This window comes from Candidatus Dormiibacterota bacterium (genome assembly GCA_036495095.1).
GTDB lineage: Bacteria > Chloroflexota > Dormibacteria > Aeolococcales > Aeolococcaceae > CF-96.
Window position 1 is genome coordinate 1 of record DASXNK010000024.1, and the last position, 54,996, is coordinate 54,996.

Here is a 54,996-nt window from a genome sequence, read left to right on the forward strand (position 1 = left end):
CGCAGGCGAGCGCGAAGCGGAGCGACTCCCTCAGGTTGGCGTCGTCGTCCACCACCAGGAGCCTGGGCACGAGAAGAGCGTACCCGAGGCCGACGGGGCGGCCGTGCGGGGAACGGCGCTCCCCGAGCGTTGAACGGTCACCGTGCCCCCCGCCGACCTGCCCGCCACCGGCCGCTGCCCGCCATAACTGTTCGATGGCCAGCTGTTGCTCGGTGCACAACCCCGGGGCGCTGCGGCGGGGGTAGCATGGGCCCCGAGACCGGTGGCGAGAGGGGCCGTGGGCCCCGTGCGCACGCGAGTGCGCCCCGCCGCGCTCCGGTACTCGTACAGGCAGCACAAGCGCCGCCCCCCGCGCGGCCGTGGCGCGGAAGCACGAAGGGACCTGAGATGAGCCCAGCCGACCTCCTCGACCGCGCGCCCGCCGGTCCCGACCACCGCGCCGTCACCGTGGTCGAGCGTGCCGTGGAGGAGCTGCTCCGGGCCCGGCCGAGAACCGAGGGCGACGAGCTGGTCGCCCTCGACGCCGTCGCCCGGGCCGCGGCCCGGCTCGCCGCCGAGCGGCGGCCGCGGCGGCGGGAGCATGACCCCGACGGCCCGGTCCCGATGGCGGGGTGGTGGACGTTCGCCGCCCAGCTCCCCGAGGTGGCCCTCTAGCCGCCTGGTCCGGGGACGCCGGTCAGCCCAGGCCGAGGAGCTGGGTGAGCGGGTCGAGCGGGCTCGTGTGGGTGCCGCAGCTGGTCTGGATGCCGGCGCCGCTGCTGATCGGGAAGCCCACCAGCGGCAGCATGGTGCCGACGTTCTGGAGCAGCGTCTGGCAGCGGCCGAGGATCGGCGTGGCCGGGAGCGGCGGGAGGGTCAGCAGGTTGGTGCCGTAGCCGGCGCCGAGCCTGGTGTCGCTGCAGCCGACGCCGAACTGCCTGCCGCTGCCGATCAGGTTGATGCCACCGGCGTGGAGGATGTTCGCGCAGGCGAGCAGGCCCCCGGGGTTGAGCGGCATCAGGCCGCCCGCCTGGAGGAGTCGGTGGCTGTTCTGGCCGCCGCCGAGGCCGAGCAGGCCACCGGAGGCGTGGGTGGTCGTGGTGACCGCGACGCCGGCCAGCAACGCGGCACAGCCGGTGGCGGCCATGGCGATGGTGCGCATGGTTCTCTCCCTTCCCCGCGCGCGAGGCCCAGTGCTCACCGCGGACAGTCACACAACGACCAAACGCAAGAAATGTTGCGTTCATCCCAGACGGAGCACCGCGCCACGCCCCCCGGCCTGGTCGCGGGCTCGCGCCCCCGGCGGGGTTCGCGATCGTCGTGTAGCAAGACGCCGCGGGCTTGGATACCCTGTCGGCGGGGCGGCATCTTCCGGCGCTGTCGGTCGCCCACGACGCCGCGCGGGGGTGCGGCGGGTCACAAGGGAGGTTGATCGGTGCATCGGTTCCCATTTCCCGTGCGGCACGGGCGCCCGCTCCGGGCGCTCCTGGCCCTGCTCACCGGCTCCGCCGCCGCCCTCACGGGTGGGGGAGCCGCCTCCGCCGCGGGGATGTCGCCGCTGCTCCCCGGCCTCCCGGGCCTCCCCGGTCTCCCCGGCCTCGGTCTGCCCGCGCCCGCCCTTCCCCGGCTCGGAGTCGACACCTCGGCGCTGCGCGTCCTCAGCAGCGGGGTCCTCCCCGGGATCTCCGGGCTCACCGGCGCCGGCGCACCCGACCCCGGCACGGTCATCCACGTCGGCGTCGGCCTCGCCCATCCCGACCCCGGCGCCGAGACGGCGACGCTCCGGGCCCTGTACGACCCGGCCAGCCCCCTCTTCCATCGCTTCCTCACCCCCGAGCAGGTCGCCCGGCGCTTCGGCGTCGCCCCGGCGGTGCGCGACGCGCTCACCGGCTGGCTGCGCGGCGGCGGGCTGACCGTCGCCCACGTCGGCGGGGCGGGCGACTACGTCCAGGCCGCCGGCACCGTTGCCCAGGTCGAGCGGCTCTTCCACACCACCCTGGCGACGTACACCGCCCGGGGCGAGACCTTCTACGCCAACCGTGTCGGTCCCAGCGTCCCGGCGGGGCTGCCGGTGATCTCGGTGATGGGGCTCAACAGCCTGCAGCGCTTCCACACCTTCACCCGCACCGCGGTCACACCGGCGGCGAGCGGCCTCAAGACCGGCCAGCTCGGTCCCCAGGACCTGTGGTCGGTGTACCACCAGCCCTCCGAGAACCTCGGCGACGGCACCACGATGGCGATCTTCGGCGCCGGCCAGGTGGAGACGGTGATCAACGACCTGCGCACCTTCGAGACGCGGCACAAGTTCCCCCCGACGGTGACCCGGGTGCACTTCGTCGGCGCCGGCCCCCACGACGACAGCAGCGGCCTCGCCGAGTGGGACCTCGACAGCCAGGCCTCGACCGGGATGGCGCCGCTGGCGCGCGAGCTGCACTTCTACTTCGCGTCGTCGCTCGCCGACTCCGACGTGGCCGCCGGCTTCTCCTCGTGGGTGAGCGACCCCCGCGGCCCGCTGCAGGCCAACGCCTCCTTCGGCGAGTGCGAGACCGGGCCGCTGAACCCGGTCATCTCCAACCCCGCCCTCGATCCGGTCAACCCCGACCAGAACCCGAAGGCGCAGTACGGCACCGAGCTGGGCAACAACCTCCAGCCGGTGGCCGAGCAGATCCTCGCCCAGGGCGTGCTCGAGGGCCGGACCCTGTTCGTCTCCACCGGTGACACCGGGTCGTCCTGCCCCGCCGTGGTGCTGCCCGCGGCCGGCGCCGGCAACGGGGTGCTCAACCAGGTGGTGCCCTTCACCAACTACCCGGCGTCGAGCCAGTACGCGGTCGGCGTCGGCGGCACCGTGCTCTACACCGACGGCGCCGCCAATGCCCAGCGTTCGCTCGAGTACGCCTGGCCGTTCACCGGCGGCGGCTCGGCGCTGCTCATCCCCGCCCCGGCGTGGCAGCGGTCGACCCACAACAACGTCGTCCCCTGCGTCGCCGACCCCGCGGGCACGCCGGCCAACACCGGCCAGCCCTGCCGCGGCATCCCCGACGTCGCCGCGATCTCCGGCGACGCGGTGAGCAACGGGTACACGGTGGTGGTCAACGGCCGCGACTTCTCCGGCGGCGGCACCAGCCTCTCCTCGCCGCTGTGGATGGGGATGTGGGCCCGCATCCAGGCGGCCTCGACCAATCCGCAGGGCAACGGCTTCGCCAACCCCGCCCTGTACCCGATCGGCAACGACCCGGCGCGTGCGGCCCGCGACTTCCACGACATCACCGTGGGCGCCAACGGCGTCTACGCGGCCACCGCAGGCTGGGACTACGTGTCCGGGTTCGGCAGCCCGGACGTCACCAACCTGATGCGCGACATCGACGGCCGCACCCTGCCGGTGATCGCCGCGCCGGCCACCGCCGGGCCGCCCCCGGGCAGCGTGGCGCCGCCCTCCGAGGGCGTGGCCGCGATCACCGACCAGGTGGCCGGGGTGGTCGCCCAGCTGCCCACCCCGCCCGGTGCGGTGGCCCGCCCGGCGGCCGTCGCCGCGCGGCCGTCCGCCGCCGCCACCGGCGCCCGGATGAGCGCCCCGGCACTCGTCCCCGCGGCCGCCCTCCTCCTCGTGGTCGCCCTCGCCGGCGCTCTGCGGCTGCGCGCCCGGCGTCCCCGGCTTCGCCGCATCCCGGTGTCCTGGAGACGGCCGTAGCAGTCACACGGATATGCTGCGGCCAGCCACCACCGCAGTGAGGGAGAGGACCATGGACCGCGCACTCCTCGAGCGTGAGCTCGGCGGCGTCATCGCCGGCCGGCGCCTGCTCGACCACCCCTTCTACCAGCGTTGGGAGCGGGGCGAGCTCGAGGCCGCAGAGCTGGCCGCATACGCCGCCCAGTACCGCCACCTCGAGGCCGCGCTCCCCGAGCTGCTCGGCGGCGTCGCCGCGGGCATGGACCCCGGCCCCGGTCGCGACGCGGTGCTGCGCACCCTCGCCGACGAGGTCGGCCCGCCCACCCATCTCGAGCTCTTCGACGGGTTCGCGGTCGCGGTCGGCGCCGACTTCGCACCCCCCACCCCGGCCACCGCCGCCCTCCTCGAGCTGCAGCGGCGGCAGGTCGCCGAGGGCGCCGCGACCGGTCTCGCCGCCCTCCTCGCCTACGAGCTGCAGGTGCCCGAGGTGGCCGCCTCGAAGGCCGAGGGGCTGCGTGCCCACCACGGCCTCGACGCCGGCGACACCCGCTTCTGGGACCTCCATGCCGGCCTCGACGTCGAGCACGCCGCCTGGTCGCTCGACGCCCTCGCCGCCCTCGACGCCGACCCCGCCCGGGTGGTCGACTCGGCCCGCCAGGTCGCCGGCGGCTGGTGGGCGTTCCTCGACGAGCGCGAGGCGGTCACCCCCGGAGGTTGAACCGGACCGTCCTCAGTGGACGGGCCGGCGGCGGCGCAGCACCTGCTGCTGGTGGGCGAGCTCCTCGGTCAGGCGCTCGACGGCGGCGATCGCCTCCTCGAGGAGGCGGCGCACCGATGGCTCCGCCTCGGCGGCGCTCGCGGTCAGCCGGTCGAGGCGGCGCAGCGTCGAGCGGGCCTCGCGCATCAGCATGTCGGTGCGGCGGACGGCGGAGAGGAGGTCGGCGGGATCGGTGGGGGTCATCGCCGCTCCAGGGCCTCGCGGATCCTGGCGCCGATCTCGTCGAGGGTGGTGGACGCCTCGTCGACGGCGCCGCCCCAGCGCAGGAAGCCGTGCACCATGCCGGCGCGGCGGCGGCAGTCGACGGCCACGCCGGCGTCGCGCAGCCGCTCCGCGTAGGCCTCGCCCTCATCGCGCAGCGGGTCGTACTCGGCGGTGAGCACCAGCGCCGGCGGCAGGCCCCCCAGGTCGGCGGCTCGCAGCGGCGAGGCGTCGGGGTCGAGGGGGTCGGCGCCGCCCAGGTAGTGTCCCCAGTACCACTCCATGTCGGCGCGGGTCAGGTAGAGCCCCTCCCCGTTCTCGGTGTACGACGGGGTGTCCATGGCGGCGTCGGTGATCGGGTAGACGAGCACCTGGAGGGCGAGCGGCGGGCTGCCGGCGGCGTCGCGGTCGCGGCGGGCGAGGACGGCGGCGAGGTTCGCCCCGGCGCTGTCGCCCGCCACCGCGAGCCGGGCCGGGTCGACGCCGACCGCGGCGGCGTGGGTGCGGCTCCAGGCGAGCGCGGCGAGGGCGTCCTCGAGCCCGGCCGGGAACGGGTGCTCGGGGGCGAGCCGGTAGTCGGCGGCGATCACCGCGGCGCCGCTGCGGTTGGCGAGCCCTCGGCAGATCCGGTCGTGGGTGTCGAGGTCGCCGGTCACCCAGCCGCCGCCGTGGAGGTAGAGCACCCCGCCGAGGGCCTGCCCGGCGGGGGCGCCGAGCGGGCGGTGGATGCGCAGCCGCACCCCGCCGGCGGGGGAGGGGGCGGCGGTGATGTCGACGGTGCCCGACACCGGCTCGACCTTCCCGCCCAGCGCCTCCGTGGAGGCACGCTGCGCGGCTCGTGCCCCGGCCACGGTCATGGTGTCGAGCGGTGCGCCCGGGCGGCGCATGGAGTCGAGGAGAGCGCTCACCTGGGGGTGGAGCGGCATGGTCGCTGAGGATAGGCGATGCGCTCAGCCCGCCGGAGGCGCCGCCGGGCCGGCCTCCTGACCGGGCTCCGGCGGCGGGCCGGCGTGGTCGAGCACGGCGAGCTGCAGCAGCGGCGGGAGCCGGTCGAAGACCTGCTGGGGAAGCCGGGCGGTGCGGCGGCGGCGCCCCGGCGTCCACCCCCGGGGGCGCCGGACCGGTGCCAGGGCCACGCTCGCCCGCGCCGGCGGCGTCTCCGGCGCGCGGCGAGGGCGGAGCAGGGCGAAGAGCAGGACGGCCCCGCTTCCCACCGCGGCGAGCAGGCCCGCGGTCGCGGCGAGGAGCAGCGCGGCGGCGTCGCCGGTGCTGCTCCGCGGCTCGGGAGGCACGTAGGCGGTGGGACCGGCGGGCCCGGCGCCGGGCAGGCCGAGCAGGAAGCCCTCCTCGACGGCGTTGCGAGCCCGGAGCCGGCGGCGGCCCGCGGCGGAGGCGTCGCCGGGAGTGGGGAACGGCGTCGGCGACGCGGTGGGGCGGGGCGCGGCCGCCGCCGGGCGCCGCGGCGCCGGCACCGGGACCGCCGCCACGGAGGGCGTGGCGGCGCGGGCGCTGGGCGACGGGACCGCGCGCGCGGTGGGCGCGGCGGGCGCGGCGGGCGCGGTGACCGCCGCGGCGGGCTCGACGGCGGTCAGCGCCGCGCCGAGCGCGAGCAGCCCCGCCGCCATCCGCCACCGATCCGGCATGCCCGCCCCGCCCCGCCAACCCGGATGCCCGGTGGCGGAGGTCGTGGACCAGCAGGATCGCCGCCGCGATCGCGATGACGCTTCCCACGCCCACCTCCTGGGCCAGCTCCGAGGTGCTGATCCGGCCCTCGAAGGCCGGCCCCACCGCGATCCACACGCCGACGAGCAGGACCGCCAGCGTGAGCAGCGCGCGTCGGCGCATCGATCACCACCTCCCTCTGCCGGACCCCGCGGACGGGTGTCCGTGTCCGTGACAGAACCATTGTACGGTGCGCCCGCCCCGACATCGCGCCAGGCTCGGCCGGAACTCGAGTCCGCCGGCCGACACCGAGCCTCAGCACCGCCGTCACCCATCCGTGATCGGCGCGACCCCGGCGGGCCGCATGCTGACCCGGCGCCACCACCTGTCGAGGGCCCATGGACGACACCGTCAGCAGCCTGCCCGTGCCCGCCGCCGGCCCGGATCCGGGCGGATCGGCCCGCGGCCGCCGCCGCCGCGGGCTCCGCGTCGTCCTCGGCGCGCTCGCCGCGGTGGTCATCGTCGGCGTGCCCGTGGGCACCGCGCTGTTCATGGGGCTGGCCCGCGGCACCGGCGACGTGGTCGACCGCATGGTCCCCAACGACGCCGACGTCTACGCCACCCTCCTCCTCGACCCCTCGCTCTCCCAGAAGCGGAACATCCAGGGGCTGCTAAGTCACCTCCCGGCGCTGCACACCCAGAACGACCTCCAGTCGAAGATCGACCAGGGCATGGACCTGGCGCTGAAGCCGGAGGGTCTCTCGTTCGGGACCGACGTGCGCCCCTGGCTGGGAACCCAGGTGGCGGTGGCGCTCCGCCTCGGCGACGGCACCCCGACGGCGGTGATCATCGCGTCGAAGGACGACGCCCGGGCGGCCGCGACCCTCGCCCGCATCCGCACCACCGATGCCGGCCGCAAGGACCGCTGGAGCGAGCGGCAGCACGGCGGCGTCGCCGTCTCGGTGGGCACCCCCGCCGCGGGCGGCGACGGCACCCCGATCGCGTACGCGTACGTCGACCACGCCGCGGTGGTGGGCAACTCGGCGTCGATGATCGAGGCGGTGATCGACACCGACCAGGGCAGGCGGCCGCCGCTGCGCAGCTCGGCGGCGTACACCGCGACGATCCAGCGCCTCCCCTCCGACCGGGTCGCCCTGGCCTACGCCAGCGGGCCCGGGGTCACCGGCGCGATCCGCGGGGCGCTGAGCGGCGGCGGCCTTCTCGAGCCCGGCCTGCTCAGGGCCCTCGACCAGGGCGCCGGCGTCTTCCGCAGCGCCGGGCTGGCGGTGACCGCCCAGCCGGACGGTCTCGCCACCGACGTCGCCGTGGTCACCGACACCTCCAGGCTGACCCCTGCAGAGCGCTCCGCGCTCCAGGCCTCCACGACCCCGAACCGGGCCCTGGACTGGGTCCCCGCCGACGCCGCCGGCCTGCTCGCCGTCGGCGGGCTCCACGACAGCCTCCAGTCGCTCCTCCAGGGGGTCGCCTCGGGCGCCCGCGCCACCGGCCTCGACCTCAGCGGGCCGCTCCACGACCTGGGGCTGAGCGACCCCCACGGCGTCCTCTCCCATCTCACCGGCGACCTCGCCCTCGAGGTGCGCGCCGGGGGCGCCTCGACCATCCCCGGCGGCGCCCTCCTGGTGGGGACCGACGACGCCGCCGCGGTGCGCTCCTTCCTCGACCAGCTGGTCGGGGGCTTCGCGGCGCTCGCCCCGGCGCACACCGAGACCTACCGGGGCGCGGTCATCACCTCGCTGGCGATCCCGGGCCTGTCCGGCGCCGGGTTCGCTCCCGCCTACGCGGTCAGCGACGGCATGGCCGTGCTCGGCAGCGGCCCCGCCGAGGTGCGCGCCGTCCTCGACGCCCACGCCTCGGGAGCGCGGCTCACCTCCACCCCGAGGTTCACCGCCGGGGGTGGGTGGTCGGTCGCCGACCCGGTCCTCTACCTCGACCTGGACCGCATCCGTGCGGCGGTGGTGACGGCGCTCCCCGACGACCTGAAGCACAGCTACGACACCGACCTGCGCCCCGACCTCGAGCACCTCCACGGCCTGCGCATCACCGCCCAGGGCTCCGCAGACCGTGTCACCGAGCGGATCTTCCTCGCCGCCGGCTGAACGGGAGCCGATCGGCGCTTGCCGCAGAGCCGGATCGGGCGTACTGTCAGTCTTTACCCACCCGTGTGGAGGGGCAGCAATGAATGTCCGCCATGCCATGTCGGCCGTGGTCCTGGTCGTGGGTCCCCACCACACCCTGGTGGACGCGGCCCGGGCGATGCTGCAGCGACGGGTCGGCGCCGCCATCGTCGTCGACGGCGACCTCGCCGGTCCGGGCATCCTCACCGAGCGCGACGTGATGCGCGCCGTCGCCGAGGGCGTCGACTGCGCGGTCACCCTGGTCAGCGAGTACATGACCTACGACGCGCGCACCGCCAGCGTCGCCTGGGACCTCGACACCGCGGCGACGGAGATGTGCAGGGGCAACTTCCGCCACCTCATCGTGGTCGACGACGACCAGATGGTCGGCGTGGTCTCGATGCGCGACATCGTCGGTGCCCGGGTGCGGGAGGCCGCCGGGGTCTGACATCCTTGGAGCCATGGACGGGTTCCCGCGGTTCACCGGTCTCTGGATCCTCACCAGCCTCACCCTGGTGATCGCCGTGTTCGGCATGGTGGTCCAGCTCCAGAGCGGCCAGCACACCGGCGCGGTGCTCTTCGCGATCTGGGTGGTGGTGATGGGTGGCGGGGTGGTCTCCGTCGCCCTGCTGCGCCGCCGCCTGCGCTGAGGGGCCGAGGGGCCATCAGGGTCTCCTCGACACCCCACCCCCGCCCGCGATGGCACCGCCGCGTCCCAGCTCTCCCCGGCGCAGCTTGCCCAGGGCGGTGCGCGGAAGCTCGTCGACGATCCGCAGCTCCCGGGGCGCGCGGTGCCGGCCGGTCCGCCCCCCGGCGTGGTCGCGCAGCTGCTCGAGGCTGGGCGGCGCGGCCGGGTCGACCGGGACCACCAGGGCGACGACCCGCTCCCCCCAGACCGGGTCGGGCGCACCGGTGACGGCCACGTCGGCGACCCCGGGGTGGTCGCGGAGCACCGCCTCGAGTGCGGCCGGCCAGATCTTCACCCCGCCGGAGACGATCACCTCGCCGACCCGGCCCTCCACCCGGAGGCGGCCGGCGGCGTCGAGATGGCCGGCGTCGCCGGTGCGCAGCCGGCCGCCGGCGAGCGCCGCCGCGGTCGCCTCGTGGTCGCCGCGATAGCCGCGCATCAGGGTGGGGCCGGTCAGCTCGATCTCGCCGCCGTCGACGTGCACGGCGACGCCGGGGAGGGGGACGCCGTCGTAGACGACCCCGCCGCAGCTCTCGGTCAGCCCGTAGGTGCCGACCGCCACCGCGCCGGCGGCGGCGGCGCGCTCGGCGAGGCCGGGTGGCATCGACGAGCCGCCCACCAGGATGGCGCGGAAGCGGCGGAGGTCAACGCCGGCGTCGAGCAGCCGCACCAGCATGGTCGCGGCCACCGAGGTGTAGGCGCTGCCCCGCTCGGCGGCGATCGCCTCGACGTCGAAGCGCTCGTGCACCCGCAGCGGGCAGCCCAGCACCACGGCGCGGTACAGCACCAGCAGGCCGCCGACGTGGGCCGGGGTGAGGCAGCTCAGCCAGCCCTGGTCGGCCGATGCCCCCAGCGCCGCCGCCGAGGCGGTCACCGCGGCGGTCACCGCGGCGCGGTCGAGCTCGACCAGGCGGGGCTCGCCCGAGCTGCCGGAGGTGGCCACGACCGCCGCCACCGCCGGGTCGCAGGCCACGCCGCCGTCGAGCCGGCGCTCGCCCCCGGCGTCGACCAGCGCGGTGGGCCGGGCCCGCTCCAGGAGGGCGTGGACCGCGGGCGGGGGCAGCCGGTGGTCGACGGGCAGCAGCGCCGCCCCCGCCTCCCAGAGCCGGGCCACCAGCGGCGCCCAGGCGGGGCCCGGGGGCAGCGCCGCGGCCACCAGGTCACCCCGACGCAGATCCGTCAGCATGTCGGCTACGCTAGCGCAACACTGTGAGTTCACGCTCTAGGAGTTGCTGCTCGTGGAATGGACGGCGCCCGCCGAGTTCGAGGACATCCGCTACGAGACCGCCGCCGGGGTCGCCCGGATCACCATCTGCCGGCCGGAGGTGCGCAACGCCTTCCGGCCGACCACCCTCTTCGAGCTCTCCCGCGCCTTCGACATGGGCCGGGACGATCCCACCGTCGGGGTCATCATCCTCACCGGCGAGGGACCCGACGCCTTCTGCTCCGGGGGCGACCAGCGGATCCGCGGCGACGACGGCTACAAGGACGCCCACGGGGTGGGCCGGCTCAACGTCCTCGACCTCCAGGTCCAGATCCGCCGCCTCCCCAAGCCGGTGATCGCGATGGTCGCGGGCTATGCGATCGGCGGCGGCCACGTGCTCCACCTGGTCTGCGACCTCACCGTCGCCGCCGACAACGCCCGCTTCGGGCAGACCGGCCCGCGGGTCGGCAGCTTCGACGCCGGCTACGGCTCCGGGCTGCTCGCCCGCACCGTGGGGCTGAAGCGGGCCAAGCAGGTGTGGATGCTCTGCGAGCAGTACGACGCCGCCACCGCCGAGCGCTGGGGGCTGGTGAACTGGGTGGTGCCGCTCGCCGACCTCGAGGACAGGACCCTGGAGGTCTGCCGGCGCATCCTGGAGATGAGCCCGATGGCGCTGCGGCTGCTCAAGGCGGGCTTCAACGCCGACCAGGACGGCCTCGCCGGCATCCAGCAGCTCGCCGGGGACGCCACCCTCCTCTACTACATGGGCGAGGAGGCCCAGGAGGGCCGCGACGCCTACCTGGAGAAGCGTCCCCCGGACTTCTCGCGCTTCCCGCGCAGGCCGTGACCGGTCCGGCCCAGCTGCGCCGCCCGGGCCCGCTGGCGCTCTGGTGGCAGGGGGCGCGGCCCCGCACCCTGGCGATCTCGGCGGTGCCGGTGGCGGTGGGCGCCGCCGCCGCCGCGCCCCACCTCAGCGCCTGGCGGACCGTGGCCGCCGCGGTGACCGCGCTCGGCCTCCAGGTGGGGGTGAACTACGCCAACGACTTCTTCGACGGCGTCCGCGGCGTCGACACCGCCGCCCGGGTGGGCCCCACCCGGCTGGTGGCCTCCGGGCTGGCCTCGCCCCGGGCGGTGGCCGCCGCCGCCGCGGCCGCGATCGCCGTCGCCGCGGCCGCGGGCATCGCCCTCGCCGTCGCGGTCGGCCCCGCCCTGCTGCTGGTGGGGGCGGCCGCGATCGTCGCCACCGTCCTCTACTCCGGCGGTCCCCGCCCCTACGCCGCCGCCGGCCTCGGAGAGGTGGCGGTGTTCGCGTTCTTCGGGCCGGTGGCGACGGTGGGCACCGCCCTGGTCGAGACCGGCGGTGCCATCCCCGCGGCGGCGTGGTGGGCCTCGCCGTCCTGCGGGCTGCTCGCCGTGGCCGTGCTGCTGGTCAACAACCTCCGGGACATCCCCACCGACGCCGCCACCGGCAAGCGCACCCTGGCGGTGCGGATCGGCGACCCCGCCAGCCGCCGCCTCTACGCGGTCGTGGTCGCCGCCGCCTATGCCAGCGTGGCGCTGGGGGTGGCGGTGCGCGCCCTCCCCGTCCCCGCGCTGCTGGCGCTGCTGGCGCTGCCGCTGGCGCGCACCCCGCTGACCCTGGTCGCCCGGGCCCGGGGCCGCGAGCTGGTCGCCGGGCTGATCGCCACCACCCGCCTCCACCTGGTCACCGGGGTGCTGCTCACCGTGGGCCTGGCGCTGCGGTGAGCGCCGCCGCCCGGGTGGAGGTCACCGTCCGGCTGCGCGTGCCCGTGGGCGGCGTGGTCGAGCGCCGCGCCCGCCTCGTCGAGGGTCCGGCGGGGTGGGGCGAGTGGTCGCCGCTGCCCTCCTGGTCGGTGGCCGAGCTGGCCGCCGCCGAGGAGGCGTCGGAGGAGGCCGCCCGGCACCCCTTCCCGGCGCCGCGGCGAGCCCGGGTGGCGGTCAACGCGATGGTGCCGCGGGTCGAGCCGGCGCTCGCCGCCCGCCTCGCGCTCGAGTCGGGGTGCGGCACGGTGAAGGTGAAGGTCGGCGACGCCGCCGGGGAGGCGCGGGTGGCGGCGGTGCGCGCCGCCGTCGGCCCCGGGGTGCGGCTGCGCCTCGACGCCAACAGCGCCTGGGACGTCGACACCGCGCTCGCCGAGCTGCGGCGCCTGGCCGTCCACGGCGTCGAGCTGGTCGAGGACCCGGTGGGCACCCTGGAGGAGCTGGCCGCGGTCCGCCGCCGCTCGCCGGTGCCGGTCGCCGCCGAGATGTCGGTGCGCAGCGTCGCCGACGCCGGCCGGCTGCGCGCCCTCGACGCCGCCGACGCGGTGGTGCTGAAGCCGCAGCGGATCGGCGGGGTCGCCGCCGCCCTCGCCGCCGCCGCCGCCGCGGGGGTGCCGGCGATCGCCTCCAGCGCCCTGGAGACCTCGGTGGGGCTCGCCGCGGTGCTCGCCCTCGCCGCCGCCCTGCCCGGCTCGCCGTTCGCCCACGGCGCCGGCACCGCGCTGCTGCTCGAGGAGGACGTCACCAGCGACCCGCTCCTCCCCGAGGCCGGCGAGCTGCGCGTCCGCCGGGTGGCGCCGGACCTCGTGGTGCGCGGCCATGGGTGACGCCGACGTCTCCCTCGCCTGCTGCCAGCTGCTCGTCGACGAGCTGGTGCGGGCGGGGATGAGCGATGCCTGCCTCTCGCCGGGGTCGCGCTCGACGCCGCTGGCGCTGGCGCTGGCGCGGCATCCGGACCTGCGCCTCCACGTCCACCTCGACGAGCGCTCCGCCGCCTACGTCGCCCTGGGGATCGCCCGCATCCAGGAGCGCCCGGTGGCGGTGGTCTGCACCTCGGGCACCGCCGCCGCCGGCTGGCTGCCCGCCGCGGTGGAGGCGCGGCTCTCCCAGCTCCCCCTGGTGCTGCTGAGCGCCGACCGTCCGCCCGAGCTGCGCGACACCGGCGCCAACCAGTCGATCGACCAGCAGCGCCTGTTCGGCGGCCACGTCCGCTGGTTCGCCGACAGCGGGGTGCCCGAGGCGCGGCCGGGGGCGGCCCGCTACTGGCGCTCCCTGGGCAGCCGGGCCGCCGCCGCCGCGCTGGGGCCGCCGGCGGGCCCGGTGCACCTCAACCTGCCGCTGCGCGAGCCGCTGGTGCCCTCGGGGGCGGCCGTCGACCTCGGCCCCGAGGCCGCCGGGCGGGAGCAGGGAGCGCCCTGGGAGCGGGTCTCGGCCGAGCTCCGGCGCCCCGCCGCCGCCGATGTGACCGCGCTCGCCGCGGAGATCGCCGGGACCGCCGGCGGGCTGGTGGTCGCCGGAGCGCTTCCCGGCGGGCGAGGCGAGGCGATCGCCGCGCTGGCGCGGCAGGCCGGCTGGCCGCTGCTCGCCGAGCCCACCTCCGGCCTGCGCACCGGGCCGCCGGCGCTGAGCGCCGGCGCGCTGCTGCTCTCCGACCCGGGGTTCCGCGCCGGCCACCCCGTCGACCTCGTCGTGCAGGTGGGCACCCCCCCGACCAGCCGGGCCCTGCTCGCCACCGTCGCGGCGGCGCGGCGGACGGTGGTGGTGGCTCCCGAGGAGGTCCACCCCGATCCCGCCCGGGGAGCGGCGTGGACGCTGCGCTGCGACCCCGGCGCGCTCGCGGCCGCGGTGCTGCCGCGGCTGGGTGATCTCCCCCGCCCCGCCGGCGGCGGCGCCTGGCTCGAGGCCGACGCCGCCGCCCGGGACGCCACCGACCGCTGCCTCGACGGCTGGGCCGAGCCCTCCGAGCCGCGCACCGCCCGCGACCTCGCCGCCGTCCTGCCGGAGGGGGCGGTGCTGCTCGCCGGGTCGAGCATGCCGATCCGCGACCTCGACGCCTTCATGGCGCCCCGCCGCGGCCTGCGGGTGGTCGCCAACCGTGGCGCCAGCGGCATCGACGGGCTGGTGTCCACGGCGCTCGGCACCGCCGCGGTGGCGCGGCCCGCCTACGCGCTGCTCGGCGACCTCACCCTGCTCCACGACGCCGGGGCGCTGCTCTGGGGCGCCCGCCGCGGCCTCGACCTGGTGCTCGTGGTGGTGAACAACGACGGTGGCGGGGTGTTCTCGCTGCTCGGCCAGCGCGACCTCCCCGCGGCCGAGCAGGAGGCGCTCTTCGGCACCCCCCACGGACTCGACCTCGGCGCCCTCGCCGCCGCCGCCGGGGCCGGGTACCGGAGGCTGGTCGACCCCGCCGGGCTCGGCGAGGCGGTGGCCGCGGCGGCGTCGGAGGGCGGGGTGCAGCTGGTCGAGGTGCCCACCGACCGGCGGCGCAACGTCGAGCACCACGCCGAGGTGGCGGCGCGGGTGGGGGAGGCCCTCAGCCGCCGAGGGCGGTGAGCAGGGCGGTGAACTTCGCCTCGGTCTCGGCCACCTCGAGGGCGGGCACCGAGCCCTCGACGATCCCCGCGCCGGCGTGGAGCCGGGCGCGCCGGCCGGAGAGGGCGGCGCAGCGCAGCGCCACCACCCACTCGCCGTCGCCGGCGGCGTCGACCCATCCCACCAGGCCGGAGTAGAGGCCGCGGGGCACCGGCTCGAGCTCGTGGATGGTGTCGAGGGCCGCGGCGGTGGGGGTGCCGCAGACCGCCGGGGTGGGCTGCAGCGCCGCCGCCAGCCCGAGCGCGCCGGGCGCGTCCGCGACCAGCCGGCCGCGCATCGTGGTGGTCAGGTGCCAGAGGCTGGCGGTCGCGGTCAGCCGGGGCTCGGGGTCGACCTCGAGGGTCTCGCAGAAGGGGGCGAGGGCGTCGCTCATCGCCTCGACCACGAGGCGGTGCTCGCGGTGGTCCTTCTGCGAGGCGAGCAGCCGCCGGGCCGCGGCCGCGTCCTCGTCGGGGCTGGGCGAGCGCGGCGCCGAGCCCGCCATCGGCCCGCAGGTCACGGTGCGGCCGCGGCGGCGGAGCAGCGTCTCCGGGGTGGCGCCGAGGAGGACGCGGCCGTCGGCGCCGTGCACCGCGAAGGTGTGGCAGCCGGGGTCGCGGCTGCGGAGCCGGCGCAGCACCGTGGCGGCGTCGATCTCCCCGGCGAGCTCGAGCTCCAGGGTGCGGGCCAGCACCACCTTGCGCAGCGCGCCGCGGCGGATGCGTTCGACCGCCTCGGCGACCGCCGCCGCGTAGACCGAGGGGTCCGGCTCGGGCCGGGCGGAGACCCCGCCCCAGACCTCGGTGCCGGCGGCGGTGCGGCGCACCGGCGGGGGAGGGCCCTCGGCGGACCCGTCGCCGCCGTCGCCGAGCAGGTCGGAGCGGACCCCGCCCGCGGGGGTGGTGCGGAGGATGCGCGCCGGCACCCAGAGCCGCGCCGGCACCCCGCCGTCGAAGGCGAGAGCGCCGACCACCACCGCCGACCCGGCGTCGAGGTCGCGGAGCAGCTCCCCGGCCACCTCGCCCGCCTCGGCACCCTGGTCGGGGCCGGGCTGCACCACCGCCGCCCGGGTGGTCCCCGCGGCGGCGAGACCGGCCCCCTCACGCTCCAGCAGGAAGCCGTCCTCCGGGTCCCACACGTCGAGCAGGTCGGGGGCGGCGGCGGTGCGCTCCATCCTCATCCTCCTACCCCGACCGGGTGCCGGTGAGCAGCTGGGCGGCGCCGCCGCCGAGGCTGTGGCGCTCCACCGCGGTGAAGCCGGCGTCGCGCGCCATGGCGACGAGCTCGGTGGGGGAGGGCAGCCACGCCGTCGACGCGGGCAGGTAGCGGTAGGCCTCGCGGTCGCTGAGCAGCCCGCCGACGAAGGGCACGACCCGCCGGAAGTAGAGGGCGTGGCCGCGGCGCAGCAGCGGGTTGGCGGGCTCCGCCACCTCGAGGAAACCGATGCGGCCGCCGGGACGCAGCACCCGCGCGGTCTCCCGGAAGCAGCCGGGGATGTCCACCACGTTGCGCAGCGCGAACCCGCAGACCGCCCCGTCCGCGGTGCCCGCCGCGAGCGGCAGGGTGAGGATGTCGGCGCGGACCAGCGGCGCGGAGGTGTGGCTGTGGGCGAGCATGCGGGCGGCGACGTCGACGCCGACGCAGCGCAGCCCGGCGCGCTGGGTCTCGCGGCACAGGTCGCCGGTGCCGCAGGCGAGGTCGACCACCAGCGAGCCCGGGGACAGCCCCAGGGCGGCGACGCTGCGGCGCCGCCAGCGGGCGTCGAGGCCGAGGGTGAGGACCCGGTTCAGCCGGTCGTACCGGGGGGCGATGCGGTCGAACATCGCCCGGTTGGCGTCGGCGCGGTCGCGCGCGTCCGCCGGGCGGGGCGGGCTCAGGCGGGCCACGCCACCTCCACCCCGCGCCGCGCCTCGGCGTGAGCGGCGGCCACCTCGGCGCGGTCGCCCACCTTCTCGATGTGCTCCTCGGCGACGTCGAGGAGCACCCCCCGGAAGTGATGGGAGACGAGCAGGGTGACCGCGGGGAAGATCTCGCGGAAGGCGGTGACCAGCCGCAGCGCCGCCTCGGTGTCGTCGGTGGCGGTGGCGCGCACCCGGCCGCGCACGTGCTCGTCGAAGAGCTCGACGGCGCGCTCGGCGACGGCGCGGACGTGCTCGTCGTGGTCGCGGGCGAGGGCGAGCAGCTCGGGGAGGGGCAGGCCGCTGTCGAGCAGCCGCAGCCCCAGACGCACCATCTCGACGTCGGCGCTGCTGTAGCGGTGCACGCCGTCGACGCTGCGCCCCAGGCGCAGCCCGGCGCGCTCGAAGGCCTGGAGCAGCGGGGCGGCGACCCCGCTGCGCTGGGCCAGCTCGTCGAGCCCGAGCAGCTCCTCGGTCTCCTCCTCGGCCCGGACCGCGGCAACCGCGGCGGCGAGGTCCTGGTCGGCGGCGCCGAGACGGCCCTCGAGCACCCGGCGAACCGCCGCCAGGGTGAGGCCCTTGCGCTGCAGCGCCCGCACCTCGCGGATGCGGTCGACGTGCTCCTCGCCGTAGAGGGCGAGCCGTCCCTGGCGCCGTGGCGGGGGCAGCAGCCGCTGCGACTGGTAGTAGCGGACGGTGTCGACCGAGACCTCCGCCGCGGCCGCCAGCTGCTCGACCCGGTACGTCATGAGTACTGACTCTACGAGTCTTTGCTGGGAACGTGCGCTCCGGCGACCTCAGACGGTGAGCGGCCACTCGAAGTGACGCACCCCGGGCCAGCCGCCGGGCCCGGAACGGGCGCCGCGATGGACGAGCATGGCGACCATGCGCCGGTTGTCGTCGAGCACGTCCGCGGAGAGCCGCTCCACCCCCTCGGCGCGGGCGCGCTCGGCGAGCCGTGCGAGCAGCAGCCCGCCCAGCCCGCGGCCCTGGGCGGCGTCGACCACCACGATCGCGCTGTCCGCGGCGCGCGGGTCGCCGCGGTCGCGGATGTAGCGGGCCACCGCCAGCCCCCGGCCCGTGACCGCGTCGACGGCGACCAGCGCCTCGTGGTCGTGGTGGTCGACCTCGAGGAAGTAGCGCACCTCGGCGTCGGTCAGCCCCCGCTTGGGGCCGAGGAACCGCCGCTGGCGGGACTCGGGACCGATCCGCTGGAAGACGTCGAGGTAGGTCTCGCGGTCGCTGGGCTCGAGCGGCCGGATCACCACCACCGTGCCGTCCCTCAGCCGGATAGCAGGTTGCATGACGCAACCAAATATACGCCGGTCGCGGGCGCACGTCCGGCGACCGGGGTTGTGCACACACCTCTTCACAGCACTTGTTTGGCGGGGCCCCGGATCCGCGCGAGCATCCCCGTCCATGACCGGTCACGCCGCCGCCAGGGTCCTCATCGTCGACGACGACGCCGCCAACCGCTCGGTGCTGCGCCTCGCCTGCGAGACCGTCGGCGTCGACGTCGTCGAGGCCGGCACCGGGGCGGTCGCGCTGGAGCGGGCCGGTGCCGGCGGCCTCGCCCTCATCCTCCTCGACCTCGGCCTCCCGGACATCAGCGGCCTCGAGGTCTGCCGGCGTCTTCGCCGCGCGGGTGTGGCGACCCCGATCATCGTCGTCAGCGCGTACAGCGGACCGGACCAGGTGGAGATCGGGCTCGCGGCGGGCGCGGACGACTACATCGGCAAGCCCTACCGGCTGGCGACGCTGCTGGCCCGGATCCAGGTGCACGCGCGACCCGTGGACGACCGGGTGCAGCTGCCCGGGGTGCCGGCGCTGCGCCGGCCCGCCCGGAGGCCCCGGCGGCACGAGCTCATCCCCTGAGCGCGGTCAGGCGCGGCGGAGCGATGCCGCATCGGGTGCTCGCTTCGCCTCCATCCGCGGCTCGCGCGACCGGCGCCCGTCCCTGATCTCGGTCGCGTCCCGACTCGAGCAGGAGCAGGAGCGACCTGTCCACGGTGACGCTCCTCTCGCGCGGCCGGTCCCCGCCGGCCGATCGCACCCAAGAGTAACAGAAGTGTAATTTTGGTCCACTCACAGGCAGGGGTACGCAGCTGGCGCGATCGTGGATCCACCGGCGGCCACGCGGGCGTAGCATGGTGGTGCCGTGCAGCCTCTGGTGGTCGCCGCCCTGGCGGCGCTGATCCTGCTCTCGGCGCCGCCGGCCGTGCTGGCGGCGAGGCTGGTGCGCGACCTCCGCGGGGCGCGGCGTCCGCTGCCCACACATCCCCGCCTCGCCCGGCTCGCGCTGCTGCTGAACGTGGAGAGGGCCGACACCCCGGCGCGCTGCCGGCTGGCGCGGCTGCGCCGGGACCTCTTCGAGAGCTGCGAGAGGGCGCTCGCGGTGGTGTCCGCGGGCGACGACCCCCACGCGCGGTGGCTGCTCGCCGGCGCGCTGCGGCAGGCACGCCGGGTCGACGACCAGCTCCGCGACCTCTGGACCTTTGCCGGCCCCGCTCCCGAGCTGCTGGAGCGCGCCGCGCTGCGGGCCGGAGTGGTCCGGGGAGCCCTGGAACGGCTGTGCGAGGCGGTCTGGATCCGCGCCGCGCAGGGCGGCGACCAGCTCCTCGGCGACCTGGTCGACCGGGTCGAGAGCGAGCACGCGGTGCGGCGGCAGGTGCGGGGCCTGCTCGAGCGCCGCCGCCACTCTTCACCCCCTTGCGACATCTCGGAGAGGGCCGCCCGGGAGGATGGGCATATCCTGAGATCGGGCGCGCCCGCGCCCCGAGGAGAACCATGGCAGGTCACGTCGTCGACAGCGACGACCACAGCGTCGTCGGCAAGGTCGGTCGTGTCACCGGCGGCATCGGACCGGGCCGGACCGGCGAGGTGATGCTTCCGGTCCGCGGCGGCACCGAGGCCTTCCTCGCCCATGCGGCAGAGGCGGGAGAGGCCATCGGCGCGGGCAGCCGGGTGGTGGTCGTGGAGTACTTCGCGCCGCGAACCGTGTACGTCAGCCCCGCATAGGTGGCTGAGAGGGGGTTGTCATGAACGCCGTCCTGGGTCTGGCCATCGCCGCGATCGGCGGCCTGCTCGGTCTGCTGCTGCTGATCGTCCTGTTCCTGCGATCGATCTGGCGGGTCGCGGAGCCCAACGAGGCGCTGATCATCTCCGGGTTCAAGCACCAGCCCGTCGAGGGTGTGGGCGAGAGCATGGGCTTCAACATCGTCACCGGGAAGGGTGTCTTCGTGTTCCCGGGCTTCCAGAAGGTGCGCAACCTGTCGCTCGACGCCAACGAGACCGAGCTGGACATCACCTGCGTCACCACCCAGGGCATCCCGGTGGTGGTGAAGGCCGTGGTGATCTACAAGGTGGGAGACGACTTCGTCTCCATCTCCAACGCCGCGCGGCGCTTCCTCGACAAGGCGCCGGCGGAGGTCGAGCAGAAGATCAAGAACGTCTTCGAGGGCCACCTGCGCTCGATCGTGGGCGGGCTCACCGTCGAGCAGATGATCCGCGACCGCGAGGCGCTCACCGAGCGCACCCGCTCGCACTCCGCAGAGGAGATGCAGAAGCTCGGCCTGGTCATCGACACCCTCCAGATCAAGGAGATCGACGACCCCACCGGCTACATCAAGAGCCTGGCCGCGCCCCACGCCGCCGCGGTGCAGAAGGAGGCGCGCATCGCCCAGTCCTCGGCGGACCGCGAGGCCACCGAGCAGGAGCAGGCCTCCGAGGCGCTGAAGGCGGCCGCCCGCCGCGAGGCGGAGATCAAGAAGGCCGGCTACCAGGCGGAGATCGACCGCGCCCAGCGCGACGCCGCCCAGGCCGGGCCGCTCGCCGAGCAGATCGCCCGCCAGCGGGTCGTCGAGGAGCAGACCAAGGTCGCCGAGCTCGAGGCGCAGCGCACCGAGCAGTCGCTGCAGGCGGAGGTGCGCAGGCCGGCCGACGCCGAGGCCTACCGGCAGCGCACCCTGGCCGAGGCCGAGCGGGACGTGCGCATCTCCCGCGCCGAGGCGAACGCCAGGGAGACCCAGCTCGCCGCGGTGGCCAACGCCGAGCGGGTGAAGATCGAGGCGTCGGCGTCGGCGGAGAAGATCCGCGTCGAGGCCGAGGCGCAGGCGGACTCGACCCGGGCGATCGGCACCGCCCAGGCCGACGCAACCCAGGCGCGCGGCCTCGCCGAGGCGAGGTCCACCGAGGCGCGCGGCCTCGCCGAGGCCTCCGCCATCAAGGCGCGGGCCGAGGCGCTCGCCGTCAACCAGGAGGCGGTGATCGCCCAGCAGCTCGCCGAGCAGGCGGTGAACATCGTCGCCGCCGCGGCCAAGCCGATCGGTGACATCGACAACCTGGTGGTGCTCAACGGCACCGACGGCGTCCAGGAGGCGGTCCTCGGCTCCATCGCCCGCGGGTTCACCGCGCTGCAGGCGCTGCGCCAGAGCCTGGCCCCGAGCCCGGCGGTGCCGGTGGCGCAGAACGGCCACGCCGAGGCGGTGCCCGACGAGCCGTCCGCTCCGGAGCGGATCCGCCGCAGCGGCGGGCAGGGATAGCGCCGGTGGGGCTGCGCCGGCGTCTCGGGCGGCTGCTGCGCGCCCGGGCACGCCGGCTGCGGGGCCCCGACGACCCGATCGCCATGCTCGAGCTCGCCTACTCCCGGCAGCTGGCCACCGCCGACGCGATCCGCCAGGGGATCGCCGGGCTGGTCACCGCCCGCACCCGGCTGCGGCTGCAGCGCCGGTCGCTGGAGCGGGAGCGGGGGGGTCTGGAGGAGAGCGCTCGCGGCCACCTGCGCGGGGGGCGTGAGGACCTCGCCGCCGCCGCCCTCACCCAGGCGGAGCTGCTTCGCGGCCAGGTCGAGATCCTCGCCGGCCAGGAGCGGCGCCTCGGCGCCGACCACGACGCCCTCGACGCCGCGGGGCGCCGTCACCAGGCCGGGCTGGCGCTGCTGCGCACCCAGAAGGAGGCGCTCGGCGCCCAGCACGCCGCCGACCGGGCCCGGCTCGGCGCCGCCGAGGCGCTGGCGGGGCTGGGGGCCGACGACACCGCCGTCCGCGTCCTGCTCGACCGGGCCCGTGAGCGCATGCTCGCGGTGGCGGCCCGTGCCGACGCGCTCGCCGAGCTGACCCGCCGCCCCGCCCTCACCGACACCTCCGGCCTGGAGGCGGAGCTCGCCACCGCCGCGGTCGCCGGCGGGGTGCAGCGCCGCCTCGCCGCGCTCCGGGGCGAGCTGGGGCTGCCCCCGGGCTGAGCTCGCCGCCCGGCGTCAGTTCGGGGGAGGCTCCTCGCCGGCCGGGGCCGGCAGCTCCGCGGTCTGCTCCGCCTGCTCGTTGCGCTGGGCGAGGGCCGCCCAGAAGCCGGCCCGCGCCGACCTTCGCAGCTCGGGGCGCTCGCGCAGCTCGCCCAGGGCGCGCACCGCCGCGCGGATCAGCTCGGAGTCGATCTCGGCGGGCAGCTCCCAGGGGCGCAGGCCGTGGAGGCTGCGCAGCTGCTCGGGGGTGGCCCGGGCCAGCCAGGCGGTGCCGAAGTCGACCCCCACCTGCATCGCGAACTGCTCGGTGGAGGGCGCCTCGCCGACGATCTCCTCACCGCGCGGGGTCGGTGCCACCCGGCTGAGGTGGGGGCTCCAGAAGTCGGCGGGGAGGACCACGTGCTCGTCGGACTCCCAGATCAGCGTGTGCGCCTGGTTGTTCCCGGGGACGCCGACCAGCACCGCCCGCACCCCCAGGTCCTGGGCCTGGGTCATGCCCTCGCGGATGTCGTCGTCGCCGGTGACCAGGAAGGCGGTGACCATCCCCCGCGCCTGGGCGAGGGTCATGAGGTCGCGCACCATCAGCGAGTCCACGCCCTTCTGGCGCCCCTGGACCATCCGGCCCAGGCGCACCTTGACGCCGTCCAGCACCGCGAGCTGGCGGTGGTGCTCGGTGGGGATCCCGCCGGAGGCGGCGTCGTACCAGTAGGAGCGGAGCAGGGGCAGCTCGCAGTGCCCGGTGAGCAGCCTGGCGAGCGACCCCGCCAGCCCCTCGTAGTCGCAGTCCATCTGCGGCCGCAGGCTGGTGCCGAGGCAGAGCTCGCCCGCGGCGGCGAGCACGTAGCCGAGGTCGACGAAGATGGCGCAGCGATCCACCCGCGCAGGGTAGGCGTCGAGGGCATCAGCCCGCCACCGACGCCCTCCGGACCGGCGAAGGCAACCGGCGGGTTCGTCCGTTGACCTGTAGAGTCGACGGAGGTCGTGGGGGGGTTCGGGATGAGCAGTGCGGCGCCCGATCGGGTGGACGACGACGCGTCCGCGGCCCCGGCGTCGGCGCCTCCCCGCGGGATCTCGGAGCACTGGTGCCGGTGGTGTCACGCCGTCCACGGTTTCGGGTACTGTGCCCACGCGTCGTGGCTCACCCATGACGCGCTGGCGCGCCGGGGGGCGCACTTCAACTGGAGATAGGCGGTCGGCGATCCACATGATCAGCGGCGACGCGGTGGTCTGGTCGGGGGAGGGACTGAGCCTGCGCCTCGAGGCCCACGTCGGCGACTTCGTGTACATCCCGGCCGGAACTCCCCATCTCCCCGTCAACGCGAGCGACGCCGAGCCCTGCGTCGCGCTGGTGGCGCGCACCGACCCCAACGAGCAGGAGAGCGTGGTGCTGCTCCCCGAGCTCGACGCGCTGCCCCACCTGCGGTAGACGCGCTGCACACCGTCTGCGTCTTCTGCGGCTCCTCCGCGGGCGACCGTCCCGAGTACCGGCGGGCCGCCGTCGACCTCGGCGAGGCGCTGGTGGCCCGGGGCACCCGGCTCGTCTACGGGGGCGGCCGGATCGGTCTCATGGGGGTGATCGCCGACGCCGCGCTCGCCGCCGGCGGCGAGGTGGTCGGCGTCATCCCCGCCCACCTCAGCTCGCGGGAGGTGGCCCACTCGGGCCTGACCGAGCTGCGGGTGGTGGGCTCGATGCACGAGCGCAAGCAGCTCATGTTCGAGCTCTCCGAGGCGTTCATCGCCCTCCCCGGCGGCCTGGGGACGCTCGAGGAGCTGCTCGAGATCACCACCTGGGCGCAGCTCGGGCTGCACCGCAAGCCCATCGGCGTCCTCGACGTGCTCGACTACTTCGACGGCCTCGTCACCCTGCTCGACCACGCCGTCCTCAGCGGCTTCCTCTCCCCGCGGAACCGCGGGCTGATCCTCCGCGACCTCGACCCCTCCGCCCTGCTCGACCGGCTCGAGGCGCACCTCGCCCCCTCGCCCCCGGTCGACCCCGGGCTCGTCTAGGCTCGGTCCCGGCGAGCCGCCTGGCTACCCCTTGAAGATCCCCCGCATCACCCCGGCGGCCACCCCGGCGGCGGCGCCGCCCTCCGCCGCTCCCACCGCGCCGTACTCGGCGAGGGCGTGGGCGAGGCGGGAGAGCGGCAGCGACTGCAGCCACACCCGTCCCGGGCCGGTCAGCGTCGCCAGGAAGATGCCGTCACCGCCGAAGAGCTTGTTCCTGATGCCCTTGACGGTGGTGATGCCGAAGTCGACCGTCTCCTGGAAGAGCCCGACGTGGCCGGGGTGCACCCGCATCGTCTGGCCGGGGGCGAGGTCGTAGACCACGATCTCGCCGCTGAGCTCGATCCAGGCCCGTCCCTGGCCGCTGATCGCCTGGAGCCGGAAGCCGTCGCCGCCGAAGATGCCGGCGCCGAGCCGCTGCTGGAAGCCGAGCGACAGCTGGATCCCGTGGGTGCCGGCGACGAAGGCGTGGCGGTGGGCCCGGAAGCCCGCCCCCGGCTGGGGTGCGACGTCGACGGGGAAGATCTGCCCGGGGAGCCTGGCGGCGAAGGCGACCATCCCCGCGGAGCCCTCCGCCATGTAGGCGGTCATGAACAGGCTGCTGCCGCCGGCCATGCGCTTCAGCGCGCCGAGCGCGCCGCCCGCCCCCCCGGTCTGGGTGGTGGTCGCCATCCGGATGCTCTCGGTCATCCAGGACAGCTCGCCGGACTCGGCGAAGATGCTCTCGCCCGGATCGAGGGTGAGCTCCAGCACCGGCATCACCGTTCCGACGATCTTCTCGTGCATGCTGTCTCCTCGTGCCCGGTTGCGGTGACGGTGATTGTGCGGGTTCCCGGGGCTCGGCCCGCCACAATGCACGCCGTGCCGATCCATGAGCTGGGACCCGAGCAGACCGTCCTCGGCCACCGCGCCATGCTGGCGCTGCGGCCGCGCATCGGCGACGCGGCGGTCTTCGCTGCGCACCTGAACGCGGTGCAGCGGCCCGAGGGATACCGGCTGGCGGCGTCGGTGGAGGAGGGGGAGGAGGAGGCCTCGGCGGTGGCCGGCTTCCGGATCCTCCACCTGCTGGCGTGGGGCCGGGTCCTCTACGTCGACGACCTGTCCACCCTGCCCGAGCGGCGCGGCCGCGGCCACGCCGGCGGGCTGATCCGCTGGCTGCTGGAGGAGGCGGCCCGGCTCGGCTGCGCCCAGCTCCACCTCGACTCCGGGGTGGGCCCCGAGCGCGCCGACGCGCACCGGCTCTACCTCGGCCACCACCTGCGCATCACCGCCCACCACTTCGCGATCGAGGTGGGGGCTCAGCCCTCCAGCCGGTAGAGCACGGCGGCGTTGCCGGCGAGCACCCGGCGGCCCACCTCCACGGCCTCGCCCTCGTCGAGGGTCGCGGCCGCCACCAGCTCGGCGAGCGCTCCGGCGAGGGCCTCGCGGTGGCGCTCGGCGGCCACCAGGTAGGCCTCGGGCAGGGCGGTGGCGTCGGTGGCGTAGAGCAGCTTGGTCCAGGGGCAGAGGCCGAGCGTCTCGCGCATCGCCCGGGAGCCGTCGAGGCCGGCCTGGGGGAGGGCGAGGGAGAGGTCCATGTGGACGTCGGCGTGGACCGCGCAGAGGTAGGCGGCCTCGCGGTGGTACGGGTAGCAGTGGAGGAGGACGATCCGCAGGCCGGCGACCCGGCCGCCGCCGAGCAGCGGCCGCAGCCCCAGCGGGCTGGTCTCGGCGAGGTCGGCGTCGGCGTCGCCGATGCCGCAGTGCACCTGCAGCGGGAGCTCGAGCCGGCGCACCTCCTCGGCGGCCTCGAGGAGCAGGGTGTGGCAGAGGGGATCGCCCTGGAGGCGCACCTCGCCACGGCCGGCGAGGCGGCGCAGCTCGGCGTAGTCGGCGGCGGCGGCGGCCCGGTCCGGAGGTCGCAGGCGCAGGCTGGCGCGGTAGGCGGCGATGGTCTTCACCGCCACCGCCCGGCGGGCCACGACCTCGCGGCGCAGCTCGGTGCGCACCGCCCCCAGCCACTCGCCGACGCTGGCGCAGTGCGGCACCAGCGCCTCGGCGAGGGTCTCGAGCCGGATCACCTCGCGCTGCGGCACCGGTACGGTGCGGGCGTGCTCCTCGGGGTCCATGGCGCCGAGCCCGACGCCGCGGTCGAGGAGCATCGCCCCGGTGCCGCTGCGGAGCAGCAGGGCGCCGAGGTGGACGGCCGGGTCGCGCCGGCTGCGCGCCTCCAGCACCGCCGCCTCGGTGGGGTCGCAGGCCAGCTCGGCGGCGAGGCGGCGGAGGGCGTCGCGGTACACCGCGGTGTGGGGGACGTGCTCGGCGATCTGCCGCGGCTCGAGGCTCTCGGAGAACACCGACCGCAGCTCCGCGGCGCCGATCCGGCGCTGCGGCCGGCGCAGCGGATGGCAGTGGTGGTCGACCGCGGCGACCCCGGCCCAGGCGGCGAGCAGCCGCTCCCGCATCAGTGGCGCAGCCGGTGCTGCCGGAACTCGAAGTCGGCGGTCCCGCGCGCTGGCCGGGGCGTCCTCAGCCGTCGATGCGCACCTCGACGCCGTCCTGGTCCCAGCGGGTGTGGAAGACGCCCTCGCGGTCGGTGCGCCGGTAGGTGTGGGCCCCGAAGAGGTCGCGCAGCCCCTGGATCAGGTTGGCGGGGCCGCGCTCGCGGCGCAGCCCGTCGTAGTACGACAGCGAGGAGGCGAAGGCGGGCACCGGCACGCCCAGCTCGACGGCGTCGCGCACCACCCGGCGCCAGGCGTCCTGCCGGGTGGCGAGGGCCTCGCGGAAGAAGGGGGCCAGCATCAGGCTGCGCAGCGTCGGGTGCTCCTCGTAGGCCTCGCGGATGCGGTCGAGGAAGCGCGCCCGGATGATGCATCCGCCCCGCCAGATGGTGGCGATGGCGCCGAGGTGGAGGTCCCACCCGTAGGTCTCGGCGGCGGCGATCATCTGGTCGAACCCCTGCGCGTAGCTGACGATCTTCGAGGCGTAGAGGGCGTCGCGGACGTCGTCGACGAGGCGGTGGTCGGCGCCGTCGCCGAGGAAGCCGTCGGTGGGGCCGGCGAGCAGCGAGGCCGCCTCGGCGCGCTCGTCGCGGCGCGCCGAGAGGGTGCGTGCGAACACCGCCTCGGTGATCGAGGTGAGCGGGACCCCGAGCTCGAGCGCGTTCTGGCTGGTCCACCGCCCCGTGCCCTTCTGCTCGGCCTGGTCGACGATGGAGTTGACCAGGGCGCCGCCGGTGTCGTCGGTCTTCGCCAGCACCCGTGCGGTGATCTCGATCAGGTACGACTCCAGCTCGCCGCCGTTCCAGGTGGCGAAGATCCCGGCGAGCTCGGCGTCGCTGAGGCGCAGCGCATGGCGGAGGAGGTCGTAGGCCTCGGCGATGAGCTGCATGTCCGAGTACTCGATGCCGTTGTGCACCATCTTCACGTAGTGCCCGGCGCCGTCGGTGCCGATGTGGGTGCAGCAGGGGGTGCCGTCGACCTGGGCGGCGATGCGGGTGAGCACCGGCGCGACCGCCTCGTACGCCTCCGCCGAGCCCCCGGGCATGATGCTCGGTCCCTCGAGCGCGCCGGTCTCGCCGCCGGAGACGCCGGTGCCGATGTAGCGGAACCCCCTGGCCTCGATCTCGGCGGCGCGGCGGCGGGTGTCGGTGAAGAGCGAGTTGCCGCCGTCGATGAGGATGTCGCCGGCGTCGAGGTGGGGGAGGAGCTCGGCGATCGCGGCGTCGACGGGATCGCCCGCCTTCACCATCAGCAGGATCGGTCGCGGCCGCTCGATCGCGACCACCAGCTCCTCGGGCGAGTAGGCGGGGGTGATGTCGCCCTCGGCGCCGTGGGCGTCGGCGAACTCCCGGGTGCGCGCCGCGGTGCGGTTGAACACCGCGACCGGGACGTCGTGGTGGGCCAGGTTGCGGGCCAGGTTCTGGCCCATCACGGCCATGCCCACCACCCCGAAGCGGCTGGCTGCGGTCATCGGCGACGGTCTCCCTCGGCGGTGCCGGATGGTGCTGGGAAGCACTGTAACCCGCTCCCCGGGCGGCCGTTCCACCCCTGGAGCAACGCAGCTGGGGGATGGGTCATGACCTACGTCACGGTGGCCGGCCTGGTGGTCCTGGTGATGCTCGCCCTGCTCCAGTGGGTGGGCCAGCTGCGGCGCAACCTCTTCCAGACCCGCTCCTTCCGCCACGGGCACGACTCCGAGTGGGAGTGCAGCTCGCAGCGCCGGGTGCGCCTCCGCCGCTGACCCGCCGCCGCCTCAGGCCGCCTCGGGGACCATCACCGGGGCCGTGGGTGCCGCCTCCGGCTCCAACTCGGGGGCAGGACGGCCGCGGCGGCGAAGTCCCCAGAGGATCGCGCCGGCGACCGCGAACGGCACCATCTGCAGGTCGACGAGCAGCGAGACCGAGGCCGCCTGGGTGGTGCCGATGCCGTCGTGGGCGAGCAGGCCGACGAGGATCCCCTCGCGGAGCCCGAGGCCGTTGACCGAGAAGGGCGCGAGGGTGCCGAGCAGGGAGATCGGGATCACCAGCGCGAACACCTCCGGGTCGGTGCTGATCCCCACCGCGTGCGCCATCGTGGTGAGCGCGAGCAGGTTGAAGCCCCAGCTGACCACCCCGCTGGCGAGCGACGCGACCAGCAGGCGGGGGTGGTGGGCGTAGCCGTCGAAGGTGCCGGTGAAGGGGCGGATCGCGGCCAGCAGACGGCGCACCGGCCCGGCCCCGGCGCCGAGGCGGCGGACCAGGCTGTCGGAGGTCAGCAGAGCCGCCAGCAGCACCAGGATGAGGAGCGCCAGCGAGGCCGCCACCGCCGCGGGCATCAGGCCGAGCCGGGCGTCGAGGCGGTCGCGCATCATCAGGGCGGCGAGCGCCCCCCAGAGGGCGATGCCGAGGGCCCCGGCGAGCCGGCCGCCCACCACCGCGGCGAGCGCCGGGCCGCTGCCGATCCGCCGTCCCGTCTCCACCACCCGCACCGCGTCGCCGCCGACGCCGCCGGGGAGCAGCTGGCCGACGAAGAGGGCGCGGAGGTAGAGGGAGATCAGCGCGGGCCAGCCGGGGCACGGGCCGGGGCCGCGCAGCAGCACCGCCCAGGACACCATGCCGAGGAGCACGGAGATCCCGGTGAGGGCGACCCCGGCGGCCACCCATCCCGGGCTGACGTCGGCGAGCCGCCGCCCCGCCTCGGGGATGTTGACGGCTCGGACCAGCAGGAGCAGGCCCACCGCCGTCCCCAGCGCGCGCACCGGGGTGGAGCAGAGCAACCCCGCGACTGCCCTCCGGCGTCGGGGACACCCGGCTGCTGTGGACTCCGGCACCGTCAGCATCGTTCGGCGTTCATGATATCAGGGCTATACAAAAGCCCATCACTCATCCCTTCACCTCGGCCCCGTCCTCACCGGCCTATGAGGTCACCGTCACCCGCGGCCGCACCGGGCCCTGCCGGTACAACGATCCTCGCGGACCGATGATTGCTCGCCGCCGCCGCGAAGCCGGTGGCGGCGGGCTCACGCTGTGGTGACGCTCAGGCCGCGGGCGGGCGGAGCCGCCGCTCGACGTCGCGCGACCCCATCGTGGCGCTGCCCCAGGTGACCGTCCCGTTGGGCCACACCGTCGCCGAGGCGCCCTTGGGTTTCACCAGCAGAACCTCGCCGCCGGCCACGAAGACGGGGGCTCTGCGCTGCTGTGCCAGCCGCCTGGCGTGGTCGAAGGGACGGAAGGGGCGATCGAGGGGTGCGCTCATGGTCACAGTCTTCCACGGTTTCGGCCACCTGAAAAGACGTTGCGCCGGCCACCGGTGTTCTCCACCGTCGGCGATATACTCGGGTCGCCCATGGATACCGACTCAGGGCGCGGCGCGCCCCCGCCACCGACCGAACGTCCGGCCTGGACCCTGCTCAGCAACCACGGCCTGGTGCTGCTGTGCATCGCCAACGAACCGACCACGCGGGTCCGGGACATCGCCACCACCGTCGGCATCACCGAGCGTGCGGCGCAGCGCATCGTCGGCGAGCTGATCACCGGCGGCTACATCAGCCGCCGCCGTGAGGGGCGGCGCAACGTCTACGAGGTGCATCGCAACGCCCCGCTGCGGCACCCCGCCTGGGGCGAGCGCGAGGTGCGCCACCTGCTGGTGATGGCCCGGGCCTGATCTCGCTGACGCGCTGCGAGCCGCGGTGCGTCATGATGTCCACGGGACGGAGCGGCCGTCTCGCGGAAGGATCAGGGAGGGGTGCCCCGGCGCCCCCAAGGAAGGGAAGTCGCGCATGTGGGCCCACCGGACCCGCGCGTGTCAACGTCGCCGGTCGGCGCTCGTGCTCACCGTCACGCTGCTCGCTGTCACCTCGCTGCTGAGCGCACGGCCGGCGCAGGCCGCCTCACCGGACGCCGTCGTCCGGGCCGTGCTCGACGAGATCACCACCCATGGCTGGAACGCCGGGGTCGGCGGCCTGTACATCAACTGGTCGGTCGACGACCCGACCCAGGTGAACCAGCCCGGCGGGGTGGTCACCCGCCACGACGGGCTCACCGAGCTGCGCGACCTCGCGAACATGCTCTGGTACCAGCGCCGGCATCCCGGCGACCGCTCGCAGGCGGCGGCGATCGCCCGGCTGCAGCCGGTGGTGCAGGGCGAGTTCCAGCGCTACGGCTCGGACAAGGGCTGGGTCTACTGGGAGCTGCTGCGGATCGCCGACCTCGGCGGCGGCCGCGCGTTCAGCGACGAGGCGCGGGCCCTCGCCGCCCACCTCGCCACCATCGTCGACCCCGCCACCGGGGTCTCCCATGGCCCCCTGAGCGCGTCGACCGCCGAGGCCGCGGCCACCTGCCCCGACGGCTACCGCGTCGACCACGACCTCGAGAGCGGCCTCGCCCTCGCCGACGCCGGCGCCCGCTTCGGCGACCCGTCGTGGGCCGCGCTGGGGGCGCGCGAGGTCGACGTGGTCGTCGCCCAGACCTTCGACACCGCCCACCACCTCTTCAACCGGATCGTCTGCCAGGGGGCGGTCTGGGACCGGCACGCCAAGATCGGCGAGCAGGCCGACGACATCACCGCGCTGCTCGACGCCGGCGCCGCCACCCACAACGGCGCCTACATCGCCCGCGCCCAGGAGATGCTCGACACCCTCGCCGGTCCCGCCGGGGGCCTTCACGACACCGCCCGCGGCGGCTACTACTTCACCCTCGACATGGGCACCGGCGCGGTCGACGGCAGCTACAAGGAGACCCGGCAGCTGGCCATGCTCGGCGCCTTCCACCACGCCGACGCGCTCCTCGGCGGCCGCTACGCCGCCGCCGAGGCGGAGATGGTGCGGGTGGCGCTGCAGATGTTCACGCCGGCGCCGCTGTCCGGCTATCCCTACCGCGAGGCCCCCCAGTTCGGCTTCTTCGGCCGGGAGAGGTGGATCACCACCGAGTCGGCGGGGATCGCCCTCGAGGCCCTCCAGGCCACCCTCGGCGACATCGTGCCCTCGCCGGTGCGGCTGCCGGCCGCCGTGCGTCCGGCCGCCCCGGTCGCCGCCGCACCGGCACCGCCGCCGCCGCCCGCGCCCGCCACCCCCGAGCCGGCGGTGGCCACGCCCGAGCCGTCGGCGCAGCCGGTGCTGCCCACGGCTCCGCCGGAGCGGTTCGCGAGGCCTCCGATCACCGCCGTCCGGGCGCCCGCCGGGACCTTTCCCTGGGGGTTGCTGGCCCTGGCCGTCGCCATCGCCATCGCCGCCGCCTACTCGGCCCGGCGCCTGATGCTCCGCGTCGCCCGGGGAGGCCGAGCTCTCTAGATCGCGGCGGGCCGGCCGGAGACGGCGGTGGCGAGCCGCGCGAGCATGTCCGCGTACACCCGGCTCAGCGCCCGTGGCGCGAAGGTGCGCTCGAAGAAGCCACCCATGCCGGAGGCGCCCTGCCACTCGGTCTCGATGCGCACCCGGCTGCCCGCGTCCGCGGGCTTCACCCGCCAGGTGGTCACCAGGGTCGAGGTCTCGTCGCGCTCCACCAGGCTGGCGCCGTCGGGAGTCTCGGCGCGCACCCGGTAGTCGCGCTCCCGCGGACCCGCCTTGAAGCGATAGGCGACCACGGTGCCGGCGCCGACGCCGCCCTCGACGACGCGGTAGTCCTGGTAGTTGACGGGCAGGATCTCGGGACGCCGGCGGTAGTCGGTGAGGAAGGCGTGGACCTCGGCGGGGGGAGCGGGGACCGTTCCCTCGGCCTCGGCGTGGACGGGACCGGGCATCGACGTGACCTCCTGGTGTTCTGGGTGAGCCGACGATATCCGGGAGGTCCCCGGCGACGGCGGCGAACGGGTCCGTCCCCGCCGGTGAGGAGGCTGTCACGGTGCTGTGGCCTCTGCAGGTTTCGAGGCTTTCCCGTCGTTCTCTTCAGTGCGTGGGTGCCGGGGGGCCGGCGCCATCGGGAGGTCAGGTCGGGTGCGCACAGGGATCCGGCGCCGCGGCGCCGTCGCTACCCTCGCCGCCCTTGCCGTGCTCGGCGCCGCCGCTCCGGCGACGCCGGTCGCCGCGATCGCCGCTCCGGTGTCGATCTGGGTCCAGACTCTCGACTCCTGCCGCCAGACCATCGGCGGCGCCGGCCTCGGCCTCACCGCCTCCGGGGTGTCGACGGTGCGCACCGTGCCCACCGGCACCTCCCGGAGCGTCGGCGCTCCCGGCGGCGGCTGCCCGGCCGAGCGCGGCGACTGCAGCGGCGCCGCCCCGGCGGGCTGCGCGGTCTTCAGCATCACCCCGCCCACCGCCGGGACCCGGACCTACCGCCTGGAACAGCTCACCGTCCCCGCCGGCTACGTCGGCTGCACCGGGGGCAGCGCCTGCCTCGGGGAGGTCGCCGGCCTCACCCTCGACTCCACCGGCGCGGTGCTCGGCGCCACGGTGACGAACAACCTCCCCGACGGCGTGGTCACCACCGCGCCGGCATCCGGCGCGTCCTTCCGGGCCACCGCGGACGACCCGATCGTGCTCCACGACGACGCCATCGGCCCCGGCGTCTGCGACGGCGACGGCGATTCCGACGACCAGCTCTCGGCGCCTGCCGGCCCCCACTGCGACGACCACTCCGACGGATCGCTCGCCCACCTCACCGTCGCCGGCGCCGCGCTCGCCGACGGCGGCCCGGTCGCCGCCGCGGGCTTCCAGCCGCTCACCTCCGCGGGGGCTCCGGCGGGCCGCCGGCTGGTGGCCAGCCCGGCGGTGATCGCGGGCACCGCCCTCGACCCCGCGCTGGAGATCGGCACCTTCGACGACGGCGGTCTCTATGTCCGCTCCGACGCGCTGGGGTGGCGACCGCTGTGGAGCGCCGCTCCCGGCTTCACCTGCGTCGACAATCCCGCCGCCCACCTCGACCACGCGTCGGCCACCCTCTGGGTCGCCTGCCAGGGCGCCGACCACGTCCTCCGCTACGCCACCGGCGACCTCCCCGCCAGCTCGTTCCAGCTGCCCACCCTCGATCGCTGGCGGACCCTGCCCGGGCTGCGGCTCGCCGCCGGCCCCGCGCTCGCCCCCGCCGGGGCCGGGGCCGGTGACGACCCCACCTTCTTCGCCGTCGACGCCGCCGGTGCGCTCTGGAGCGCCACCAGCTCGTCGCCCTGGGTGTCGCGGGGGGGCACCTGCCAGGGCCACCCGGCGGCCGCACTCGGGAACACCGGGGGCACCCCGGCGACGGTGGTCGCCTGCCGCGCACCCGACGGCTCGCTGCTCTACGGGGTGGTCGGCTCCGACGGAGGGGTCGGTCTCATCCAGGCGACCGCGACCACCCCGCGCAGCGGCGGCGCCTGCCTGCTCAACGGTCCGCTGATCGACGGCCCGGGCATCGCCGCCACCGCCGCCGGGGTGCTGGTGCTGGTCACCGGTGCCGCCGACCACCTCGCCTACGCCAAGTCGATCAGCTTCAGCGGCGCTCCGGGGAGCGGACCGGTGGCGATCTCGCCCTACCAGGCGCTCTCCTTCGAGAGCGGTCCGCTGCCGGGCACCTGCGCCGCCCCCTCCGCCGCCAACCCGGCCACCCCCCTCGCCTCCGGCCCGGCGGCGGCGACCTGGTTCGGCGCCGCCCTCACCGTGGGGACGGTCACCCCGACCATCCTGGCGGCGCCGCACTCCAGCTCGACCGCGGTCGCCCACCTCGTCGACGCCGCCGGCAACCCGGTGTCGGGTCAGACCGTGACCTTCTCCACCAGCGCGCTGGCGACCGCGGCGGCCACCCACCCGTCGGGGGGAGGCGTGTACACCGCCACCGTCACCACCGGCACCTCGCCCGGCCCCGCGCGGATCGGCGCCGCCACCTCCGCCGCCCAGGGCGCCATGGCGATGCGCCTCTACCGCGGAGGCTACGTGCTGGACGGCTCGGGCGGCGTCCACCCGTTCGGCGGCGCCCCGGCCCTCGTCGCCAGCGCCTACTGGCCGGGGTGGACCATCGCCCGCGGCATCGAGCTGCGCCCCGACGGCGCCGGCGGATACGTGCTCGACGGCTTCGGAGGCCTGCATCCCTTCGGCGACGCCCCGCCGGTCCAGACCTCCGCCTACTGGCCGAGCTGGGACATCGCCCGGGGGGTCGCGCTGCGCACCGACGGGGTCAGCGGCTACGTGCTCGACGGCTTCGGCGGCGTCCACTCGTTCGGCGGAGCCCCCGAGGTGCACACCAGCGCCTACTGGCCGGACTGGGACGTCGCCCGCGGCATCGCCCTGCGCAGCGATGGTGGCGGGTACGTGCTCGACGCCTTCGGCGGCCTCCACCCCTTCGGTGACGCACCCCCGGTCACCGGCAGCGCCTACTGGCCGGGCTGGGACATCGCCCGCGCCCTCGCCGTGCGCCCCGAGGGCGGCGGCTACGTGCTCGACGGCTACGGCGGCATCCATCCGTTCGGCGGCGCCCCCGAGCTGCACAGCAGTGCCGGCTGGCCGGGTTTCGACATCGCCCGCGGGCTGTGCCTCGGCACCGGCGGCAGCGGGGCGGTGCTCGACGGCTACGGCGGCCTCGCCACCCTGGGCTCGGGGCCGCCGCTGAGCACCGGCGCCTACTGGCCGGGGAGCGACATCGCCCGCGGGGTCACCGGCGGCTAACCTGCCTCCCATGCCACCGGCCTGGGCCGTCCACCTCCGCCCCGGCAGCGAGATCCCCGCGGAGCCCGAGGCGGCGCGCCGCTGGCTGCGCCGGGGCAGCCTTCCCGGGTCGCTGCTCCATGCCGGCGCCGGCGCGGCGCTCCGCTGCGGCAGCGTCGAGCTCGACCACCAGGCCCTGGCCGCCGCGGTCGAGGAGGTGGCCGCCGGGCTCGGCGGGCTCGGGGTCGGGCCCGGCGACCGGGTGCTGCTCCACGCCGCCGCGTCCTGCGAGTGGGTGCTCGCCTGCCTGGGGGCGCTCCGCGCCGGGGCGGTGGTGGTGCCGGTGAACCCCGACTACGGCGACGCCGAGATGGCCCACATCCTCGGCGACGCCGAGCCGGCGGTGATGGTGGCCGACGCCGGCCGCCTCGCCGGCGCCGCCCGGCTGCGGCGCGCCCATCCCAGCGTCCGCCGGGTGCTCGAGGTCGAGGACCTGCCGCGCCCGGCCACGCCGGCGCCGGCGGCCGGGCTCGGCCCGGAGAGCCCGGCGGTGGTCATCTACACGTCCGGCACCACCGGCCGGCCCAAGGGTGCCCTCCTCGACCACGGCAACCTGCTCGCCCAGGGCCGCGGGGTGGTGGAGGCGTGGCGCTGGGAGCGCTCCGACCACCTCGCCCTGGCGCTGCCGCTCCACCATCTCCACGGCCTCGCGATGGGCCTGGTGGGCACCCTTCTCGCCGGCGCCTCGGCGACCCTGCTGCGCTTCTCGCCGGAGGCGGTGGTCGCCGAGCTGCGCGGCGGCGCCAGCCTGTTCTTCGGGGTGCCGGCGATGTACCAGCGCCTCGCCGAGCACCTCGAGGCCGATCCCACCGACCTCTCCGGGGTGCGCCTCTTCGTGTGCGGCTCGGCGCCCCTGCCCCCGGCCCTCTTCGAGCGCTGCGCCGCCCTGCTCGGCCAGCCGCCGCTGGAGCGCTATGGCATCACCGAGGGTGGGGTGGTGGTGTCCACCCCGTACGCGGGTCCCCGCCTGCCCGGGCGGGTCGGCCACCCCCTGCCCGGGGTCGATGTCCGCCTCGGCGACGAGGCCGAGGTGCTGCTCCGCGGCGGCCAGGTGTTCGGCGGCTACTGGCGCAACCCGGCCGCCACCGCGGAGGTGCTCGAGGGCGGCTGGCTGCGCACCGGCGACGCCGGGGAGATCGGCGAGGACGGCTCGCTCGCCATCCGCGGCCGGCTCAAGGAGATGATCATCACCGGCGGGCTCAACGTGTATCCCCGCGAGGTGGAGGCCGTCCTCGAGGAGCATCCCGCGGTCGCCGAGGTCGCGGTCGCGGGGCTGCCCTCGGAGCGGTGGGGCGAGCAGGTGACCGCCTTCGTGGTGGCGCGCGCGCCGGTCACCGAGGCCGACCTGGTGGCCCACGCCCGCGCCCGGCTGGCGCCCTACAAGTGCCCGCGGTCGGTGCGCTTCGTCGCCGCGCTGCCCCGCAACCCGCTCGGGAAGGTGCGCCGGGCCGAGCTCGTCGAGGGTGCGCGGGAGCGGTAGGGGAGCGGTTTTCGGCCGGCTTCTCCCGGGCGGCGTACCATCCGAGCGCAGCAGCCGACCCGAGGAGATCGAGGATGTCGCTCCGCCAGGGGGCGCCGGTGCGGCTCGAGGTCGACCTCTCCAGCCTGCTGGACTCGCTGGAGGGCCTGCTCCGGCGGCTGACCGGCTCGCTCGAGGAGCTGAGCCCCGCTGAGTGGCGCGCCCCCAGCCGCTGCGCGGGCTGGTCGGCCGCCGACGTCACCGGGCATCTCTGCTGGGGAGTCGAGGCCGGCCTCGAGCTGCTCCGGCGGGCGGCCCGGGGGTCGAGCGAGCGGCTCTTCGAGGGCTTCGACCCGCGGGTCACCCCCGGTCTCGCCCTCGAGCCGGTGCGCGGGCGTGACCCGTCCGCGCACCTCGCGGCGCTGACCGCGGGCACCGCGACCCTGCTCGCCGAGGCCCGCCGCCTCGCCGGCCGCGGCCTGGAGGCCGAGGCCGACACCCCGCTGGGGTGGGTGCCCTGGCCGCTCGCCCTCAACCACCTGCTCTGGGACGCCTGGCTGCACGAGCGGGACATCCTCGTCGCCCTCGGCCGCGATGCTCCCGCCGACCCGGTGGAGACGGGGCTGGTGGCCGCCTACCAGCTGGTGCCGCTGGGCGGGATCATGCTGCGGGCGGGGATGCCCGGCCTCGTCGACCTCCGGCTCGAGGGGACGGGCGGCGGCGCCCACCGGCTGCGGGCCGGTGACGAGATCGCCATCGACCACCCGGACCAGCCGCCCGGAGAGGAGGGCTGCCTCCGCGGCGACGCCGTCGCCGTGATCGAGGCGATCAGCGGCCGCGACGATCTCGCGGCCGCCGCCACCGGCCCCGAGCCGATGCGTCAGCGCGCCCGCCTGCTCGCCGGGAGGCTCTCCGGGGCGTGAACCACGGTTCACGCGCGGCAGGCCGCGGCGGGGTTGCGTGAAGTACGCTCTGGAGGCGCGCGCATCGCAATCGGGCGGTCACACCGCCGGCGCACCGAGCGAGGGATGGCATGGACTTCCACGAGAGCGACGAGCAGCTGATGCTGCGCCAGGCGGCGGCGGGGATCGCCCGCGGCTTCGGTCACGAGTGGTTCGTGCGCACGGCGCGCGCCGGGGAGCGGTGCGACGAGCTCTGGCAGGCGCTCGCGAAGCAGGGGTTCATCGGCGTCAACACTCCCGAGGCCTACGGCGGCGGCGGGATGGGGATCTCCGAGCTCTCGATCGTCTGCGAGGAGATGGCGGCGGCCGGCTGCCCGCTGCTGCTGATGCTGGTGTCGCCGGCAATCTGCGCCTCGATCATCGCCAAGCACGGGAGCGAGGAGCAGCGCGAGCGCTGGCTGCCGCCGATGTCGAGCGGGGCGATCAAGATGGCCTTCGCCATCACCGAGCCCGACGCCGGCTCCAACTCCCACCGGATCTCGACCACCGCCACCCGCGACGGCGACGGCTGGGTGCTGCGCGGCACCAAGTACTACATCAGCGGCGTCGACGAGTCCGCGGCCATCCTGGTGGTGGCGCGCACCGGCGGCGACCCGGCGTCCGGCCGCGGCGAGCTCTCGCTGTTCATCGTCGACGTCGAGTCGGCGGGGCTGGAGCGCAGCATCATCCCGGTCGAGATCGTCGCCCCGGAGAAGCAGTTCACCCTCTTCTTCGACGGCGTCCGGGTCGGCGCCGACCGGCTGATCGGCACCGAGGGCAACGGCCTGCGGCAGGTCTTCGTCGGCCTCAACCCGGAGCGGATCATGACCGCGGCGATCAGCAACGGGATCGGCCGCTATGCCCTCGCCAAGGCGGCCGCCTACGCCAACCAGCGCAACGTCTGGGGGGTGCCGGTGGGCGCCTACCAGGGCCTCGCCCATCCCCTCGCGAAGGCGAAGGTCGAGGTCGAGCTGGCCCGGCTGATGACCCAGAAGGCGGCCTGGCTCTACGACCAGGGCCTGGAGGCGGGCGAGTCCGCGAACATGGCGAAGTACGCCGCCGGCGAGGCCGCCATCGCCGCCCTCGACCAGGCGATCCAGATCCACGGCGGCAACGGCATCGCCTCCGAGTTCGGCCTCGCCGACATGTGGGGCCTCGCCCGCCTGCTGCGGATCGCCCCGGTGAGCCGTGAGATGGTCCTCAACTACGTCTCCCAGCACAGCCTCGGCCTGCCCAAGAGCTACTGAGCCCGGAGCCGGGTCACGCGCCGGTCATGGGAAGGTGGTCTCATAGGGGGGTGATCAGGAGGTCCCGATGAGCACAGACGTCCAGAAGACCGAGCAGCAGTGGCGCGAGGAGCTCTCGCCCGCCGAATACGACGTGCTCCGGCGCAAGGGCACCGAGAGGCCGTTCACCGGCGAGTACGTGAACTGCCACGACGACGGCATCTACCGGTGCCGGGCCTGCGGCGCCGAGCTCTTCAGCTCCGGGGCGAAGTTCAACTCCGGGACGGGCTGGCCGAGCTTCACCGAGCCCGCCATCGCCGAGGCGGTGGAGCTCCACACCGACCGCAGTCACGGGATGGAGCGCACCGAGGTCACCTGCCGGCGCTGCGGCTCGCACCTCGGCCACGTCTTCGAGGACGGCCCCGCCCCGACCGGGCAGCGCTTCTGCATCAACTCCGTCTGCCTCCGCCTCGACCCCGAGAAGGGCTGACTCGCGGGGTCATAGCAGGTTGGCGGGGGGCTGTCACCACCCGGCCGGGGGTCGGCACGGGTGGCCGGGATCACCCGGATTGGGGATTTGTCCGGGGCTGGCGGGCGGAGCGCTCCCCACGGGCCCCCGTCCCATCACAATGTGCCGATGCTCATCGGACGCGCCGGCGTGCCGGCGGAGGGACGTTCGCGGGGGCTGAGTGACGGCACCGCCGACATCGAGCGGGCGGTCAGCGATCTCAGCCTGCGCCTGCCGTCCCGGCTCGCCGGTCTCGCCCGCCTCGCCTGCAACTACCGCTGGTCGTGGACCCCCGGGGGCGCCGACCTCTTCGCGCAGCTCGACCAGCGCCGCTGGGACGCCTGCGGCGAGAACCCCGTGCGCATGCTCCAGGAGGTGTCGCCCTCGGTTCTCGAGCACGCCGCCCACGACGACGGCTACGTCGCCCGGGTGGCGGCGGCGACCCGCGACCTCCACGGCTACGTCTCGGCGCCGCCGCGTCCCGGCCCGCTCACCCCCGAGCACCCGGTCGCCTTCTTCTGCTCGGAGTACGGCGTGCACCGGTCGCTGCCGATCTACTCGGGCGGCCTGGGGGTGCTCGCCGGCGACATCCTCAAGGAGGCGAGCGACCAGGCGGTGCCGCTGGTGGCGGTCGGCCTGCTCTACCGCCAGGGCTATTGCCGGCAGCGCATCGACCGGAGCGGCTGGCAGCAGGAGTACTGGGTCGACACCGACCCCGACCGGCTTCCCGGGGCGCTGGTCACCCGCGCCAACCGCCCGCTCACGGTGGCCGTCACCCTCGCCGGCCGCGACGTGGTGGCGCAGATCTGGCGCGTCGACATCGGCCGGGTGCCCCTCTACCTGCTCGACACCGACATCCCCGAGAACCATCCCGTCGACCGCTGGATCGCCAACCGGCTCTACGTCGGCGAGCACCGGATGCGGCTCTCCCAGTACGTGATGCTCGGGATCGGCGGGCTGCGGGCGCTGCGGGCGATGGGGATCGAGCCGGGCATGCTCCACCTCAACGAGGGCCATCCCGCCTTCGCCCCGCTGGAGATGGCCCGCGGCGCGGTCGAGGGCGGCGCATCGCTCGACGACGCCCTCGCGATGGCGAAAGGGCGCACGATCTTCACCACCCACACCCCGGTGCCGGCGGGCAACGAGGCCTACGGTCCCGGCGAGATCCTCGAGGTGCTCGGCAACTTCCACGAGCGGCTGGGCACCGACGTCACCGGCCTGCTCGAGCTCGGCAGGGTGCGTCGCGGCGACCTCAGCGAGCCCTTCGGCATCACCCCGCTGGCGCTCCGGCTCAGCGCCGCCGCCAACGGGGTGAGCCAGCGCCACGGCCAGGTCGCCCGCGACATGTGGGCGGAGCTCGACATCCCCATCGGCCACGTCACCAACGGGGTGCACGTCCCCACCTGGATGGCGGGGCCGATGCGCGAGCTGCTCGACCGCCACCTCGGCAAGGGCTGGCAGTCGCGCGCCGCCGACCCGCGCACCTGGCAGCCGGTGGCGAAGATCCCCGACGGCGAGATCTGGGAGGTGCGCCAGCAGCTGCGCGCCGGCCTCATCGAGGCGGTGCGGCTGCGGGTCGTCGCCGACCGGCTGTCGCGCGGCGAGCCGGCCCACCTCGCCGACCGCGCCGCCCAGGTCTTCGACCCCGACCTGCTGACCGTGGGGCTGGCCCGCCGCCTGGCCACCTACAAGCGCACCGCGCTGGTCGTCCGCGACCGCGGGCGGCTGCTCCACCTGCTGGCCAGCGACCGGCCCATCCAGCTGCTGGTCGCGGGCAAGGCGCACCCGTCCGACGACGGCGGCAAGCGCGTCGGCCAGGAGATCATGGAGACCCAGGCGGGCCCGGACAGCACCGGGCGCCTCGTCTTCCTCGCCGACTACGACATGGGCCTGGCCGCCCACCTCGTCGCCGGCGCCGACATCTGGCTCAACGTCCCCCGTCCCCCGCTCGAGGCGAGCGGCACCAGCGGGATGAAGGCCGCGATGAACGGCGGCCTCAACCTCTCGGTGCTCGACGGCTGGTGGGAGGAGGGGTGCAACGACGAGAACGGCTGGGGCATCGGCAGCCGCGGTGGCGACGACTACGCGCAGGACGAGCGCGACGCCGACGCCCTCTACGGCCTGCTCGAGAACGAGGTGGTGCCGCTCTTCTACGACCGCGACGAGCAGGGCGTGCCCACCGGGATGGTGCGGCGCATCAAGGCCTCGCTGATGACCGTCGGGCCTCAGTTCAGCGCCACCCGGATGGTCCACGACTACCTGGAGCGCTACGCCGAGGTCCTCGGCAGGAAGGGCTGACCGGCCGCCCCGGATCACGGATCACCGGCGGACCTGTCGCGGGACGGTGACCGCGCGGAATCGCCGTCAGCGGACCGTGACAATGGCGGCACACGGTCACCCCGACCCGTGACCACCATGAGGAGCGACCCGCGTTGTTCGACGGCTTCCTTCGGCTCACCCCGTGCCCGGTCTGCAGCGGGCTCGACCTCCCCGCCGAGCTCATCGGCGGCGCCGCGGCACCGCGCTGCCCCGCCTGCGGTGAGGAGTTCGTCGAGCGTCCCGTCGCCGGCCGCGTGGTGGTGAGCGTGGGCCGCGCCGGCCAGCGCCGCTCGGTCCGCGAGCTGTCCGGCCGCCGGTAGACGGCTAGCCGGCGTCCGCCCCGGCCTCGACCGCGGTTGCGGCAGCGGCGGTGCTCCGCGGTGCGGTGAGCCGCGACCAGATCAGGTCGCCGGCGGGCACCCCGGTCAGCTCCATCTCGGTCTCGACGGTGGTGTGCACGTCGATCTCGGCGTCCGGCGCGGCGGCGAGGCCGAAGAGCACCTCGGGGTCGTCGAGCTCGGGTAGCCTGCCGCTGTAGGCGCCGAGCACCACGCCGTCGCGCAGCAGCACGACGCCGACGTCGCCGGCGCCGATGATCCGCACCGCCCCGCTGGCGCGCTCGCGGCCGAGATGGGCGAGCAGCCCGGAGAAGTCGACGAAGGTGGCGGGCAGGCCGCGGAAGCGCTCCGGGAGGTTGATCATCCGGGCGATCGCCACGGCGATCTCGGGCCGGTAGGTCGACACCGTGATGTCGTGGATGTCCTGCGACGCCGGGGTGGGCATGCTCAGCGTGTCCAGCCGGTGGGTGCCCGTCTCGTCGACCGCCACCAGTGCCACAATCGCGCCCTGGTGAAGAATCGCAACCTGGACCCGCTCGCCCCCGGCCTCGATGAGAGCGCCGGTGTGCCGCCGCTCGGCGAGGTGGCTGAGCAGGCGCGGACCGTCGACGAAGGACGAGGTGAGCTGTCCGAGGGCGGACACGCCGGCGGGCAGGGGACAGGGGCCGACCGGGCCCGCGGGGGGGAGCGCAGAGCGCTCGACGGACGCCGACCACACCACGGAGTTGACCGTGGAGGGGTCGGAGGTACGCACGATCATGGTCTCCTCCGCATCGCCTTCCCCTTCGCAGCCCTCCCCGCCCGAGAGTGCCTGAAGGAGGGCAAATGTATCACGTGAACGAGTTCGCCGGGAAAGAGTGGATGGTGATCTGCTCCTCGCAGGCGCCGCCCTACGACGTCACCGGGATGTACCTGCTCTGGTCCGACGACCGCGACCGGCTGCTGGAGATCGCGCGCACCGAGATCGGCTCCGGAGTGTTCCACGAAGCCCGGCTCAGCGTGCTGCCGGGGAAGAAACCGGCCGAGCACGTGCTCTGCCTCTTCGCCCCCGACGGCTCGAGGAAGGTGGAGCTCTCCCACCGCGTGCGCGACAGCGGTGGCGGCATCACCTACCTGTACTGGCGGGACGGCACCACCCTCCCGGTGCGCCGCGAGCTCAACGTCAGCGGCCTCATCGGCGACGGCGCCGCCGAGGACGCCGGCACCTCCTGAATCTGCCGAACCCGGCAGGAAGACGCATCGGGGAGCGAGGCATGACGGTGATGGGAGAGGGGCGGGTCGCCCTGGTGACGGGCGGCTCCGGCGGCGTCGGCGCGGCGATCTGCGAGAGCCTGGCGGAGGCGGGCTGCCGGGTGGCGGTCGCCGACATCGACGAGGCGGGAGCGGAGCGGGTCGCCGCCCGTGTGGGCGGCCTCGGGGTGCGCCTCGACGTCACCAGCCCGGAGGCGGTGGCGGCCGCGGTCGGCCGGGTGCGCGCCGAGCTCGGCACCATCGGCGTGTGCGTGAACTGCGCCGGCTGGGACGAGCTCAAGCCCTTCCTCGACACCGACGAGGAGTTCATGCGGCGGATCATCGACATCAACCTGATGGGGCCGATGCGGGTGGTGCGGGCGTGCCTGCCCGGGATGATCGAGATGGCCCGGGGCCGGGTGATCGCCATCGCCTCCGACGCCGGACGGGTGGGCTCGTCGATGGAGGCGGTCTACTCCGGGGCCAAGGGCGGGGTGATCGCCTTCACCAAGACGATCGCCCGGGAGATGGCGCGGCACGGCATCACCGCCAACACCATCTGCCCCGGGCCCACCGACACCCCACTGCTCACCGGCATGCTCGGCGAGGGCACGGCGTCCGCCAGGGTGCTCGACGCGATGGTCAAATCGGTGCCGATGCGCCGCCTCGGCAGGCCCGAGGACATCGCCCCCGCGGTGGCGTTCCTGGCGTCGGACCACGCGGGATACATCACCGGCCAGACGTTGTCGGTCTCGGGTGGTCTGACGATGGCGTAGGCGCCGGGATGTTCCGGGTGTGCTGCGGTCACCACCACGCGCTGCGACGGGGGCAGGCCCCGGTCAACAGAAGCTGCGCTTGCACAGCCAGGCGGCGACGGCGTCGCGGGTGAACGGGGCGGAGCGCTCGAGGCTCAGGGCGTGGCCGGTGTCGAGGACGGTGAGGGCGGTGACGTCCTTGGTCCCGGTGTACATGCTCTTCTGCCGGTCCTGCGAGGGCGGCGGGAAGATCGCGTCGTCGGCGCCGATCGCCAGCAGCACGGGCACCTGGATCGATGCCACCCTCTGCTCGTCGGTGGCGATGGCGGCGGGGATGGAGCTGTCGTCGCCGCAGGGGTCGGCGTTGCGCAGGCGGGTCGCCTCGCCCTCGACCGCCGGGTCGGCGTCGTGGAACATCAGCGCCTTGAACTCGTCCTTGCTCTGGCCGAGCGGGGCGTAGCCGGGAGGGTTGCCGCCGCTGGCGCAGACCGCGCCGGTCTGGGCGAAGTCGGCGAGCACCTTGGGGGAGGCGCCGGTGTCGGCCCAGGCGAGGACGATCAGCGCGTCGACGTCGTGGAAGGAGTAGGCCTCGGCCTGGGCGATGGCCCCGCCCGCGGAGTGGCCGGTCAGTCCGACCCGCACGAAGCCGAGCCCGGCCGCGCCGTCCATCGCGTACGCGCCGGTGCGCAGCGCCTGGACGACCTGGTGGGCGATGTCGGCCTGCGCGCCCATGCAGCTCTGCATCCCCGGAGGATGGCTGCTCACCCCATAGCCGAGCCGGTCGATGATCAGCGAGGCGACTCCGTGCGAGGCCACCGCCTCCGACCAGTCGTACCCGGGGATGATCTCGAAGTCCCAGAAGAACTGGCCGTAGCCGAGCCCGTGGAGGTCGAGCACCACCGAGCGGCCCGGGTTCAGCGGGTCGAGCTGGTTGGCGGGGCCGACCAGCCGGCCGTGGATGGTGTAGGAGGCGCCGTCGCTCTGACAGGGCACCGCCGAGGTGTTGGAGTTCTTGACCTGGAAGCTGACCATGTGGCTGACCAGCGCGGCGGCGGCCGGGGCGGCGACGGTGCGCGGCGCCGGGCCCACCGCCAGCGCGGTCAGCGCCGCCAGCCCGGCGACGGCTGCGGCCGCGGCGCGACGGATACGTGGCATCCTCCTGGCCCTCCTCACGTCCCGCTGCGTGCGGTGCCGCGGCGCAGCCCGTCAACGATGCGCGCCCACCCGCCGGTACCCCCGCCGGGGAACGCGTAGAAGCTGACTCGGTCGACGATATCGCCATAGCGCGCCAGCAGGCGCTCCGGGATCTCGTCGGGGGCCCCCTGGACGGCGAAGGCGTCGAGCACCGAGCCGTCGATCAGCTCCGCCATCTCCGTCCAGCGTCCCTGCTTGGAGAGGCCGTTGAGCTCTGCCTGCAGGTCGCCCCAGCCGTGGACGTCCAGAGCGCCACGGTAGGCGGGGGTGGACCCGTAGAAGGAGATCTGGGCGCGCACCGCCGAGCGGAGCGCGTCGACGTCCGCCGGCTCCTCGCCGGTGACCACGAAGCAGGGCAGGGAGACCTCGAAGTCCTCGCGGCGGCGGCCGGCCCGGGCGAGCCCGCGCTCGACCGCGGGGAGGGTGACCTCGCGGAGGTAGCGCTCGTTGGTGAAGGCGTGGAGGATGACCCCGTCGGCCACCTCGGCGGCCACCTCGGTCATCGCCTCGCCGACCGCGGCGAGGAAGATGCGGGGGGTGCCGTGAGGGTTGGGCCCGGGGTTGAAGAACGGCGTCATCAGGGTGTGGGTGTAGAAGTCGCCGCGGAAGTCGAGCTTCGACCCGGTGTCCCACGCCTCCCAGATCGCCCGGATGGCGCTGATCATCTCGCGCATCCGCGGGGCCGGGTGCGACCAGGTCATGCTGAAGCGCTTCTCGATGTGGGGCCGGATCTGCGACCCCAGGCCGAGGATGAAGCGGCCCTTCGAGTACGCCTGCAGATCGTGGCCGGTGTGGGCCAGGGTCATCGGGTTGCGGGCGAACCCGACCGCGATCCCGGTGATCAGGTCGACCCGCCGGGTGTGCTCGGCGGCGACGGCGAGGGGGAGGAACGGGTCGTGCTGGGTCTCGATGCTCATCAGCCCGTCGAAGCCCGCCTCCTCGAGCGCCACCGCGCGCTCCGCCGCGCCGGTCAGGTCGCCGAGGTGGGTGTCGATCTTCACCCTGCTCACTCCTCCGTTCCTCGCTCGGGGAGTCGCGACCGGGATCCCCGGCGGACAGGATTGCACGTCGCCCTCCATCGCCGCCCGCGGCTGACCCGGCCCCCCGTTTCCGCCGACTCCGCCACCGAGAAAGGGGGAGCCCGGTTCCCCCGTTCGTGCGATTGTTCGGCAGCTATCGGGGATGCCAGACTTCCCACCGCTGGCCGGTCCGTCCCGTCGGGAGGGAGGGCGGAGGGCGCCACCACCAGGGGGAGGTCCGGCGATGGCGGCTGTGACGGAGGCCGGCGGTGGCGTCTGAGGGCGTCTACGAGGGGCCGCTGAACCCACCGCTGACCGACGAGCTCGGCCAGATCATCGTCCGCGGCCTCCGGCCCGGCCGGAAGGGGCTCGAGGCGCTCGGCGAGATGGTGCTGCTCGGGGGCGCGGTCTTCACGTCGCTCCGCACCGGGGTCGTCTGGGAGGAGTTCATCCACCAGTGCGACATCTTCTTCAAGCGGATGATCATCCCGGTCCTGCTCATCGGCCTGGGGTGGGGGACGATGGTCTCGCTGGAGGCGGGGAACCTGCTCCAGCTCGCCCAGGCCTCCTGGCGTCTGGGCGGGTTCGAGGCGATGTCCCACATCCGTGAGTTCGACGCCTTCGTCATGGGTGACATCGCCATGGGGGTGGCGGGCACCGCGATCGTCGCCGACATGGGCGCCCGCAAGGTGCGCGACGAGCTGGCGGCGATGAGCACCCTGGGCATCGACGTGGTCCGCGAGATGGTCACCCCGCGGGTGCTCTCGATGATCGTCATGACCAGCGCGATGCTCTTCCCGATGATGGTGAGCAGCCTCTTCACCGGCTGGCTCGCCGCCGTCTACCTGCGCGGCGCCAGCACCGGCGGCTACTGGCACGACTTCTTCAACCAGACCACCTCGGTGGACGTGCTCATCGGGGTGGTGAAGTGCGCCTGCTTCGGGATGTTCGGCGGGATCATCGCCTGCTACAAGGGGATGAGCGCCGCCGGCGGCGGCCGGGGCGTCGGCCGCGCCGTGAACGAGGCGGTGGTGATGTCGATCATCATGGCGATGAGCGTCAACTACCTGGTCACCTCGATCCTGATGGCGCTCAACAGCTCCGTGAACGTGCTCAAGTGAGCGGCGCCGCACAGCATGGCTGAGGTCGCGGTCGCCCCCGCGAGTGTGGGCCCGCTGAGCGTCGCCGCTCGCAAGACCACCGGCGCGGTGCGCGAGCTGGGCGAGATCTTCCTCTTCTTCGGCCGGGCGCTCTGGGGCATGCGCACCGTGCCCAAGCACCAGGAGGAGTTCTTCCGGTTCGCCGCCTACGTCGCCCTCTCCACCCTGCCGATCGTGGTCTGCATCGCCTACTTCATGGGCGCGGAGTGCGGGCTGGAGTCCTGGTACTCGCTGAAGATCATCGGCGTCCAGGACCTCGGCGGCGTCTTCAACGCCTTCTGCGACCTGCGCGAGTGCATCCCCATCTACTTCGGCTTCGCGGTGGGCGCCAAGGTGGGCTGCGGGCTCGCCGCCGAGCTGGGGACGATGCGCATCTCCCAGGAGATCGACGCCCTCGAGACCCTCGGGGTGAACACCATCCACTACCTGGTGAGCACCCGCATCCTCGCCTGCCTGATCGTGCTGCCGCTGCTCCACGTGGCCGCGCTGACCAGCGGCTTCATCGCCTCCTACGTGGTGCAGATCTTCCAGATCCACCAGCTGTCCCAGGGCATCTACCTGGACTACTTCTGGCGGTTCATGAACCCGCTCGACTTCGTGTACTCGCTGATCAAGGCGATGAGCTTCGCGCTGTGCACGATCATGACCGGGGTCTTCTACGGCTACAACGTGCGCGGGGGCTCGGCAGGGGTTGGCCGGGCCGCCGCCAAGACCACCGGCATCAGCATGATCTTCGTGATCATCGCGAACGCGGTCTTCACCCAGCTCTTCTGGGGCGTGAACCCGCGGGCGCCGATCCCGTGACCACACCGAGATAGGGAGCCCGCCGATGCAGGTCGTCGCCGACCACCTCCGCAAGCAGTTCGACCAGAACGTGGTGCTGAGCGACGTCTGCCTGGAGATCCCCGAGGGCGAGGTCACCATCATCATGGGTCCCTCGGGAACCGGGAAGAGCGTCTTCCTCTCCCACATCATCGGGCTGCTCATGCCCGACGGCGGCAGCCTGATGGTCGACGGTCGTCCCGTGGCCGATCGCAACCAGCGAGAGCTGAACGAGATGCGCAAGCGCATGGGCATGCTCTTCCAGGACGGCGCGCTGTTCAGCTCCATCAACGTCTTCGACAACATCGCGCTGCCGCTGCGCAAGCACACCGACCTCAGCGAGACCAAGATCCGCGAGATCGTGCGCGCCCGGCTCAAGGACGTCGGCCTCTCCGGAACCGAGAGCAGGATGCCCAACCAGCTCAGCGGCGGCATGCGCAAGCGCGCCGGCCTCGCCCGGGCCCTGGTCATGGACCCGGAGCTGCTGCTCTTCGACGAGCCCGACTCCGGCCTCGACCCGGTGCGCACCCGGCTGCTCTGCGACCTCATCGAGGACACCTGGAAGGCCAAGGGCGGCACCTACGTGATCGTCTCCCACGACGTCACCGAGGTGGCCAAGACCGGCCACCGGATCGCCATCCTGTGGCAGGGCGAGGTGCGCCAGTTCGGCCCCCGCGACGAGGTCTACAAGTCCCAGGACCCCTTCGTCCACCAGTTCATGCACGGGACCGCCGACGGCCCGCTCACGATGGACTGAGGAGGGGAGGAGATGCGACCTCGTCAGATCGGCATCGCGCTCGTCGGCGGCGTGCTCGGGCTGTCGCTCGCGCTCACCGGGTTCGTGGTCGCGAAGAACGGGCTCACCGGCACCTGGGACTACCACGTCAAGGTGCGGGTCACCGACGCCGACGGGCTGATCCAGGGCAACCGCGTGGCTGTCGCCGGGGTGCCCGCCGGGCGCATCCTCGACCTCCAGATCGGCGACCACTCGGCGATCCTCACCCTGGGCATCACCGGCGACGTCCGCCCGCTGCGCAGCGACACCACCACCAGCATCCGTCCCAAGGGGCTGGCCGGCGAGCGCTTCATCGAGCTGGTGCCGGGACAGCACGGCGCCCCGGTCGCCGACTACGGCATGCTCGCCAGCACCACCGCCAACCCGGTCGAGGTGGAGGACGTCCTCAACGCCTTCGACGCCCCCACCCGCGCCGGCCTGCAGAGCTTCCTCACCGACCTCGGCGCCGGCATGGCGGGCAACGGCGCGACCGCCAACCACGATCTCGCCGAGCTGCTCAGCCTCGTCGACCAGGCCCAGGGGCTGGCCACCACCCTGCAGTCGCGGGACGACAGCATCGGACCGCTGCTCAGCAACCTCGACACGGTGGTGTCGACCCTCGCCACCCTCCAGAGCAGCGGGGTCATCGACCAGTTCACCGGCAACGCCGCGACCGTGACCGCCGCGGTGGCCGCCCGCGACGCCCAGCTCCGCGACATGCTGTCGAGGCTGGGCACCGTGCTCGGCGAGCTGAACAGCGCCTTCAGCGGCCACGAGGGACAGTTCCGCGACGTGCTCGCCCGCCTCCCCGCGCTGGAGGCGAAGCTGCAGGGCCTGCTCCGGGCCACCGATCCCACGCTCACCACCATCGAGTCCAGCCTGCCGGACATCCAGCGGGTGCTCATCCAGCTCGCCGACGGGGTGTGGGCCCCCTTCTCCGACGCCAACCGGCTGATGGTGTCGGCGACCGCCGCGATGCAGGACCTGAGCCTGCCTCCGGGCACTCCGGCGCCGCCGGGCACGGCCACCAGGACGCAGGTGATGCAGTTCCTCACCGGGGGGCGCTGACGATGCGACCCGACCTCAAGCACGTCCTCCAGTTCGGCGGCTTCACCGCCGGGCTCACCGGCCTGGCGATGTTCCTCGCCTCGAACATGAACAGCAGCGGGCTGCCGTGGTCGCCCCGCTACCTGGTCAAGGCGGAGTTCAGCAACGCCGACCTGCTGCTGAAGGACCAGGACGTGCGCATCAGCGGCGTCCAGGCGGGCAAGGTCACCGAGGTCGACCCCGCCGACGGCGGCCACGTCGTCGTCACCATGGTGATCGACAAGAGGTACGCGCCGATCCACGCCGACGGGAGCGCCCGGGTGCGCCCGTTCACGCTGATCGGCGACAAGTACGTGGACATCGACCCGGGCAGCGCCGCCGCACCCGGGCTGCCCGACGGGGCGACCATCCCGATCGGCCACACCACCGTCCCGGTCGAGCTCGAGCAGGTGCTCCGCATCCTCGACACCGACACCCGGACGAAGATGAACCAGCTGCTCACCCAGGGCGGCGCGGCGCTCGCGGGCCGGGGCGAGACCCTCAACCAGCTGCTCCAGCGGCTGCCGCAGCTGGAGCGATCGCTGACCGCCACCCTGCTGGTCACCGACGCCAAGGTGCAGACCATCGACCACCTGCTGAGCGGCGCCGACAGCCTGCTCACCAGCCTGGCCCAGCGCCAGGCGCGGATCGAGAGCGCGGTGAACTCCTCCGACCAGCTGCTGGCGGCGCTCGCCGGCGACCGCGACGTCATCACCCAGACGATCACCACCGCCGACCAGAGCCTGGCGACGCTGGCGCGGGCGATCGCCGGCGAGGGCGCCGACGGCCGCGCCCTGGTGGCCAACGCCCCGGCGCTGCTCGACGAGATGCGCGGCTTCCTGCACACCGCCGACACCGACACCGTGGGGGTGAGCCCGCAGGCCGCCCAGCTCCGCGGTCTGCTGGCGCAGCTGCGCAGCTCGTTCAGCGCCCGCGACTCGCTCGGCTACTACGTCCGGGCCTTCGGCCGTGACGACTGCGCGACCACGGTCGCGGGAGGCCTGCCCCCGTGCAGCTTCCCGCGCGGGCACTGAGGAGGCCGGCGATGGCACCGTCTCAGGAGCCCCGCAACAGCCAGACCTGGTTCGACGAGCGGATCCACCTCACCCTCGCCGGCAAGACCGCGCTGATCGCGTGCTTCGTCGCCACCTGCTTCGCCGGCATCCTCGGGACCATCCACCTGATCGGCGCCCCGCTGCCGCTCACCTCCCAGTACCACGTCTCCGCGATCTTCGCCGACGCCGAGGGGGTGATCCCCGACAGCACCGTGACCATCGGCGGTGCCACCGCGGGCCGGGTCGAGGAGGTGAGCCTGACCCCGCAGGGGGCGAGGGTCACGATGCGGCTGCTCGACCGCTGGCAGAGCACCGTCCACCGCGACGCCACCGCGTCGATCCGCATCAAGAGCCTGCTCGGCGAGCACTTCGTGAACATCGATCCCGGGACCCCGGGGCAGCCCCTGCTCGCCTCGGACAGCACCCTCGCCCAGCGCGGCACCATGAGCGTGGAGCTCAACGACGTGCTCGGGATGCTCGACCAGCCCACCCGGGCGAGCATGGGCGCGCTGCTCGGCTCGCTGGGAACGGCGACGAACGGGCGCGGGGGCGACGTCAACACCGCCATCCGCGACCTGCGCACCCTGGTCACCGACATGCAGCCGCTGACCGGCGCCGTCGCCCATCGCTCCGATGACGTTCGCCACCTCATCGCATCGGCGGACGCGGTCACCCGCGACCTCGCCGCGCAGCAGGGCGACCTCGGCGGCCTGGTCACCAACGCAAGCGCCGCGTTCGGCACCCTCGACCGCGACAGGGGCTCGCTCCGTACCCTGATCGACAGCGGCGACACCCTCGCGAAGGAGTTCAGCAGCGTGCTCGACCCCCGCACCCAGGCGGGACTGCGCGACACCCTGCAGGGCGCCGGCCCGGCGCTCGGCCAGACCGCGGCGCTGGGCTCGACGCTCGCGCCCACGGTGGAGAAGCTGCGGCCCGGGCTGCCGAGCTACGTGGCCCTGCTCCCCGAGCTGCGCAGCACCTGGAGCGCGGTCGACGGCAACAACCACTACGTTCGCGTGCTCGTGCTCACCGGCTCGGATGCGATGAGCCAGCAGCAGAACGGCGATCGCCGTCCGGAGGCGGTGGTGACGCCGCCCGGCGGCCAGCCGGCCGCGCCCGGCTTCCCGCCCCGGCCCTCGGGGGCGCCGGCCGGCTCCGCCGTGGATCTCCTGCTCAGCGACTCTCCGCTGTGGGCGCTGCTCTTCGGAGGGATGTGAGGGTGCGCACCCTGCTCCGCTCCTCCTGGGGACAGGTCGTCCTGGTGCTCGGCGGCTTCGCGCTGCTGCTGGTGGCGGTGGGCGCGGTGATCGAGCTGATCTCGGTGCACGACCAGGGCGGCTACCGGGTCACCGCCACCATCGGCGACGTCAACGGCCTCTTCGACCACCAGACCGTGCGCCTGCACGGGGTCGAGGTGGGACAGGTCGACGACATCAGCCCCAACCCCAGCCGCGGCGTCGACGTCCGGCTGTCCCTCGACCCCACGTACGCGCCGCTGCACCAGGGGGCGCAGATCAGCGTGCGCTCGCTCGGGCTGTTCGCGGAGCAGTACGTGCGGATCGTCGACGGGCCCTCGTCGGCCGCACCGCTGCCCGACGGCGCGGGCGTGCCGATGTCGCAGACGGCGTCGGCGATCGGTCTCGACAGCGTCGTCGACACCCTCGACACCGCCACCCGCGCCGAGATCCGGACGCTCATCACCCAGGCGCAGACCGGGCTCGCCGGCGGCTCCGCGGCCGACCTCAACGCCGCCCTGCAGCAGCTGCACCTCGCCGTCGAGGCGCTCGACCCGGCGATGGCCAGCCTCTCCCAGCGCACCGCCGCGCTCGACACCATGATCTCCGACTACGACCAGCTCGCCACCAAGGCGGCGAGCGACCGCGCCGGCGTCGCCCGTGCGGTCGCCGACCTCAACCAGGGCCTGGCGACCTTCGACAGCCACGGCGGCCAGGTCGACCGGGCGCTGCAGCAGGCGGCGACCTCGATGACCACGGGCACGGCGATCGTGGGCCAGCGCATCCCCGAGCTGCGCGGCCTGTTCACCGAGCTGCCGGGCACGCTGCGCACGCTCGACTCGCTGCTCAGCGAGGTCAACCCGTTCCTCGCCAACCTCGAGCCGCTGGCGCCGCAGATCCGGCAGCTGCTGGTGGGGCTGCAGCGCACCGCGGCGGGCGCCGACCAGAACGGCAACTACATCCGGGTGCTGCCGCAGATGGGCGAGGCGAGCCTCGTCGAGAACATCCCCGGCGAGCAGTTCCCCGACCAGCCGTTCCCGCCGGGGACGGTGCCGTCGCCGCCGTCGCGCACCCCGGCGCCGCCGGGGGGCGACCCCAACGCCCGGCTGTGGGGGGAACTGTTCAAGTGATCACCGCACCCGCGCCGCGCGGCCCCCGGATCAGGACCCGGCTCTACCCGGTGCTGCTCACCCGCATCCCGCCGCTCTGGGCCGGCGTGGTCGGCGCCGTCATCATCGTGTTCGTCCTCTACCTCGTCTTCGCGGTGAGCCTGGCCCAGGGCAACCCCTACGCGCACCGCTACTCGGTGCACGCGCGCTTCGCCAACACGATCAACCTCGGCACCAACGACTTCGTGGAGATCCACGGGGTGCGGGTCGGCCGGGTGGGCGACCTCACCCCCGTCGACGGTCTCGCCGACGCGGTGCTGCGCATCGACGACTCCGGGATCCGGCTGCACGACGACGCCACCGCGACGGTGCGGCTGAAGAGCCTGGTGGGGGAGAGCTACGTCGAGGTGAACCCGGGCACCGCCTCGCGGCCGGAGCTCGCCGACGGGGCGCTGCTGCCGCCGGGGCGGACGGCCACGCCGGTCCAGCTCGACCAGGTGCTGAACACCCTCGACCCGGCGACGCGGTCGGCGCTGGCCGGCTTCCTCACCCAGCTCGGGAGCGGGGTGAGAGGACGCGCGGGCGACATCGCCGGCCTGATCCGGCAGTCGGAGCCGACCCTGGGCTCGACCGGGGCGAGCTTCCACGCGTTCGACTCGCCGCAGCTGGGCGAGCTGCTCGCCACCCTGCGCACCGACACCGGGGTGCTCGCGGACCGGTCGGCGGCCCTCGCCGGCATCTTCCGCAGCGGCAACGGCTTCCTCGGTGCGCTCGCGCCCGACACCGCCAACCTGCAGGCGGTGATCGGCGACGCCGCCGACACATTCGGCCGTCTCGACAGCGTGCTCCACGACCGCACCCAGGGGTTGGGCAGCACCCTCGCCGAGCTCGACGCGGTGACCCGCAACACCGATGCCCTCGTCGACCAGGCGCGTCCGATCGTCGACGCCCTGACCCCGCAGCTGCCCAGCTTCGCGACCTGGATGAAGGAGCTCGCCTCGGCCACCTCGCAGCCCGACGCCAACGGCTACTTCCTGCGCCTGCTGCCCCTGTTCGGGCCGGACTCGCCGAGCGGGATCGCCGGCGCCCAGGGGTCGCAGTCGCGCGCCGCCAGCCGCGGCGCCGCCGCGCCCGCGGCGCCGCCGGCGCCGCTGCCGGGGACGCCCCCGGTGCCGAGCAGCGTGCTCATGGGCATGCTCGACCTGGTCTACGGAGGCTGAGCATGCAGACCGGCAGCCGCTCCTACCGCACCGCCGCCACCGTCGCCGGGGCGGTGTTCATCGTGATCGCCGGCATCTTCCTGGTGCAGGTGTTCATCGCCGCGCTGGGGATGCGGGTGGTGCCGCCGCTCCAGGCGCCGTACCGGCTGAGCGCGGACTTCCCCGACGCGGTCGGCGTGAGGGTCGGCCAGCAGGTGCTGGTCAACGGCGCGGTGGTGGGACAGGTCCAGGGCGTCGACGTCCAGGACGGCCATGCCCACGTGCGCATGGAGTTCGACAGCGGCCGAAGCCCGGTCCACCGGGGGGTGACCGCGACCATCACCCCGACCAGCTCGGTGGGCCACCCGGTGGTGGCGATCACCGACCCGGGGATCGGCCCGCTGCTGGCCAGCGACGGCAACGTGGGGCTCGCCAGCACCAGCTCGCCGGTCTACGTCGACGACATCGTCTCGGCGATGACCGCCGACCCCCGGGCCGGGTTCCAGACGATCATGCGCCAGCTCGGCGCCGGGGTCGACGGCCGCGGCCAGGACCTCCGCGCGGTGACCGCGGACACCCGAGCGTTCCTCGGCGGGCTGATCCCCATCAGCCAGCAGCTGAGCACCGACAGCGGCCGGATGGCCTCCATCCTCGACCACAGCCACGCGGTGATGGGCCAGCTCGCCGGCTC

At 74.8% G+C, this 54,996-nt stretch carries 58 protein-coding genes and 1 pseudogene (1 of these 59 only partly in view); 39 read left to right on the forward strand and 20 right to left on the reverse strand.

The genetic code is table 11. The features are described from left to right. Positions 1-220 (reverse strand): hypothetical protein (locus tag VGL20_02240; GenBank protein ID HEY2702486.1); only part of this gene is annotated, 220 nt, incomplete at its 3' end. Positions 221-387: 167 nt separating this feature from the next. Here VGL20_02240 and VGL20_02245 point away from each other — a divergent pair. Next, positions 388-654 (forward strand): hypothetical protein, encoded by a 267-nt coding sequence (locus VGL20_02245; protein ID HEY2702487.1) that lies wholly within the window; start codon positions 388-390, stop codon positions 652-654. A gap of 22 nt (positions 655-676) precedes the next feature. Here the strand turns inward: VGL20_02245 and VGL20_02250 are convergent, their stop codons facing one another. Further along, a complete protein-coding gene (locus VGL20_02250; GenBank protein HEY2702488.1) occupies positions 677-1,141 on the reverse strand; it encodes a hypothetical protein in 465 nt (154 codons plus the stop codon). A 273-nt stretch (positions 1,142-1,414) separates the two neighbouring features. Here VGL20_02250 and VGL20_02255 point away from each other — a divergent pair, with 273 nt between their 5' ends. Continuing rightward, positions 1,415-3,667, forward strand: coding sequence for a S53 family peptidase (locus VGL20_02255; protein ID HEY2702489.1), 2,253 nt, complete (start codon positions 1,415-1,417; stop codon positions 3,665-3,667). Between the two features lie 52 nt (positions 3,668-3,719). Continuing rightward, on the forward strand, positions 3,720-4,364 hold the full coding sequence (locus VGL20_02260) for an iron-containing redox enzyme family protein (protein HEY2702490.1): 645 nt from the start codon (positions 3,720-3,722) through the stop codon (positions 4,362-4,364). A gap of 12 nt (positions 4,365-4,376) precedes the next feature. On the opposite strand, the gene VGL20_02265 is transcribed toward VGL20_02260, so the two are convergent. Genes VGL20_02265 through VGL20_02275 form a run of 3 tightly spaced genes read right to left on the reverse strand, consistent with a single transcriptional unit; the run spans position 4,377 to position 6,250 of the window. Beyond that, positions 4,377-4,607 carry a hypothetical protein gene (locus tag VGL20_02265; GenBank protein ID HEY2702491.1) on the reverse strand — a complete coding sequence of 77 codons (231 nt, stop codon included), beginning with the start codon at positions 4,605-4,607 and terminating at the stop codon, positions 4,377-4,379. Further along, positions 4,604-5,551, reverse strand: a complete 948-nt coding sequence (locus VGL20_02270) for an alpha/beta hydrolase (GenBank protein ID HEY2702492.1) — start codon at positions 5,549-5,551, stop codon at positions 4,604-4,606. The genes VGL20_02265 and VGL20_02270 overlap by 4 nt, the downstream gene beginning before the upstream one ends. Positions 5,552-5,575: 24 nt before the next feature. Next, the gene (locus VGL20_02275; GenBank protein ID HEY2702493.1) at positions 5,576-6,250 is read right to left on the reverse strand and encodes a hypothetical protein; all 675 of its coding nucleotides are present in this window, start codon (positions 6,248-6,250) and stop codon (positions 5,576-5,578) included. 435 nt (positions 6,251-6,685) lie between these two features. Here VGL20_02275 and VGL20_02280 point away from each other — a divergent pair, with 435 nt between their 5' ends. From VGL20_02280 to VGL20_02290, 3 genes are all read left to right on the forward strand, one after another. After that, positions 6,686-8,404: a DUF3352 domain-containing protein gene (locus VGL20_02280; GenBank protein ID HEY2702494.1), complete on the forward strand. Its 1,719-nt coding sequence runs from the start codon at positions 6,686-6,688 to the stop codon at positions 8,402-8,404. A 79-nt stretch (positions 8,405-8,483) separates the two neighbouring features. Further along, positions 8,484-8,870, forward strand: coding sequence for a CBS domain-containing protein (locus VGL20_02285; protein HEY2702495.1), 387 nt, complete (start codon positions 8,484-8,486; stop codon positions 8,868-8,870). 13 nt (positions 8,871-8,883) lie between these two features. Beyond that, positions 8,884-9,072, forward strand: coding sequence for a hypothetical protein (locus tag VGL20_02290; GenBank protein HEY2702496.1), 189 nt, complete (start codon positions 8,884-8,886; stop codon positions 9,070-9,072). Positions 9,073-9,087: 15 nt separating this feature from the next. On the opposite strand, the gene VGL20_02295 is transcribed toward VGL20_02290, so the two are convergent. After that, positions 9,088-10,296 carry a fatty acid--CoA ligase family protein gene (locus tag VGL20_02295; GenBank protein HEY2702497.1) on the reverse strand — a complete coding sequence of 403 codons (1,209 nt, stop codon included), beginning with the start codon at positions 10,294-10,296 and terminating at the stop codon, positions 9,088-9,090. A 43-nt stretch (positions 10,297-10,339) separates the two neighbouring features. On the opposite strand from VGL20_02295, the gene menB reads away from it, so the two are divergent. From menB to menD, 4 genes are read left to right on the forward strand one after another with little or no spacing between them, the layout of a single operon-like run. Beyond that, positions 10,340-11,161, forward strand: a complete 822-nt coding sequence (gene menB / locus VGL20_02300; protein HEY2702498.1) for a 1,4-dihydroxy-2-naphthoyl-CoA synthase — start codon at positions 10,340-10,342, stop codon at positions 11,159-11,161. Next, a complete protein-coding gene (locus tag VGL20_02305; protein ID HEY2702499.1) occupies positions 11,158-12,060 on the forward strand; it encodes a 1,4-dihydroxy-2-naphthoate polyprenyltransferase in 903 nt (300 codons plus the stop codon). The genes menB and VGL20_02305 overlap by 4 nt, the downstream gene beginning before the upstream one ends. Further along, a complete protein-coding gene (locus VGL20_02310; GenBank protein ID HEY2702500.1) occupies positions 12,057-12,923 on the forward strand; it encodes an enolase C-terminal domain-like protein in 867 nt (288 codons plus the stop codon). Before VGL20_02305 ends, VGL20_02310 begins: the two co-directional genes overlap by 4 nt. After that, positions 12,916-14,649 carry a 2-succinyl-5-enolpyruvyl-6-hydroxy-3-cyclohexene-1-carboxylic-acid synthase gene (gene menD, locus VGL20_02315; protein ID HEY2702501.1) on the forward strand — a complete coding sequence of 578 codons (1,734 nt, stop codon included), beginning with the start codon at positions 12,916-12,918 and terminating at the stop codon, positions 14,647-14,649. Before VGL20_02310 ends, menD begins: the two co-directional genes overlap by 8 nt. On the opposite strand, the gene VGL20_02320 is transcribed toward menD, so the two are convergent. Genes VGL20_02320 through VGL20_02335 form a run of 4 tightly spaced genes read right to left on the reverse strand, consistent with a single transcriptional unit; the run spans position 14,630 to position 17,869 of the window. Next, complete coding sequence (locus tag VGL20_02320; GenBank protein HEY2702502.1) at positions 14,630-15,841, reverse strand: isochorismate synthase; 1,212 nt, start codon at positions 15,839-15,841, stop codon at positions 14,630-14,632. The genes menD and VGL20_02320 overlap by 20 nt on opposite strands. 10 nt (positions 15,842-15,851) lie before the next feature. Further along, a complete protein-coding gene (locus tag VGL20_02325; protein ID HEY2702503.1) occupies positions 15,852-16,553 on the reverse strand; it encodes a ubiquinone/menaquinone biosynthesis methyltransferase in 702 nt (233 codons plus the stop codon). Further along, on the reverse strand, positions 16,541-17,314 hold the full coding sequence (locus VGL20_02330) for a MerR family transcriptional regulator (GenBank protein ID HEY2702504.1): 774 nt from the start codon (positions 17,312-17,314) through the stop codon (positions 16,541-16,543). The genes VGL20_02325 and VGL20_02330 overlap by 13 nt, the downstream gene beginning before the upstream one ends. A 48-nt stretch (positions 17,315-17,362) precedes the next feature. Then, positions 17,363-17,869: a GNAT family N-acetyltransferase gene (locus tag VGL20_02335; GenBank protein ID HEY2702505.1), complete on the reverse strand. Its 507-nt coding sequence runs from the start codon at positions 17,867-17,869 to the stop codon at positions 17,363-17,365. A 115-nt stretch (positions 17,870-17,984) separates the two neighbouring features. Between VGL20_02335 and VGL20_02340 the strand changes: the two genes are divergently transcribed. The 5 genes from VGL20_02340 to VGL20_02360 all read left to right on the forward strand — a co-directional run bounded on the left by VGL20_02340 (position 17,985) and on the right by VGL20_02360 (position 21,804). Then, positions 17,985-18,440 (forward strand): response regulator, encoded by a 456-nt coding sequence (locus VGL20_02340; GenBank protein HEY2702506.1) that lies wholly within the window; start codon positions 17,985-17,987, stop codon positions 18,438-18,440. Positions 18,441-18,723: 283 nt separating this feature from the next. Further along, entirely contained in the window at positions 18,724-19,449 is a 726-nt protein-coding gene (locus tag VGL20_02345; protein HEY2702507.1) for a hypothetical protein, read from the forward strand. Next, a complete protein-coding gene (locus tag VGL20_02350) occupies positions 19,449-19,583 on the forward strand; it encodes a hypothetical protein (protein HEY2702508.1) in 135 nt (44 codons plus the stop codon). Before VGL20_02345 ends, VGL20_02350 begins: the two co-directional genes overlap by 1 nt. A 20-nt stretch (positions 19,584-19,603) precedes the next feature. Then, complete coding sequence (locus tag VGL20_02355; GenBank protein ID HEY2702509.1) at positions 19,604-21,106, forward strand: SPFH domain-containing protein; 1,503 nt, start codon at positions 19,604-19,606, stop codon at positions 21,104-21,106. 5 nt (positions 21,107-21,111) lie between these two features. Then, entirely contained in the window at positions 21,112-21,804 is a 693-nt protein-coding gene (locus tag VGL20_02360; GenBank protein HEY2702510.1) for a PspA/IM30 family protein, read from the forward strand. A 15-nt stretch (positions 21,805-21,819) separates the two neighbouring features. Here the strand turns inward: VGL20_02360 and VGL20_02365 are convergent, their stop codons facing one another. Beyond that, complete coding sequence (locus VGL20_02365; protein HEY2702511.1) at positions 21,820-22,680, reverse strand: NYN domain-containing protein; 861 nt, start codon at positions 22,678-22,680, stop codon at positions 21,820-21,822. 316 nt (positions 22,681-22,996) lie between these two features. Here VGL20_02365 and VGL20_02370 point away from each other — a divergent pair. After that, a pseudogene (locus tag VGL20_02370) lies at positions 22,997-23,230 on the forward strand (cupin domain-containing protein). 5 nt (positions 23,231-23,235) lie between these two features. Beyond that, on the forward strand, positions 23,236-23,811 hold the full coding sequence (locus VGL20_02375) for a TIGR00730 family Rossman fold protein (protein ID HEY2702512.1): 576 nt from the start codon (positions 23,236-23,238) through the stop codon (positions 23,809-23,811). Between the two features lie 24 nt (positions 23,812-23,835). On the opposite strand, the gene VGL20_02380 is transcribed toward VGL20_02375, so the two are convergent. Beyond that, on the reverse strand, positions 23,836-24,594 hold the full coding sequence (locus VGL20_02380; GenBank protein ID HEY2702513.1) for a TIGR00266 family protein: 759 nt from the start codon (positions 24,592-24,594) through the stop codon (positions 23,836-23,838). 66 nt (positions 24,595-24,660) lie between these two features. On the opposite strand from VGL20_02380, the gene VGL20_02385 reads away from it, so the two are divergent. Further along, positions 24,661-25,125, forward strand: a complete 465-nt coding sequence (locus VGL20_02385; protein ID HEY2702514.1) for a GNAT family N-acetyltransferase — start codon at positions 24,661-24,663, stop codon at positions 25,123-25,125. On the opposite strand, the gene VGL20_02390 is transcribed toward VGL20_02385, so the two are convergent. After that, a complete protein-coding gene (locus VGL20_02390) occupies positions 25,107-26,252 on the reverse strand; it encodes an amidohydrolase family protein (protein ID HEY2702515.1) in 1,146 nt (381 codons plus the stop codon). The two genes, VGL20_02385 and VGL20_02390, sit on opposite strands and share 19 nt — an antisense overlap. 64 nt (positions 26,253-26,316) lie before the next feature. Then, complete coding sequence (gndA, locus tag VGL20_02395) at positions 26,317-27,759, reverse strand: NADP-dependent phosphogluconate dehydrogenase (GenBank protein ID HEY2702516.1); 1,443 nt, start codon at positions 27,757-27,759, stop codon at positions 26,317-26,319. Between the two features lie 105 nt (positions 27,760-27,864). Here gndA and VGL20_02400 point away from each other — a divergent pair, with 105 nt between their 5' ends. Continuing rightward, positions 27,865-28,029, forward strand: a complete 165-nt coding sequence (locus tag VGL20_02400; protein ID HEY2702517.1) for a hypothetical protein — start codon at positions 27,865-27,867, stop codon at positions 28,027-28,029. Positions 28,030-28,041: 12 nt separating this feature from the next. On the opposite strand, the gene VGL20_02405 is transcribed toward VGL20_02400, so the two are convergent. Continuing rightward, positions 28,042-29,043 (reverse strand): lysylphosphatidylglycerol synthase transmembrane domain-containing protein, encoded by a 1,002-nt coding sequence (locus VGL20_02405; protein HEY2702518.1) that lies wholly within the window; start codon positions 29,041-29,043, stop codon positions 28,042-28,044. Positions 29,044-29,303: 260 nt separating this feature from the next. Continuing rightward, the gene (locus VGL20_02410) at positions 29,304-29,522 is read right to left on the reverse strand and encodes a hypothetical protein (protein ID HEY2702519.1); all 219 of its coding nucleotides are present in this window, start codon (positions 29,520-29,522) and stop codon (positions 29,304-29,306) included. 90 nt (positions 29,523-29,612) lie between these two features. Between VGL20_02410 and VGL20_02415 the strand changes: the two genes are divergently transcribed. Both VGL20_02415 and VGL20_02420 read left to right on the forward strand, forming a co-directional pair. Further along, complete coding sequence (locus VGL20_02415) at positions 29,613-29,930, forward strand: ArsR family transcriptional regulator (protein ID HEY2702520.1); 318 nt, start codon at positions 29,613-29,615, stop codon at positions 29,928-29,930. A 163-nt stretch (positions 29,931-30,093) separates the two neighbouring features. After that, positions 30,094-31,554, forward strand: coding sequence for a hypothetical protein (locus VGL20_02420; protein HEY2702521.1), 1,461 nt, complete (start codon positions 30,094-30,096; stop codon positions 31,552-31,554). Here VGL20_02420 and VGL20_02425 read toward each other — a convergent pair. Beyond that, positions 31,551-32,003, reverse strand: coding sequence for an SRPBCC family protein (locus VGL20_02425; GenBank protein ID HEY2702522.1), 453 nt, complete (start codon positions 32,001-32,003; stop codon positions 31,551-31,553). The genes VGL20_02420 and VGL20_02425 overlap by 4 nt on opposite strands. A 193-nt stretch (positions 32,004-32,196) precedes the next feature. On the opposite strand from VGL20_02425, the gene VGL20_02430 reads away from it, so the two are divergent. The 7 genes from VGL20_02430 (at position 32,197) to VGL20_02460 (ending at position 41,648) form a co-directional block, all read left to right on the forward strand. Next, positions 32,197-34,836, forward strand: a complete 2,640-nt coding sequence (locus tag VGL20_02430; protein ID HEY2702523.1) for an Ig-like domain-containing protein — start codon at positions 32,197-32,199, stop codon at positions 34,834-34,836. A gap of 10 nt (positions 34,837-34,846) precedes the next feature. Beyond that, on the forward strand, positions 34,847-36,355 hold the full coding sequence (locus VGL20_02435; protein HEY2702524.1) for an AMP-binding protein: 1,509 nt from the start codon (positions 34,847-34,849) through the stop codon (positions 36,353-36,355). 74 nt (positions 36,356-36,429) lie between these two features. Further along, complete coding sequence (locus VGL20_02440; protein HEY2702525.1) at positions 36,430-37,257, forward strand: maleylpyruvate isomerase family mycothiol-dependent enzyme; 828 nt, start codon at positions 36,430-36,432, stop codon at positions 37,255-37,257. 110 nt (positions 37,258-37,367) lie between these two features. After that, positions 37,368-38,522, forward strand: a complete 1,155-nt coding sequence (locus VGL20_02445; protein HEY2702526.1) for an acyl-CoA dehydrogenase family protein — start codon at positions 37,368-37,370, stop codon at positions 38,520-38,522. A gap of 67 nt (positions 38,523-38,589) precedes the next feature. After that, positions 38,590-38,991, forward strand: a complete 402-nt coding sequence (gene msrB / locus VGL20_02450; protein ID HEY2702527.1) for a peptide-methionine (R)-S-oxide reductase MsrB — start codon at positions 38,590-38,592, stop codon at positions 38,989-38,991. A gap of 147 nt (positions 38,992-39,138) precedes the next feature. Then, a complete protein-coding gene (gene glgP, locus VGL20_02455; protein ID HEY2702528.1) occupies positions 39,139-41,307 on the forward strand; it encodes an alpha-glucan family phosphorylase in 2,169 nt (722 codons plus the stop codon). A 134-nt stretch (positions 41,308-41,441) separates the two neighbouring features. Further along, positions 41,442-41,648, forward strand: coding sequence for a hypothetical protein (locus tag VGL20_02460; protein ID HEY2702529.1), 207 nt, complete (start codon positions 41,442-41,444; stop codon positions 41,646-41,648). 4 nt (positions 41,649-41,652) lie between these two features. On the opposite strand, the gene VGL20_02465 is transcribed toward VGL20_02460, so the two are convergent. After that, a complete protein-coding gene (locus tag VGL20_02465; protein HEY2702530.1) occupies positions 41,653-42,426 on the reverse strand; it encodes a hypothetical protein in 774 nt (257 codons plus the stop codon). Positions 42,427-42,500: 74 nt separating this feature from the next. On the opposite strand from VGL20_02465, the gene VGL20_02470 reads away from it, so the two are divergent. Together VGL20_02470 and VGL20_02475 are read left to right on the forward strand one after the other, a co-directional pair. Further along, entirely contained in the window at positions 42,501-42,878 is a 378-nt protein-coding gene (locus VGL20_02470; protein HEY2702531.1) for a hypothetical protein, read from the forward strand. A gap of 41 nt (positions 42,879-42,919) precedes the next feature. Next, complete coding sequence (locus VGL20_02475) at positions 42,920-43,672, forward strand: SDR family oxidoreductase (protein HEY2702532.1); 753 nt, start codon at positions 42,920-42,922, stop codon at positions 43,670-43,672. Positions 43,673-43,735: 63 nt separating this feature from the next. Here VGL20_02475 and VGL20_02480 read toward each other — a convergent pair whose 3' ends face one another. Next, entirely contained in the window at positions 43,736-44,806 is a 1,071-nt protein-coding gene (locus VGL20_02480) for an alpha/beta hydrolase (protein ID HEY2702533.1), read from the reverse strand. A 14-nt stretch (positions 44,807-44,820) separates the two neighbouring features. After that, entirely contained in the window at positions 44,821-45,846 is a 1,026-nt protein-coding gene (locus VGL20_02485; GenBank protein HEY2702534.1) for an LLM class F420-dependent oxidoreductase, read from the reverse strand. Between the two features lie 287 nt (positions 45,847-46,133). Here VGL20_02485 and VGL20_02490 point away from each other — a divergent pair, with 287 nt between their 5' ends. The 9 genes in view from VGL20_02490 to VGL20_02530 are tightly spaced (at most 25 nt apart) and all read left to right on the forward strand, a layout consistent with a single transcriptional unit that may run on beyond the window. Further along, a complete protein-coding gene (locus tag VGL20_02490; protein ID HEY2702535.1) occupies positions 46,134-46,985 on the forward strand; it encodes an ABC transporter permease in 852 nt (283 codons plus the stop codon). 15 nt (positions 46,986-47,000) lie between these two features. Continuing rightward, a complete protein-coding gene (locus tag VGL20_02495; GenBank protein ID HEY2702536.1) occupies positions 47,001-47,828 on the forward strand; it encodes an ABC transporter permease in 828 nt (275 codons plus the stop codon). Positions 47,829-47,853: 25 nt separating this feature from the next. Further along, complete coding sequence (locus tag VGL20_02500) at positions 47,854-48,603, forward strand: ATP-binding cassette domain-containing protein (protein ID HEY2702537.1); 750 nt, start codon at positions 47,854-47,856, stop codon at positions 48,601-48,603. A 12-nt stretch (positions 48,604-48,615) separates the two neighbouring features. Next, complete coding sequence (locus VGL20_02505) at positions 48,616-49,689, forward strand: MlaD family protein (protein HEY2702538.1); 1,074 nt, start codon at positions 48,616-48,618, stop codon at positions 49,687-49,689. Positions 49,690-49,691: 2 nt separating this feature from the next. Then, positions 49,692-50,741, forward strand: coding sequence for an MlaD family protein (locus VGL20_02510; GenBank protein HEY2702539.1), 1,050 nt, complete (start codon positions 49,692-49,694; stop codon positions 50,739-50,741). An 11-nt stretch (positions 50,742-50,752) separates the two neighbouring features. Further along, complete coding sequence (locus tag VGL20_02515) at positions 50,753-51,979, forward strand: MlaD family protein (GenBank protein HEY2702540.1); 1,227 nt, start codon at positions 50,753-50,755, stop codon at positions 51,977-51,979. A gap of 2 nt (positions 51,980-51,981) precedes the next feature. After that, complete coding sequence (locus tag VGL20_02520; GenBank protein ID HEY2702541.1) at positions 51,982-53,127, forward strand: MlaD family protein; 1,146 nt, start codon at positions 51,982-51,984, stop codon at positions 53,125-53,127. After that, positions 53,124-54,326 carry an MlaD family protein gene (locus tag VGL20_02525; protein ID HEY2702542.1) on the forward strand — a complete coding sequence of 401 codons (1,203 nt, stop codon included), beginning with the start codon at positions 53,124-53,126 and terminating at the stop codon, positions 54,324-54,326. Before VGL20_02520 ends, VGL20_02525 begins: the two co-directional genes overlap by 4 nt. Before the next feature lie 2 nt (positions 54,327-54,328). Then, positions 54,329-54,996: the 5' portion of an MlaD family protein gene (locus tag VGL20_02530; GenBank protein HEY2702543.1), read on the forward strand. 463 nt of this gene lie beyond the right edge of the window; 668 of the gene's 1,131 nt are visible here — the first part of the coding sequence; its start codon is at positions 54,329-54,331; the stop codon falls past the right edge of the window.

Excerpts from the sequence above, each read along its gene's own strand:
- VGL20_02245 (HEY2702487.1), top strand. The coding sequence starts at position 388 with ATGAGCCCAGCCGACCTCCTCGACCGCGCGCCCGCCGGTCCCGACCAC.
- VGL20_02250 (HEY2702488.1), bottom strand. The coding sequence starts at position 1,141 with ATGCGCACCATCGCCATGGCCGCCACCGGCTGTGCCGCGTTGCTGGCC.
- VGL20_02260 (HEY2702490.1), top strand. The coding sequence starts at position 3,720 with ATGGACCGCGCACTCCTCGAGCGTGAGCTCGGCGGCGTCATCGCCGGC.
- VGL20_02265 (HEY2702491.1), bottom strand. The coding sequence starts at position 4,607 with ATGACCCCCACCGATCCCGCCGACCTCCTCTCCGCCGTCCGCCGCACC.
- VGL20_02270 (HEY2702492.1), bottom strand. The coding sequence starts at position 5,551 with ATGCCGCTCCACCCCCAGGTGAGCGCTCTCCTCGACTCCATGCGCCGC.
- VGL20_02275 (HEY2702493.1), bottom strand. The coding sequence starts at position 6,250 with ATGGCGGCGGGGCTGCTCGCGCTCGGCGCGGCGCTGACCGCCGTCGAG.
- VGL20_02280 (HEY2702494.1), top strand. The coding sequence starts at position 6,686 with ATGGACGACACCGTCAGCAGCCTGCCCGTGCCCGCCGCCGGCCCGGAT.
- VGL20_02285 (HEY2702495.1), top strand. The coding sequence starts at position 8,484 with ATGAATGTCCGCCATGCCATGTCGGCCGTGGTCCTGGTCGTGGGTCCC.
- VGL20_02290 (HEY2702496.1), top strand. The coding sequence starts at position 8,884 with ATGGACGGGTTCCCGCGGTTCACCGGTCTCTGGATCCTCACCAGCCTC.
- VGL20_02295 (HEY2702497.1), bottom strand. The coding sequence starts at position 10,296 with ATGCTGACGGATCTGCGTCGGGGTGACCTGGTGGCCGCGGCGCTGCCC.
- menD (HEY2702501.1), top strand. The coding sequence starts at position 12,916 with ATGGGTGACGCCGACGTCTCCCTCGCCTGCTGCCAGCTGCTCGTCGAC.
- VGL20_02320 (HEY2702502.1), bottom strand. The coding sequence starts at position 15,841 with ATGGAGCGCACCGCCGCCGCCCCCGACCTGCTCGACGTGTGGGACCCG.
- VGL20_02330 (HEY2702504.1), bottom strand. The coding sequence starts at position 17,314 with ATGACGTACCGGGTCGAGCAGCTGGCGGCCGCGGCGGAGGTCTCGGTC.
- VGL20_02335 (HEY2702505.1), bottom strand. The coding sequence starts at position 17,869 with ATGCAACCTGCTATCCGGCTGAGGGACGGCACGGTGGTGGTGATCCGG.
- VGL20_02340 (HEY2702506.1), top strand. The coding sequence starts at position 17,985 with ATGACCGGTCACGCCGCCGCCAGGGTCCTCATCGTCGACGACGACGCC.
- VGL20_02350 (HEY2702508.1), top strand. The coding sequence starts at position 19,449 with ATGCTTCCGGTCCGCGGCGGCACCGAGGCCTTCCTCGCCCATGCGGCA.
- VGL20_02355 (HEY2702509.1), top strand. The coding sequence starts at position 19,604 with ATGAACGCCGTCCTGGGTCTGGCCATCGCCGCGATCGGCGGCCTGCTC.
- VGL20_02380 (HEY2702513.1), bottom strand. The coding sequence starts at position 24,594 with ATGCACGAGAAGATCGTCGGAACGGTGATGCCGGTGCTGGAGCTCACC.
- VGL20_02385 (HEY2702514.1), top strand. The coding sequence starts at position 24,661 with ATGCACGCCGTGCCGATCCATGAGCTGGGACCCGAGCAGACCGTCCTC.
- VGL20_02390 (HEY2702515.1), bottom strand. The coding sequence starts at position 26,252 with ATGCGGGAGCGGCTGCTCGCCGCCTGGGCCGGGGTCGCCGCGGTCGAC.
- gndA (HEY2702516.1), bottom strand. The coding sequence starts at position 27,759 with ATGACCGCAGCCAGCCGCTTCGGGGTGGTGGGCATGGCCGTGATGGGC.
- VGL20_02400 (HEY2702517.1), top strand. The coding sequence starts at position 27,865 with ATGACCTACGTCACGGTGGCCGGCCTGGTGGTCCTGGTGATGCTCGCC.
- VGL20_02410 (HEY2702519.1), bottom strand. The coding sequence starts at position 29,522 with ATGAGCGCACCCCTCGATCGCCCCTTCCGTCCCTTCGACCACGCCAGG.
- VGL20_02415 (HEY2702520.1), top strand. The coding sequence starts at position 29,613 with ATGGATACCGACTCAGGGCGCGGCGCGCCCCCGCCACCGACCGAACGT.
- VGL20_02425 (HEY2702522.1), bottom strand. The coding sequence starts at position 32,003 with ATGCCCGGTCCCGTCCACGCCGAGGCCGAGGGAACGGTCCCCGCTCCC.
- VGL20_02435 (HEY2702524.1), top strand. The coding sequence starts at position 34,847 with ATGCCACCGGCCTGGGCCGTCCACCTCCGCCCCGGCAGCGAGATCCCC.
- VGL20_02440 (HEY2702525.1), top strand. The coding sequence starts at position 36,430 with ATGTCGCTCCGCCAGGGGGCGCCGGTGCGGCTCGAGGTCGACCTCTCC.
- VGL20_02445 (HEY2702526.1), top strand. The coding sequence starts at position 37,368 with ATGGACTTCCACGAGAGCGACGAGCAGCTGATGCTGCGCCAGGCGGCG.
- msrB (HEY2702527.1), top strand. The coding sequence starts at position 38,590 with ATGAGCACAGACGTCCAGAAGACCGAGCAGCAGTGGCGCGAGGAGCTC.
- glgP (HEY2702528.1), top strand. The coding sequence starts at position 39,139 with ATGCTCATCGGACGCGCCGGCGTGCCGGCGGAGGGACGTTCGCGGGGG.
- VGL20_02465 (HEY2702530.1), bottom strand. The coding sequence starts at position 42,426 with ATGATCGTGCGTACCTCCGACCCCTCCACGGTCAACTCCGTGGTGTGG.
- VGL20_02475 (HEY2702532.1), top strand. The coding sequence starts at position 42,920 with ATGACGGTGATGGGAGAGGGGCGGGTCGCCCTGGTGACGGGCGGCTCC.
- VGL20_02480 (HEY2702533.1), bottom strand. The coding sequence starts at position 44,806 with ATGCCACGTATCCGTCGCGCCGCGGCCGCAGCCGTCGCCGGGCTGGCG.
- VGL20_02495 (HEY2702536.1), top strand. The coding sequence starts at position 47,001 with ATGGCTGAGGTCGCGGTCGCCCCCGCGAGTGTGGGCCCGCTGAGCGTC.
- VGL20_02500 (HEY2702537.1), top strand. The coding sequence starts at position 47,854 with ATGCAGGTCGTCGCCGACCACCTCCGCAAGCAGTTCGACCAGAACGTG.
- VGL20_02505 (HEY2702538.1), top strand. The coding sequence starts at position 48,616 with ATGCGACCTCGTCAGATCGGCATCGCGCTCGTCGGCGGCGTGCTCGGG.
- VGL20_02510 (HEY2702539.1), top strand. The coding sequence starts at position 49,692 with ATGCGACCCGACCTCAAGCACGTCCTCCAGTTCGGCGGCTTCACCGCC.
- VGL20_02515 (HEY2702540.1), top strand. The coding sequence starts at position 50,753 with ATGGCACCGTCTCAGGAGCCCCGCAACAGCCAGACCTGGTTCGACGAG.